Here is a 57,671-nt window from a genome sequence, read left to right on the forward strand (position 1 = left end):
CGTGAATTATGGAGCCTATCAGAGTGAGCAACTCTGCTCCATTGGTTCAGGAGCCGTTGAGTCGGCTGTCAAACAGATTGGGCGACGTCTCCAAATCTCGGGTGCCCGCTGGAATACGGCCTCCGTCAATGCAATGTTGAGTCTGCGCTGTGCCTACCTCAATGGTCAACTCGCAAGTTGACTATTTTGTCGAAAGTGGGATGCTCCCGCAGCGTCGCCCCAAAGGATCTGGGCGAATTGGTGCCCCAGCGATGCCACCCTACGGTCAAAATTGGCGGCTTCCATTGGCCATTACTGCCGTTCTAGGACTCGCATTTCCCCTCGTAGGACTTTCTTTGATCCTTGTGCTGCTGCTAGATCGTTTTGTACTCAACCGTATTCCTGCGCTCAAACGAATTCTTACTTGAGGGCGACTGCACATACCGTTGATTAGATGGAGGAACTGATCAGCGCTATATAGCGTTGGCTAATGCGCTTAGGAATGGGGTTGCTGCCACTGGCAAAACCTGGGACACGCACTGGCTACACCTACTGGCTCACCCAGGTGCCGTGGAAGCTGGGAGGTACAACGCTGGGCAGCTCCAGACGACAAACTGGCCCTTTCTCCAGGTCGTGACCCTCGTAAACCCACACCTCGCTGCGGTGCTGATACCCGTTGTAGACCACGGTGAGCACCCAGGGATGCTCCGGGTTGGCCGCATTTTCAACGGGCACTGGTTCGCAGGGATAGCTGCCAGCTCCGGCATCGGCAATGGTCAGCCCAGTTTTGGGGTCGAAGCGGGCGATCGCGCCAAATAGCTCGCTCAATGGCACCGAGTCGTCGCGGTGCACATTCAGGTAGGTGACAGCCGTTTCGTCCTGACCGATCGCGATCGGAAACTCGCAGTGGCGGTCAATCAAACAGTGCTGGTCGAGAATTCTGGCGGTTTTGGGGTCAATGCGGTAATGCCAGAGCTGAGCATCGGCGGGAGTTTTTATGTTGCCCGAGGCCACCTCTTTGAGGTACTGATTGGTGGCAAAGTCGGGGTAGCGCACCACGTCAAACACGATCGAGCCGTCAAAATCGAGATAGCTGTGGCCAAAGTGCCACTGGTACCAGGGATCGACGGCATTGAGGGCGATCGCCTCCAAACTGTCGGCATCCACCACAATGATCTGAGTCCCCTGCTGGGGCTGCCACTGAAGCGCATCGCTGAAGCTAGAGAGTCCCAAGAGCGCAGGCAGCGGGCTCAGGCGCACGGGCGACACGCAAAACACCAGGTAGCGATCGGCCAACACACAGTCATGAATTAGGGGAATGCCGCTGAGGGGAATGGTGCCGGTTTTCTCTACGGCTCCGGCAGCGCTGAGGCGGTAGAGTTTGAGGGTAGCGTTGCCCCCCGGCACCAGGCCGAAGCTGAAGATTTTGCCCGTGCGGGGGTGGCGCTTGGGGTGAGCCGTGAAGGTGTCGCTGGGTCTTAGCCCCTCCAGAATATCTAGCCCCAGGGTCTCCAGAGTTTCGAGCTCTAAACGATGGGGCAGGCCGCCCTCCCACAGGGCCAGCAGGCGATCGGGCAGGGCCAGCACCGAGGTATTGGCGGCATTTTTCATTTGAGTTTGCCAGCGCTGCCAGATAGAAACGGGCGGCAGGGTGCCGTAACCTCGATACAGGCATTGATCAGACGCTTCTTCCTCCACAAACCCGGCGGAGCGCACGTAGCGATAGTTGGCCACGGCAGTCGCCCCGTCAAACCGCACCCGCAGCACCGCCCCATCGCCATCGAACCAGTGGCCAAACTGGGTACCGCCGCGCTCTAGCCGGGCCGGACCGTTGCGGTAGAGGGTGCCGCGCAGGCCGGTGGGCAATTGCCCTTCTAATACCGACAGCGCGGTAGGGGCAAATTCTGTAGCGGGCTGGGCGATCGCCGCTGCCCACAGTGCCGTGGGTGTCGCTGCGGGTTGCGCTTTAGGGGGTGCCGTAGGGGCCATAGGTAGACGGGGATACAACTATCTCTATTGTGCCAGCACCGACAAGAAGGCTGACCCCATCCCCCCATCCCCCCATCCCCCCATCCCCTCATCCCCTCATCCCCTCATCCACCCATCTACCCCCTCACTCATCCACCCATCCACCCCCTCACCCATCCACCACCACACAAGCTCCCCCACGCCGCCCATCGCCCACCCCAGACAGGCGGCCATCCGCGCCCACCGCTACCGTGTGGACGCCGCCAAAGAACATATTGCGGGCCTGCCACCAGGTGCATTCGTCATCGCAGGTAATCCCCTGAGCCTCGATATGGGCCTGGTCAAAGCCAGGTTCTAAATGCAGCGCCCCTCGCTCCCAGTGCAGGCGGGGCGCGTTGACGGCGGCTTCAATATCCATGCCAAAGTCGAGCACGTTCGATATCACCTGCAAAATTGCCGTGCGAATGCGGTTAGAGCCGCCCGATCCCAGTACCAGTCGAGGCTTACCGGCTTCCAGCACAATTGTCGGAGCCATCATGCTCGACATGCGCTGATTGGTTGGCCACTGGTGAAAGCCCTGGGGGCAGAGATCTTCTTCCCCCAGCATGTTGTTCATCATGATGCCGGTGCCGGGGACGATGTAGGAGGACCCTTCGCCGTTGGAGGTGGTCAGGCTGGCGGCGTTGCCCTCGCCATCCACCACGCTGATGTGGGTGGTGCTGCCCCATTTACTGCCCCCCTGGCTAAGGGAAGCTCTGAGCTGATCGAGGTAGGGGGCCAGGTGGGTAGGGCTGAGAAATTCTGCGGCAATGTCGCTGCGGTAGAGGTAGTCGTCGTAGCCCTGCTGGCGAGCCAGGTTGGTCAAACCCATGACTTCCCGCAAAACGGCCACGTGGCGGGGGCTGCAATGGAGCGTAGAGGCAGGCGATACCTGAGCTAGCAGGTGCAGGGCAAAAGCGATTAAGGTGCCGCCCGAGCTGGGGGGTGGGTTAGTCAGTATCGTGTCGCTGCCGTAGGTCACGGCCAGAGGCTCGCGCTCGATCACCCGGTAGGTTTGCAGATCCTCCAGGCTGAGGTAGCCGCCCTGGGCCTGGCAGTCTTGGGCGATCGCACGGGCCAGATCACCCTGGTAAAACCAGTCGGCCCCGTGGCGCACCAGGTCGCCGAGGAAGGCGGCAAAGTCGTGCAGGTAAAAGCGATCGCCCAGCCCCAGCAGCTTTCCCTCGGGGGCATAGATCGCCCTGGCGGCGGCGGTAGCGGTGAGAATGGGGGCCAAAATTTGAAAGCTGTAGGCCCGAAAGGGTTCTACCTCGGTGCCCTGGGTGGCCCAGTGCTGGGCCGGGGCCACCACCTGCTCCAGGGGTAAGCGCCCCAGCTTGTGGTGAACCTGAAGCAGTCCGGCGATCGCCCCCGGCACCGCCATCGATCCCTGGCCAATGTGAAACTCCTGCACCGTGTCGCCAAAGTTGGCGTGGATGGGGAAGAAGTCGGGCGATTCGCAAAGCGATCCGTCCCGGAATCGCCCCAGGTCTTTTGAGCGGGGCGTCTGGCAAAAAAAGTCGAATAGTCGGTTCTCGCCCGCCGCCGTGTGGGCCAGCAAAAAACCGCCCCCGGCCAGCGAGGTCAGGGACGATTCCACCACGCAGGCGGCAAAGGCGGCAGCGATCGCCGCATCAAAGGCATTGCCGCCCTGGCGCAGCATTTCGGCCCCGGCTTCGGCGGTGAGGGCATGGCCCGCTGCGATCGCCCCTCGGTTAGGCTTAACACTACTCATAGCTGGCTAGTATACCGCTGGCTAGAGGGCGCGCGGTGGAGAGAAACCGGGTTTCTATGCGGCGATTGACCAGCCAACACTAGACTCACCGCAGAAACCCGGTTTCTAGGCTTCAGGCAACTCCCCCGCCGCCAAAATCTGATCCACGGTCAACACCAGCGCTGGAAACGTAGGCGACAACAGGGATTGATCGCCCACGAACACGGCTTCGTCGTAAAGCCCTTCGTTAAAGGTCAGCACCGTCACCTTAGATTCCAGCGGATCGACGATCCAGTATTCGGGAATCTCCAGGGCCGCGTACTCGGTGCGCTTGTAGCGGTAGTCACGGGTAACAGAGTCGGGGCTGACGACTTCTATCACCAGCAGGGGAGATGTTGAAAAAACAACCGATCTGCCTTTAAGTTCTTGAGCCTGGTCGAGGGTGACCACACACACATCAGTAAGCCGCGACTTTCGTAGGCCAGTCCTTACACCCGACTCACGAAAACATAGCCACGGACGCTGGAACCTCTTAATTTCCGTATCTAGCACTTGCTCTAGAAATTTAGCAATTAGAAAATGCTCCATTATGGGTGGCGACATCTCCACTAATTCCCCATCCACTAGTTCATAGCGATTCTCAGTGCCGTCATCGTAGGCAACATAGTCTTCAAAACTGAGCAGAGCTGACTTAGTGGAGGAGGGTGCCATAAATAACTCCGCTTTCTCTAATCTTGTCACGAGTATGATCGAGTCCTCTAGCTCCAGTCTTCGCGGCCTCGGTTTAGCCCTTTGTAGACCTCGCCCTGCTGGTGAATAGCGCGGGTTTTTTCAAATAGCTCGGCCTCGGTGAGCTGCCAGCGGTTGCGCGTTTTCTTCAAATCAGTCTGAATGTCGCGGGCACCGGGGAAACCGTCGTAGCGCGTCATCAGCCGGGCCAGTTCGACCAGATTGTAGTCGGTGGCGTCTCCGGCCAAAAGCTGATTGACCACCTGGCGATCGATCTTGTACTGCGGGTGCTGCTGGTCTTTGGTGCTGTCTGCCATGGCGATCGCTTAATGACTTAAAACATGGGCGTCAGAGGCCGTTGCCGCCATCTCGGGGACAGTCGCAGCTTCAATGAGCCCTCCACCTAGCACCCGGTCGCCGTCGTACCAGACGGCAGCCTGGCCGGGGGTAACGCCAAACTGCGGCTCGTCGAACACAATTTTCACCCGATCGCCCGTTCCAGCTTCAGCGGCCAGGGGCACCAGCGTTGCCCCCACCGCCTCGCTGCGGTAGCGGATCTGCACCGATACCGGCATCGGCTCCTGGGGGGCGGCGATCGAGACCCAGTTGACCCGCTGCGCGGTGCAGTCGGGCCAGTGGGCATCGCTGCGATCGGCCACGATCACGTGGTTGCGGGCCATGTCAAAACCCACCACGTACAGAGGGTTGGGCGCGGCAATGCCCAGGCCCTTGCGCTGGCCAATGGTGTAGTGGTGAATGCCGTTGTGCTGGCCCAGAATGCGCCCTTCGGTATCGACAATGTCGCCGGGCTTGGGGGCCAGGTATTTGTCTAAAAAGGTCTGCATCGAGCCGTGGTGCTCGATCAGGCAGAGATCCTGGCTGTCGGGCTTGTCGGCGGTGTGCAAGCCCAGTTCGGCGGCGATGCGGCGGGTTTCGGTTTTGGTCTGGTGGCCCAATGGAAAATCGCAGGCGGCCAGCAGCTCCTGGGTCAGGTCGTAGAGAAAGTAGGACTGATCTTTGGCCGGGTCCACGGCGCGGCGCAGCTCGTAGCGCCCCGTAGCCACATTTTGGGTAATGCGGGCATAGTGGCCCGTGGCAATGCGATCGCACCCCAGCTCATCCTTGGCGTACTGCAACATCGGCCCAAACTTCACCGCTCGGTTGCACTGAGAGCAAGGCAGGGGCGTAATGCCGCTACCGTAGCCTTCAACTAAGTAATTAATAATTTCGCGCTCAAACACCTCTCGGCTATCGACCACGTGGTAGTCAATGCCCAGGTCTTCACAGAGCTTGGCCGCATCGACCATACCCTCTGAGCAGCACTGGCCCTTGCCCTTCATCAGCCACAGGGTGAGGCCTACCACGTCATACCCCTGCTGGTGCAGGGTGGCCGCCGCTACCGAGCTGTCCACGCCGCCGGAGAGCCCGACTACAATTCTTTCCATGGCTGAGATGTTGTGCTTAAACCGCAAGCGAGAGTTATGCGATCGCATCCCCAAGCGCGGGGTTGATCCAGCTTCCTATTCTAGCCCATGGCCTTGGGGCCTTGGGGAAAGGCATCTGGGCTGGCATGGCAGCAGTGCCTACGCATGACTCACTGAAAAAGATGTGCTCACCATAGGGTCATCCGGTTCAAAAAAGCCGTTCAATGAGCCCGTGAACCCAATTAAGTTTCATGCCGGGGCGATCTGGCCCAGATTGCCCTGGGCACCTTAGGTTAAGCAATCTGCAAGGTTTGGCTATGCTGGCGTCATCGCCCCATCAACTTTTTATGTTCAGCGGCAAAGGCGGCGTGGGTAAAACCACCCTTTCCTGCGGATTTGCGCGGCAGCTGGCCCAGCAGCACCCCGCCGAAACCGTGCTGCTGCTGTCCACCGACCCGGCCCACTCCCTGGGGGATGTGCTGCTGATCGCAGTTGATAACCAGCCAACACCTCTGCCGGATCTGCCCAACATGCAGGTGCGCGCCCTGGATGCGGCGGCGCTGCTAGAGCAGTTTCGGGCCGACTACGGCACCGTGCTAGAGCTGCTGGTGGAGCGGGGCAGCTTTGTGGAGGGCGACGACCTCAGCCCCGTGTGGGACATGGGCTGGCCCGGCCTCAATGAGCTGATGGCGCTGCTGGAGATTCAGCGGATATTGCGCGATCGCGAGGCCGATCGCGTCGTCGTCGACATGGCTCCCAGCGGCCACACCCTCAGCCTGTTTGCCCTGATGGATTTTCTCGATACGCTGCTGGAGGCGCTGGGGCAGTTTCAGCAAAAGCACCGCACCCTGACCGAAACCCTGGCCGGTCGCTACACCCCCGACGAGGCTGACCAGTTTATCCAAGATATGTGCCATGACCTGGAGCAGGGGCGGAGTTTGATTCAAGACAGAAATCGCGCCGCCTGCTGGGTGGTGGGCATTCCAGAGCCGATGAGCTGGGCCGAGAGCGATCGCTTCATTACCGCCTTAGGCCACCTGGGGGTGCCCCTCGGTGGCCTGGTGATTAACCGAGTGATACCAGCGCTAGCGACCCACCGCCAGGTGCTGGCTGAGTTTGTGGCGATCGCCCAGGGGCAGCCGGTGCTGTGGGTACCCGCCCAAGTCAGCGAACCCGTAGGTGCTGCCGCCCTCGATGCGCTGATGCCCCAGGTCAAACCGCTGGATCTGCCCCTGGCGGGGGAGCAACCAGCTGACGACAGCTCCCTTGTACACCAGTGGCCCGCACCCCTTCTGCCCGGCCTGGAAGATTTTGTCGCCGCCGGGCGGCGGCTGATCGTAGTCGGCGGCAAAGGCGGCGTAGGCAAAACCACCGTGTCAGCCGCGCTCAGCTGGGGCCTGGCTGAGCGGCATCCCGAGGCCAACCTGCGGGTGATGTCCATCGACCCGGCTCACTCCTTGGGCGACGCTTTTGGCCAGCCCCTCAGCCACGAACCCACGCTGCTGCGGCCCAACCTGCAAGCCCAGGAGGTCAGCGCCGATGTGGTGCTCGACCAGTTTCGCGCCGACTACCTGTGGGATCTGGCCGACATGATGGCGGGCGATGGCGAGATTGCTGGCGGCATCCAGCTCGCCTACGGCCCCGATGCCTGGCGGCAAATTGTCGCCCAGGCCCTGCCCGGCATCGACGAAATGCTCTCGCTTATTACCGTGATGGATCTGCTGGAGCGCAACGAGCAGCAGCTAATCGTGCTCGACACCGCCCCCACCGGCCACCTGCTGCGGTTTCTCGACATGCCCACCGCCCTGGGCGACTGGCTGGGCTGGATCTTCAAGCTGTGGATTAAGTACAAAGACGTGGTGGGCCGGGTGGAGTTTATGGGTCGCCTGCGCACCCTGCGCCAGCGGGTGCTGGCCGCCCAGGAAAAGCTCAAAGATCCTCAGTACACCGAGTTTATTGGCGTGGTGCAAAACCAGTCGGCGATTTTGGCCGAGGCCAGTCGACTTAATCACACCCTCTACGATCGCGGTATTGCCCAGCGCTATATCGTCCACAACCGCTACCAGAGTGGCCTTGACCTCCCCGCTGAGCTGTTTCCGCACCAGTGCGTGGTGCGCCTGGCGGCCCTGGCCCCCAGCCCTCAGTCGTTCGATCAGGTCAAGCAGGCGGCCCATCTGTTGCTGACGCCTCCGTCTACAGCGCAGGCGGAAGTCATTAGCCCTGTTTAGGAATTGGGGCAGAGGTCCGGCAGGCTTTAGCATTCTGGGATTTGTTGTCAGTTTACGGCCTCACCTAGGGAACTCTTTAACCAGCCTTAGCGCAGGGCGGGCGGGCTCATCCGCCCAGAAAACCCCGGTTGAGATGGATTCTCATCTCCGGCAGGGACTTTCTGAAAACCTGAACTATACTAATTTCACGTCTACCAAGCCCTTCGACACCGCAAGAGGAGTCAACCGTGACAAATCATAGGATTTTGGTCATTGATGATAGCCGGGTGATTCGCATGCGCGTCCGCGACATGCTGCCCCAGGGCAACTTCGAAGTCATTGAGGCCCAAGACGGTGTCGAAGGCATGGATGCCATTCGCAGCCAGCGCCCCAACCTGATCATGCTCGACTTTCTGCTGCCCCGCATGAGCGGCTGGGAAGTGTTCCAAGAAATTCAGGCCAATCCAGACCTCCAGCACATTCCCCTGGTGCTGATGTCGGGCCGCAAAGAAGAGGTCACCGAAAAGATGACCGAGCCGTTTGAGTACTTCGAATTTATTCAAAAGCCCTTTGAGCAAAAAGAGCTGATCGAAGCCATCAAAGCGGCCATGGTCAAAGCCCGCAAGCCCCGTCGCACACCGATGACGACCGCTGCGACCGCCGCCTCTGCCGCCACTGCAACCGGCGCAGGCGACGTTAGCGCCGCCGAATTCCAGGCCCTACAGGCTCAGGTGAAGCAGCTTCAGGGCGAGGTCGCCCAGCTCAAGGGGCAGCTCGGCAAGGTACTGGCCTTCATTAAGCAAAAGCTCAAGTAGGCGGGGAGACAGGGAGGCAGCTGACGTTTTGCCGTCCTAACCAGCCCGGTTTTTAAGCATCGTACAGAGGATTAGCACAGATCATTAGCGGGGTTCAACGGCCCCGCTTTTTGCTGAGGAGGGGGCTGAATCATCTCCGTGACCGTTGGTTTCAAGGCCATGGGCAAGCCCCGTAAAGACCTGTTGGGGCACCCCGATCGCAATGCCTGCCCGGTCAAAGGCAAGGCGCAGGCGGCGGCGAAACTCGCGGGCCACTAAAAACTGCTTGAGAGGCCGAGTCCGCATCCAGAGCAAAATGGTGAGGCCCGCGTGGGTCATCGCCTCTATGCCCAGCATCTCCACCGGGTTGAGAATGGCGTACTGCCACTCGGGGTCACTGGCCATGGTGTGGGCTGTTTCATGCACCACCCAGAGGGCCTCATCGACATTGGTGCCGTAGGCAACGTCGATCAAAATGTTGGCCCGCGACCAGCTGCGGCTGAGGTTTTCGACCTGGGCAATCAGGCTGTTAGGCAGCGTCACCAGGCGACCATCTTCGCCCCGAATCTGGGTAATGCGCAGGTTGAGATTTTCGACAATGCCGGTGGTGGTGCCGGTGGTAACCAGGTCGCCGATGGCGTACTGGTCTTCGAGCAAAATTAGAAAGCCGTTGACCAGATCTTTAACCAGGCTTTGGGCGGCAAAGGAGATCGCCAGGGCGGCGATCGCGCCAAAGGCCAGCAGAGAAGCTGGCGCAATTCTCAGGGTTTGCAGCACCAGTAGGGTGGCCATGGCGTAAATAACAGCGGTCTTGAGGCCTTTGAGCGCACCGGTAATGGTGGAAAGCCGCATCGCTTTGCGCTGAATATCGTCGAGATCGCCCAGCTCGTTTTTGCCCCAGGCCTGGGAGACCCGCTCAATGGCCAGGTTGGCAACGCGGTTGAGCAGCCCGGCAAAAAACCAGGTCAGCAGCAGCAGCACCGGAATCGAGAACAGCCTAAAGGCATAGCCGCGGGTCTGCGGGAAAATATAGAGTGCGCTGGCGATGCTTGCGATCCAGACAAAGGCAATTCCCCAAAACATCAGCCAGCGCAAAAAGGCCACCACCTGAAGCCGCTGGGCCAGGGTGATTTGATAGTTAAACAAGTACTGAAGCTGCTGGGCGGGAAACTCCTCGTCGGGGGGAGCGGGCAGGCCCTCCTGGGCAATCCGCTTTTTTTCGAGGCGGCTTTTGCGCCTGCCCAGCGCCTGCCAAATGCCGGTCAGAACCAGGGTAAGTAAGATGCCCGTCAGCAACACCCAGAGAGTTTTACGAATTTGCCGCTGGCGCGCCTCCGGCAGACGACCGTTGACGGCCCGGCGCAGCGCGTCGCGCAGTGTCGTCTGCCAGCGTTCGGCCAGCTCAGTTTGAGCCATGCCGTTGTACTGGGCATCGGTACTCGTAACGGTCAGCAGCACCCTGGGTTCGGCTAGCCCGGCCCCAACCGCAAACAGCACCGGCTGGCCACCGATGGACTCAGTGGTGACATCCAGGGAGTTGCTATTGATCGTCTCATCGGTATAGATGAGATCTAAGGACCGATTGACAACCTGATTGAGATTGGTCTCAATTTGCCGAGCCCGTACTTCTACCGGCAGTGAGCCGCCGGGTTCGTCACGGTTAAACACCGCTGGAGAGGCAATGTCGAACAGGGAAATGCCGTCGAGGGAAACCGATGTAATCTCCAGCAGGCCCAGGCGCTCCACCCCGGCGGGCGGCAGGTTGTTGGCCCCTGGGCTAAAGGGATTAGAGATTTGAGCCTGTCCCGCAGTCCCCCAGCCCAGGGTGAAGGACAGCCCTAGCAGCAGGGCTAGCAGCGATCGCGCCCAGGCCCGCAGTGGGGCAAAACCGGGCCGAGGTTTCAGTGGAGGCGTGGGGCTAGGCATAGATACCGCGATCGCGACGGCAGCAAGAAAAATACTGACCTAGATTGGCTCACTATGCCAACCCCTTTCCTGCACGGCTCAGCGCCGCAACCAATACTAGGGCGAAAGCCGCACCGGGGCTAGCCCATAGATTGGGTCCAACAAATTTAGCCCTACGATTCTAGAAAAACCAGCCGTAGCTGTGCAGCCCTTTGCCCAAGATATTGACCCCCAGATAGCACACCCACACCACCACAAACCCGGTGGCTGCTAAAATCGCCGGACGACGACCCTGCCAGCCCTTGGTAATGCGGGCGTGGAGGTAGGCGGCAAACACCAGCCAGGTGATCAGCGCCCAGGTTTCTTTTGGATCCCAGCTCCAGTAAGAACCCCAGGCTTCGTTGGCCCACACGGCCCCGGCAATGATGCCAATGGTCAACAGCGGAAAGCCGAGGCCAATCATGCGGTAGCTGATGTTGTCGAGGGTTTCGGCCAGGGTTAGCCGCTGGGGCGAGAGCTTAACCGCAGCAGGTTTTTCGAGCACGGCGGTACCGCCAGTTGCAACTGCCAGCATTGGAGCGGGGGCGGCCTCCTCCTCGGCCCGGCGCAGCTTGACGTTGCGGAAGCTGCCCGTACCCACAGAGCTGCCCTTCAGCTCCACCACCTGGCCCCGGGTGACCAGCAGAAAGGCGATCGCCAGCAGCGCCCCCACCAGCAGCGCCGCGTAGCTGAGCAGCATGACGCTGACGTGCATCATCAGCCAGTTGGACTTGAGCGCGGGCACCAGCGGCTCTGACCCCTGCATGGTGCCTGGTAATGTCAGGGTTGCAAAGGCGGTAATCGCCATGGCAATGGGGGCGGTGACAGCACCCATCAAGGGGCTGCGGCTCATGCGCTCGGCCACCAGATGCATGGCGGTAATGCCCCAGGCCAGGGCAAACAGCGACTCGTAGAGATTGCTCATCGGGAAATAGCCCCCCTCAATCCAGCGGGCTATCAGCAGGGCCGCAATGGTGAGATTGCCCGCCGCGATCGCCCCGGTGCCCAGGGAGGGCAGCAAAACCGCTCGGGGAAAGGCCACGCCGCACCAGTAGAGCAGCATGGCGATAAACAGCACCGCAAAAGAGGCATTGTCGAGCCAGCCCTGGAGCACAATCAAATCCATAGGTTTTAGGGGAGGATGGGTCTCTCCCTATCCTACCGACTTTTGCGGCCTGAATTTTGGCAGCGACCTCCCCGCCCTGGGAGTACGGCTAAGCCACAGCACCCGGCTAGTACTCGAAGGCTGAACTATGCCGACTATTCCAGCTCGCTTGGCTCCCTAGCTCCCCTGCTCCGTAGCGATTGACAATAGTCGTCACACTTGTGCCGCAGTCTACTAGGCCCCTCTACTGGCTGGCATCAGGGGTGGAGCTCTCCGGGGCGGGGGCATCAGGGCCGGGGCCGGTAGGGCTGGAGGGCAGCGGGCCGGGGCGATCGCCCCGCTTGAGGGTGGCGGCTATGTCGTAGCGCACCTGGCGATCGCTGAGCACCGTCGCCGTCACCCCGATCGCCTCAATCGCCTCAGAACCCAGCAGCCCCTCCTGGGGCAGGGGCGGCAGCAGCAAGCTGTTTTCCGCCTTGGTCAGGGCCTCCAGGTTGGCAAAGAAGTGGCCGTTATTGGGGCGCGGCGCCTCACCGGTGGTGGCCTGAAACAAGCTGTTTTCGGCCAGGCTGCGGCTCGGGGAAGGGGCCACCAGCTCGGCAATCCCCTGGCCTACGGTAAAGAAGGCAATATCGCCTTCCAGCCAGCCGTGGGCCATCACCAGCGAGTCGAAGGGGGAGGTCAGACGGGTGACGGGGACGCCGCCCATCTCGGGGCTATCGATCGTAAAACGGTAGCGACTTTCCAGGACGGTATCGAGCTGCTTAAAGGTGGCGGTGGCGGCCTCGCGATCGCTGGCTTTGACCATCAGCACCAGGGCCGGGTTGGGCAGCGGCGGAGCGTCGCCAGAGCCGGGCGGCGGTGTCAGCACCCCCACGGCAAATTCCCCCGCCATCCAGGGCAGCAGGTTTTCATCCAGGCTCAGGCCAGTGGCAGACTGTAGCCCCAGGGCCACATCTTCAGCCCGCAGCGGGAACAGCGCCGAGAGCTGATCTCCCGCCTGAAAATCCTCCCAAAACTGCTTAAAATCTCCCCCAGACAGAGCCAGTAGGGTGCCCGTGGGCAACCGCTGGGGCATCTGCTCAGCCCGGTTGCCCGTAGCAAAGGTTTGGGTGCCGGGCTCTAGCCAGCCCACGCCCTGGAGGGCAACGCCGCGGCTGGTGACGGCGACGACTCCCACCAACCCTCGCGGAGCCTCAAAGGCCCGCAGGCGGCTGGGGTCGATGGGTGGATCGGCCCCCTGGGCCACGGTTTGGGCCAGGGCCGGTACATCCACATAGAACCGAGCCAGGGGACGGGTTTCGGTGATTTGGTCAAAGGCTTTGCCCACCCCAGGACGGTTGACCAGGGAATCGCCGCCCCGATAGGCGTCGATCGCCCGCTCGAGCAGGGGCAGCTTGGGGCTGAGCACCGCTGTTTCAGCGCTCAGCACAGCGGCGTAGAGAGGAGTCTCCCCGTTGCCGTCAATCTGCTGTAGCGCAATGCCCCGGTAGGAGGCATCCTGAAGCTGCTCGGCCTTGGTGAGGCGATTGCCCAGGGCGCTCTGAGCCCGGCCAGGGTCGGCAATGGGCACCACCATCACCACGTTGGACTCAAGGGCTAACTCGGGGGCCGGCAGAGAGGGGGGCAAATCGGTGGTTGAGGAGGTGGTATCCGGCAGCACCGCCAGGGTAATTTCGGGACCCACCCAGGGTTGAATATCGCGCTCAAAGGTCAGGTTTTGATCGGCGAGCAGGCGATCGCGCCACTGCGCCAGCAGCCGATCGAACTGGGCCTGGGTGGTTTCGGTGCCAAACTGGCGCAGCTTTCGCCACTGGGCCTCATCGCTAGAGAGGGCCACCACCATCAGCGCATCGGCAGGAATGGCGCTGGCCCCGGCGGGCAGCGTTTTGGCCAGCTGGTCTCGGCGGGCGGTGACCCAAAAGGTCAAAATACCGCCGCCGACAAATAGCAGGGCCGCCGCCAAGACTAGCGGTAGCGGAGGTCTCTTGAGCTGCGGGCGGTTTTGCAACACCTTTGCGACACCATCACCATAAGTAGCTTAGCTAGGGAGGCCAAGCGAATTTGCCCTGCCACTTTAGCAAAGAACTCCGGCGACGAACCACGCCCCAGCCTATGCCCTGGCAAAACCGACTAGCGAAAGCGAAAGTCGTATCCGACGTAGCGATCGCCGTCGTAGAGCACCACCAGCCAGGTCTGCGGATCAAACTCCAGGGGGTAGGCCTCGCGCTCGGCGGGTAAACCGGCCTCGGTTGTACCTGGCGACAGCACGCAGTAGGGGGCCTTGAGAAACTCCTGAATCGCCGCCTTGGGCGCTTGCAGATTAGTGTCTAAGAGTTGTTTGAGCTGGTCGCGGGACACCAGCGCCTGGGGCTGTTCCTGGCGGATACAGGTAAATGGGTCGGCCACCTTTTGGGCCTGATCCCGGTTGAGGGTAGGGGTGATCAGCAGCGCCGCCAGGGCCAGCATCGACCCCCCGGCCACCAGCACTTGCCGAGGCTGGGGGCGAGGGTCGGCGTAGCCAGCAGCCCTGGGTCGCCTGGCCGCAGGCGTTGCGTAGGGGCGGGGGCCTGGGTAGGCCTGGGGCGGCACCGACTGGGAGGCCCGGAGCTGCCCCTGGGGGGGCACTGGGGGGCGATAGTAAGAGGAAACCGGATAAGAAGAGCGTTGAACCATGGCGTTGACCTTTGCTATTTACCGTCGGGAAAGGGAGAATTTTATGGGGCGCCCAACTCTGCCGGGTGTAGCAACCAGGGGCAAAGACTGAAGCCAAACCAGCCGGGACAGGGGCCGCACTCAACCAGCGCCCGTGGGCATGGGCAACCGATGGCAGCGGTGCTGGCGGCTAAGACACGCAGCCCGCCGGACTCGACTCCTTGGAGTGAGACCAGATCCGGACTGAATCCAGGTGAGGATAGGCAGCGCAGGGGCAGAGAAAATTTCTGAGTACAAGTATAGTACATGAATACTATTTCGCAAGCGGATAGGGACGGAGTTTTTTGTTACGGTTTGAAAAGCGCGATCGCCCCCTCCCGATGACCGGCAAAGTAACCGGCAAAATGACCGGCTTCGGGCCGAGGTGCCCCTGCCTCAATCCCTATGAACAAAACCATCGTTTGGTTTCGCCGCGACCTGCGGGTGTCTGACCACGAGCCGCTGCTGCGGGCGGCCCGGCGGGGCCTAGTTGTGCCCGTATTCTTGTTCGATCGCGCCCTGCTGCACCACCCCGAGACCGGCCCAGCCAGGGTGGCGTTTTTGCTGGCCGCCCTGCGCGCGCTGGATGCCGACCTGAGGGCGCTAGGCGGGCGACTGATTGTGCGATCGGGCGATCCGGTGCAGGTTTTGCCCGAGCTTGTTCAGGCCACCCAGGCCGACGGCATCTACGCCCACACCGACGTCGAGCGCATCTATGGTCGGGTGCGCGATGCTCGGCTCAACCGGACTTTGGCGGAGCGGGCCATGAAAATTCGCTGGTTTGAGCCTGCGGCCAGCGTCGAGGCGCTGGTGCCTTACCCCGACTACCGAGAGCTGTGGTATCGCGAGATGGGCCAGCCGCCCATTCCGACCCCGGCCCAGGTGTCGGTGCCCCCCGACATCCCCAGCGACCCGCTACCGAGCCTGGATGCCCTGGGCCACAGAGCCGACGCCAAGCCCATTCCCCCCGCCAGCACAGGGGCCGCCCGCGCCCTGCTGCAAGACTTTTTGGCCGACAAGGCCGATCGCTACTATTGGCAGCTTTCTTACCCCAGCGCCGAGGCTACCACGGGCCTCAGCCCCCACATTAAATTTGGCGTGATTTCGGTGCGGGAGTGCGTGCAGACCGTTCGCCAGGCCCCCGATCGGGGCGACAATCGCCTGCGCCGCAGCCACCAGCAGCTAATCTCGCGGCTGCGCTGGGGCAACGGCTTTACCCAGCGGTTTCGCTACCTGCCCCAGCTGGAGCTGCGATCGCTCTACCGCACCTTTGACGACGACGGCTGGGCCTTTGACCCCGACCTCTACCAGGCCTGGCAGAGCGGGCAGACCGGCTTCCCCATTGTCGATGCCGCCGCCCGCTGTTTGCAGGCTACCGGGGGCTACCTGGCGCTAAATTTTCGCACCCGCGCTATCTACGCCAGCTTTTTGAGCAACCTGGGCGGCATCGACTGGCGCTACGGGGCGCTGCACTTTATGCGCCACCTGATCGACGGCGACTGCCCCATCGACCACTACCAGTGGGCCATGCAGTCGGGCGTCACCCACTGCGTCGATAAAACCTGGACCCGCATCTACAACCCCGGCCAGGTGGCGGTCGATCGCTGCGACCCGGAGGGTGAATTTATCAAGCGCTGGGTGCCTGAACTGGTCGATGTCCCCAGCAGCCAGCTCGGCAGCCCGCCGACCCTCTCGGGCTACCCGGCCCCCATTCTCAACTACAAAGCGGCCCGCCAGCGCCGGGTCAAACAGCTCGAAGCCCAGCGGAGCCGATTTCTCAATGCCAGCAATCTGCTGCCGTTTTTAGCCCCTCTGCCCAGCGATCTGACCCCGTTTGGCACCGAGGTCTACGGGGGCGAGGTGGCCTGGGCCGGAGCGGCGATCGCCGAGCTGTTTCCGGCGGGGTTGCCCTTGACCGACCTAGACCCCGAGGCCGCCGCTGTCCTGCGCACCTGGTTTGTGGCCCACGTGAATGTCTTGCCGCCCAGGGCTCGGCGGCGAAAGCCCAAGGCTGCCGACCCCGACCCCGCGTTTCAGCAGCTCAGCCTGCTGGGCGATGGCGACTAATACTCTGAGGCGGACGTTTAGAGACTATTTCTGCAAGCTAGGGAGCAGGGGAGCTAGGGAGCCAAGCCCGCCAAAACGTGGAGATATTTCAGCTTTCGCGTACTAGCCACCGGTTGCTGCCAGAGAATAAAGGGCTTAGCCTATTCGAGAAACGCTTTCAACAAATGCTAAAGGTGGTGACGTAATGGATTTAATGGGCATGGTCAACCAGGCGATCGCCAGCACCGATACCGAGGCCAGCGGCAGCCTGATGGGTTCACTGCTGGGCAGCCTCAACAATGCTCCGGTGGAGAATAACCAGATCGGCGCGATCGCCAGCAATCTGCAAAACGTGCTTCAGGCCAAGGGCCAGGGCAATGCCGGAGCGCTGATGGGCGTGCTGCAATCGGTGGCGGCGACCGGCGCGGTGGAGCAACTGCTGGCCTCCGAGCAGGTGAGCGCGATCGCCCAGCGAGTGGGGGTAGACCCAGCCATGGTCAAAAGCGTGACCCCGCTAATTGCCCAGTTCCTGGTCAAGGGGTCCAACTCCCAGGGGGGCGGACTGCTGCAAAAGGTGCTCTCCGGCGAGGTCGATCTGGGCCAAATGGCGGGGCTAATCGGCATGGCCAGCAAGTTTTTGTAGCCCTAGAGCGTCGCTAAGCAGGAGATCACTTCTTTCGTTTCTAGACTTGCCCCCAGATCTGGTCACGGTGGGGGAATGGTCTATGGCGGTTTGGTGGCAATAATTGCTAGCCCTGCTGAAGCCGATCGCGGAGCGCTACCAGTGTCGTTAAATCGGCCTCAACGCTGGAGCGGCCATCGTACTGAAAGGGGTTATCCAGGTCGCGAATTAGCAACAGCAGGTAGGTAAACGACGTAAACAGCAGACAGGACACCACCAGGTTTTCGCTAAAGCTGTCGGCCCCAATCAGCAGCAGGGCAGCCACAGCCCCGATCAAAAAAAGCTCGAGCAGCACGTAGGCTGGCCCCACAAATTCAGTATCTCGGCTAATGCCGATTTGGGTGAGCAGCAGGCGCACGTTGGCCTGCTCGGCCTGGGCGCGGGCAACGATGGGGGCACCCGCGTAGGGCAACATAGCGGCCAGGGAGGTATTGAGTCGGTCGATCGCGATCGCAGTTTCGGCCTGGGGCTGCTGCGACTGTAGCCAGTCGAGGGTTGTCTGCGCGATCGCAAGCAGGTCTTGGGTCAGGGGCGCGGGGTCATATTCAGCATTGGCCCGAGCCACCAGCTGATTGCTGTCTTGAATCGTTTCTAGGGCTTTGGCCAACTGCATCGGCATATCAGCACTGGCGCGAAAGTCTCCCAGAGTGCCATTGAGCACAAAGGCGATCACAAAGGTGGCTGCCCCAAACAGTGACCCAGTCAGCGAATCAAAGGCCCAAGGCTCCCAGCCCAGGCGATGCAGAGCCACCTTGACGGCCCCATACAGAGCCGTTAACGGCAGCACCGTGAGCAGTATTTGCCACTTAGCCGGAACTGAAAGATTAGCCATACGCTGCGCAGATATGCTTGACCACGGGGAGAGCAACGAGGACTCCAGATCCGCTGGCGATCGCGCCAGCCGCCCCTGAGCCACGCCCTTACCTTTGTACAGCGAGGCCTAACAGAAGCTTAAAAGGAATCCGGGGAAAACTCCGGCGCTTCCTGGCATGATCCCTTTGAACCAGTGCTCGAAGTACTCGAAGGCTGAAATATGCGGACTACTTCAGTTCGCCTGGCTCCCTAGCGCCCCTGCTCCCCTGCTCCCCTGCCCCCTCGCAATTGACAACAGTCGTCACACTTGTGCCGCAGTCTACTAGGGCTAGCCCCAGCAGGCTATTCCGCCGATTATGCAGAACCTACATGTCAATCATGCGATAAAAGGATGACTGCCGACTAAAGGGTAACTAAACATACAAAATACCGCTCAGAGTTTGAATAACTTGACTTGAAGCAGCGGAATACAGAAATGCAGCAATGCTATTCTTGGCCCTGTGTTCTGATTAACAAAGCCATTCTAGGGTTGCTAAGGGGTTGAATTTGATCATTTTTTCTTCAGCAGAATTCAAAACAGTTACAGTGGCTTAGTCTGACCAGAAAGCCCTACGGCTCAGCCGACAAGACCAACTCCTAGGCCGTTCGCTAAACCGCTATACGTATTCTTTTTTCTGCTAGCGTTGCCACAGTTTAACAAAACAAAACCTGGTCCGATGGAGCATTAAACTTGGCACTCCCCAGAGCGAAGGTACTGACAATTTCTGGATTTTCGGCGCTGCGAGTTTGGCTGCAATAGGATACCTCAATCTATTTCCCCTTCTTTTTTTCGCCTTGCCCAACACGGAGTAAGCATATTATGACTCGACTCAATCGCCGTAGATTTTTGATGACCGCTGGTACCGCCGCTGCCGGCACTGTGCTGCTCCATGCCTGCAGTCAGGGGTCCGAGCAGGCTGCTTCGGATACCCCGGCTTCAGATACCCCGACTGCGCCTGCTTCTGGCTCAGCGGAAACTCCAGAAACCACCGCTGCCAAGCTGGGCTTTATTGCCCTGACCGACTCTGCACCGCTGATTATTGCCAAGGTCAAGGGCTTCTACGACAAGTACGGCATGACCGATGTATCGGTAGAAAAGCAGGCATCCTGGGGCACTACCCGCGACAACCTGGTGCTGGGTTCTGGGGGCGGTGGCATTGATGGGGCGCACATTCTTACCCCCATGCCTTACCTCATCTCTGCCGGTACGGTTACCGACGGCAAAAAAGTGCCGATGTACATTTTGGCGCGCCTGAATGTGAATGGTCAGGGAATTTGCCTTTCCAATGACTATGCAGACCTAAAAGTAGGCCTTGATAGCAAACCTTTAAAGGAAGCTTTTGCCAAGCGCAAGGCCGAGGGCAAAGAACTAAAAGCGGCGATGACGTTCCCAGGCGGCACCCACGACCTTTGGATTCGCTACTGGATGGCCGCAGGCGGCATTGATCCCGATAAGGATGTTTCCACAATTGTGGTCCCCCCCCCTCAAATGGTCGCCAACGTCAAAGTAGGAAACATGGACTCTTTCTGCGTAGGTGAACCCTGGCCGCTGCAAACCGTTAACCAAAAAGTAGGCTACAACGCCCTCACCACTGGTCAGCTGTGGAAAGATCATCCGGAAAAAGCCCTGGGTATGCGGGCCGATTGGGTAGATGCTAACCCCAAAGCGGCCAAGGCGCTGCTGATGGGCACTATGGAAGGCCAAATGTGGTGCAGCCAGCCCGAAAACAAAGAAGAAATGTGCAAGATTTTGTCGGAGCGGGCCTGGTTTAATGTGCCCTTTGAGGACATTATTGATCGCTCCCAGGGTAAGTATGACTTTGGCTTGGGCCGGGAAGAAGAGTTGCCCGAGCTCCAGCAAAAGTATTGGAAGGATAATGCCTCCTATCCCTTTAAGAGCCATGACACCTGGTTCTTGACGGAGAACATTCGCTGGGGCTATCTCCCCCCCGACACCGACGTCAAAGCCATGGTCGATGCGGTCAACCGCGAAGATCTCTGGCGCGAGGCGGCTACTGCTCTAGGGCAAGAGGACATGATCCCCAAGAGTACCTCTCGCGGAGTTGAGACCTTCTTCGATGGGGTTACTTTCGACCCAGAAGATCCTCAGGCTTACCTCGACAGTCTCAAAATCAAGAAAGTCTAGACGCTATTATCTGTCCTGCCTTCTCTAGGTAGAGGCGGGACAGATAACAATCGCTACAAAAAATTTCTCTTCAAACTCCTTCTCTGTCCCCTGTTATTTCCTCTGGAGATGCAACCCCGATGACGGCACCTCTCGATATTCGCCCAGCGCGATCGCGCTTCGACCTACAACAATTTAGCGGGCAAGTTTTGAACTGGCTAAAAGGGTTGATTCCGCCAGCCGTAGCCTTCCTTATTTTTCTGGCTATCTGGCAGCTGTTTACCATGGGCCCGGAGGCCAACCTGCCCAGTCCCGTTCGCACGGTTCAAAACACCTGGGAGCTGATTATCAACCCGTTTTTTGACAACGGCGGCACGGACAAGGGGCTGTTTTGGCAGGTGCTAACCAGCCTACAGCGGGTAGCAATTGGCTTTAGCCTGGCTGCGATCGTCGGGGTTGCCCTGGGAATTTTAGTCGGCACTAGCTCTCTGATGTACAGCGCCCTCGACCCGCTGTTTCAAATTTTGCGCACGATTCCACCGCTGGCCTGGCTGCCGATTTCCCTGGCGGCATTTCAGCAGGCCAACCCTTCCGCCATTTTCGTGATTTTTATTACGGCTATCTGGCCCATTATCATTAACACCACCGAGGGAGTGCGGCAGATTCCCCAGGATTACAACAACGTGGCGCGAGTGCTACAGCTGTCTAAGCGTCAATACTTTTTCAAGATTCTGTTTCCGGCTACGGTGCCGTATATTTTCACGGGTTTGCGCATTGGTATCGGTCTATCGTGGCTGGCCATTGTGGCCGCAGAAATGCTGATCGGCGGCGTGGGCATTGGCTTCTTTATTTGGGATGCCTGGAACAGCTCTCGCATTAGCGACATCATCATCGCCATTGTCTACGTGGGCATTGTGGGTCTGCTGCTAGACCGCCTAATTGTCTTTGCAGGCACCCTGATATTGCCTGAAGAGCAGAAGCAGTAAACCGCAGGGTGGGCACTGTCCACGATCTCCCATAGGCCAGTGGCAGCATTCTCGCCTGGGGTGACGCTGCCGCTGGCCAAAAGCCAAAATCGCCAAGCCAAAATTTCTAGCTGACCCGCTCCCAGCCTCTCAGGAGAGAAGAGCCCAATAGTCTAAGTTCAACCTGCACCCTCACCCCCCGCACACCATGGCTGTATTTGTAGAAGTTGACCACATCGATCGCGTCTTTAAGATGCCCAAGGGTGGCGAATACATTGCCCTTAAAAATATTGATCTGCAGATTCATAAGGGAGAATTTGTGTCGCTGGTGGGCCACTCTGGCTGCGGCAAATCGACCCTGCTAAACATTTTGGCGGGTCTGGATCAGCCGAGCAACGGCGGCGTTGTGCTGGAGGGACGGCAGGTGACCGAACCCGGCCCCGATCGCATGGTGGTATTCCAGAACTATTCGCTGCTGCCCTGGCTGACGGTGCGCGAGAACATTGCCCTGGCGGTGGACCAGGTGATGCAGAAGCACCCCAGGCCGGTGCGCGATCGCATGATTGACCACCACATCGAGCTGGTGGGGCTGCAAAAGGCGGCCAGCAAGCGCCCCGGCGAAATCTCCGGCGGCATGAAGCAGCGGGTGGCGATCGCCCGCGCCCTGGCCATTCGCCCCAAGCTGCTGCTGCTCGACGAGCCCTTTGGCGCCCTGGACGCCTTGACGCGCGGCGGGCTGCAAGAGCAGCTAATGCAGATCTGCCAGGAAAACGACGTCACCTGCGTGATGGTCACCCACGATGTGGACGAGGCGCTGCTGCTCAGCGATCGCATTGTGCTGATGACCAACGGCCCCGAGGCCCACGTGGGCCAAATTGTCGACGTGCCCTTTCCCCGGCCCCGCGAGCGCATGGAGGTGGTCAAGCACCCCAACTACTACAGCCTGCGCAACGAGATTGTCTACTTCCTCAACCAGCAAAAGCGGGCCAAGCTGCACAAGGCCAAGCCCGCAGTGGCCATGGCCGCCAACGGCCTGGAGAAGGTCAACCTGGAGCTGGGCTTCATTCCCCTGGTGGACTGCGCGCCCCTGGTGGTGGCCAAAGAAAAGGGCCTGTTTGAGGCCCACGGCCTCAGCAATGTGACGCTAAATCGGGAGCCGAGTTGGAACGCGATCGCCGACGGCGTCACCAGCCAGCGCCTCGACGCCGCCATGATGGTGGCGGGCATGCCCCTGGGCATTACCCTGGGCTACGGCAACCAGAAGCCCATGCCCATGGTCAGCGCCCTCACCCTCAGCCGCAGCGGCAACGCCATCACCTTCAGCAAGCGCCTCTTTGATGCGGGCGTGCGATCGCTGGCCGACTTTAAGGCCAACCTCGACCGCCGCCCCGATCGCGTCCACACCCTGGCCGCCGTGCACCCCACCTCCATGCACAACCTGCTGCTGCGCTACTGGCTGGCCTCGGGGGGCATCGATCCCGATCGCGACGTCAGCGTCACGGTGATTCCCCCGGCCCAGATGGTATCGACGCTAAAGGCGGGCAGCATCGATGGCTACTGCGTGGGCGAACCCTGGAACGCCCGCGCCGTAGCCGAAGGGGTGGGCGTAGTAATGGCCACCGACCGAGACATCTGGCCCGGCCACATCGAGAAGGTGCTCGGCGTCACCGAAGCCTGGGCCGAACAGTACCCCAAAACCCACGTGGCCCTGGTCAAAGCCCTGCTCGAAGCCTGTGAGTACTGCGACGATCCCCGCAATCGGGGGGAAATTGCCGCTCTCCTGGCCCGGCCCGAATATGTCGGAGCCGATGAGGCGCACATTCGCCAGGGTTTCCTCGACCCCTACGACCGGGGCGATGGCAGTCAGCCCGAGGCGGCGCTCAACTACATTCAGTTCTTTACCGGCCAGGCCAACTATCCCGATGTCTCAGAGGTGGTGTGGATGATGACCCAAATGGCCCGCTGGGGCATCACTCCCTTCCCCCGCAACTGGCTGGCGGTGGCCGAGCGGGTGAAGCGGGGCGACATCTTTGGGCAGGCGGCCCGCGAGCTGGGACTGCTCGACATTGGCCGCGATCGCCACACCAGCGAACTGTTCGACGGCATCGTCTTTGACCCCAACGAGCCGCTGGCATACCTGGAAAAGTTTGCCATCAAGCGCGACCTGCGAATTGAAGAAGTGCCGATGGATGCCGTGGGCATTCTGTAGCTCTGCTACCCTCCTCCCAGGGATGGCCGAATGCCCTGCTGTCAAACTGCCTGCGACCTTAACGACCTCACTCCCCATGCAAGCCCTGAACCCTCGAACTCAATCCCCTGCTATGCCCGTCACCCAGGAACCCTTCCTGCTGCTCGACAACCTCTCAAAGATCTACCCCACTCCTACCGGCGACTTCGTCGTGCTAGACGGCATCGATCTGGCCGTCAACGAAGGGGAGTTTGTCTGCGTCATCGGCCATTCGGGCTGCGGCAAATCGACCCTGCTCGACATGGTGGCGGGCTTTCGCCAGCCCACCGAAGGCGAGGTGCGCCTGCAAACCGTACCTATTCGCGAGCCTGGGCCAGACCGCATGGTGGTGTTTCAAAACTACTCGCTGCTGCCCTGGCTGACCGCCTACGAAAACATTTACCTGGGCGTCAACTCGGTGTTTCCCAAAAAGCCCGAGGCGGCGAAAAAGCACATTGTGATGGAGCATTTGGAGATGGTGGGCCTGGCCGATGTCGCCCACAAAAAGCCCGGTGCTCTCTCCGGCGGCATGAAGCAGCGCGTCTGCATTGCCCGCGCCCTGGCCCTGCGCCCCAAGGTGCTGATTTTAGACGAACCCTTTGGCGCGCTGGACCCGATTACGCGGGAAGAGCTGCAAGAGGAGCTGCTGAAAATCTGGCAGGACCACCAGATCACCGTGCTGATGATCACCCACGACATCGACGAAGCGCTGTTTTTGAGCGATCGCATCGTGATGATGACCAACGGCCCCGCCGCCAAAGTTGGCGAAGTCATGCCCGTGCCCTTTGCCCGCCCCCGAGACCGCGCCCGCATTATGGAAGACCCCCGCTTCTACGAGCTGCGCAACGAAGCCCTCGACTTCCTGTACCACCGCTACGCCCACGACGACACCTGAGGCCAAAGCCTAGCTGGCTAGCCTCAATTGGATGGGGCCAGGGGTGTTTGCCCCGATTGGGATAGCTGCGATCGCAGCTGGGTTTGATACGGTTCTAAGGCCTTGTCGAGGACCGGATAGAACATTGGCGAGGTGAACAGCGGCTCGAAGAACTGAACAACGGGGATATTCTCAATCCGGGGCAGAAAGTCCGACGGGTTGGGGCCGTCGATATGGCGGCTGAGCACCCCAAACCCCAGCCGCTCGCTGCGGGGTTGCCAGCTGGGCGCGGTGCGGAGCCAGTCGGCAAAATTGGTGGCGCTCTCCATGCTGGCGGTCAGCTGGTCTATCACCTGGGGCGGCGGCAGCGCCTGGCTCAGGTCGTCAATATCCTCGGGCTGGGTGACCCAGGCTTTTTCGAGCAGGGCCGGGCGCTGGTCCGGCGTTTGCCAGGCCAAAATAGCGTACTTGGCTGGGGTCTCGGGCCAGGGGGTGACATCTACGGGCTGCCCTTTAGCCAGGCTGAGAAATCCCTGGTGCAAATCGTCGCCGTAGGGTTGCCAGTCGGCGGCGGCCTCCGCCAGGTCCCCACGCCACCACCGCAGGCTGCCTCTGGCCTGGTGCAAAAAGCGTTCAAAGTCGGGCGCTTTAGCCTGGGCGATCAGCTCTCCGTAGCGCTGCTCAAGCTGAACCAGCACCGCCGGGTACAGGGTTGAGAAGGGGTCTACTCGCCACAGGGGGCTGGCCAGCAGAGCGGGATGGCGCAGGGTTTCGAGGGTGAAGGCCGCCGTGGCGCAGTCAAAATGACCGGCTTGCAGGCAGGCGACCCCCAGGCCAAAGAACACGCCCATTTTGGCGGGCACCAGGGCGATCGCGCGGGCAAACGACGTTTGAGCATCCTTGAACTGGCCGTTCTCGATCTGGAGCCAGCCCAGGTTCGACTGGCCAAATTCCTGGTAGGGCACGGCCCCATTGCCGGTTTTAAACCAGGCGATCGCATCGGTGAGCAAGGTCTGGCGCAGGGTTGGGTTATCGCTGGATTGCAGGGCAAACTCGCCCAGGTGGTAGCCCAGCTGGTAGGGATAGTATGGCTCCCAGGGGGCCAGGGCGTGGGCCTGGGTGAGCTGACTGGCAAAGCGATCGATGTCGGGGGGCTGGGCGGTAAGGGCAGAAAACCCGGCGCTAGACAGGCTCCAGGCGCGGTGAATGGGCACCAGCCAGAGGGCCACGGCCAGGGTCAGGCCCAGGCCCACCCCGGCCAGCCAGCGGTGGCGGCGAGGGGCCGCCGGACTCTCCGGCGGGGGCGCAGCGGGGGGTGCCACTGGATTGAAGGTGCGGGCAATCACCGCCAGGTAGAGGGCGAGGGTCCCGGCGATCGCTGGAATGTCGAGCTGGTAGTCGGTCAGGCCCATCAGCCCAAAGGCGGCCAGCCCCGCCAGCAGGCTCCAGACCAGCACCGGGGGCAGCCCGGCGGGGGTATTTTGAGCGCCGCGCCGCATCCACCGCACCGTGAGCACCGCCAGCACCAGCACCAGCGCCAGGGGCACCACAATGCCCCACAGGCCAAACTCCCCCCAGAGCTGCGCCGGGGTACTGTGGAGCTGAAATTGCAGCTCGGCATCGCGTCCGGCCCAGGCGGGGCGGTACTGCTGATACACCAGCGGCACGCTGCCCGGCCCCACCCCCGTCAGCGGATGACTGAGGCCCATGCGCCAGCCCACGGCGTTGGTAATGATTCGGTAAGACAGCTCTCCACCCGCGACATTGCCCTGGGCCAGATTTCCCAACAGCTGCCGCAGCCTGGGGTTGGCGAATAGACCCAGCACCAGCAGACCCAGGGCGGTGCCGCCCATGGCCAGGGCCACCGGGCGAGGCAGACGGTTGTAGAGCAGAGAGATGCCTACGGCGAGCAGGCCCGTCACCATCAGCGCCAGCCAGCCGCCGCGCGAGCTGGTGGTGTAGAGGTTGAGCAGGCCGAGGGCCAGCCCCCCCAGCCACAGCCAGCGCGGCCGGCCCCGGTCAACCCAGGCCAGGGCGGCAAGCAGAGGCAGAACCAGCACCAGGTAGCCGGCCACATAGTTTTGGTGACCAATGGGCTGCCAGTTGCGCAGGCTGGTGAGCTGAAAGTTAAAGGCCCGATCTACCCCATAGCCCTGGAGCGCAGACAGCCGAGCCAGCTCAGGCCAATAGATCTGGGTGATCCAGAGGCCTAAACTGAGCAGAATAAACGCCAGGGCCAGGTAGCCCTGAAACCGCAGCAGGGTATAGAGGCGCTGGGTCTGGCGCAGCCAGCCGCCCAGGGCGTAGGGAGCCGCGATCGCCCCTATCGCGGCCCAGGCATACCACCGCCCCTGGGCCGCAAACTCAGCCCCTAGGGTAGCGATGACGAGTCCCGCGATCGCCAGCAGCAGGGCCCAATCCAGCCCGTTTCCCAGGCGCGCCACGGGTCGGTGCCACAGTTGCCACAGCAGCCACAGCAGCGGCAGGGTCAGCCCCACCTGCCACAAAAACACCCAGGGCCACGCCACCATCAGGGTGCTGCTGCCCGGCAGCAGGGTGAACAGAATGTAGAACGCCGCCGTCAGCAGGGCCAGCAGGGTGCCATCGCTGGGGTCTTGGACGGTGGGCTTGGGCTTGGGTAGAGCATCCTCGGGCATGGCGGCGGGTCAGGGGGTAGACAAATCTAACTGGGCGAGGCGAAAGTCGTTGTGAGTTGGGTGGGGTAGGCCCAGCGCCTCGGTGCGCAGCGCCTCAAGGCGGCGATCGAGGACCGGAAATTCTCGGGGCCAGTCCGGGAAGAGGTTGAGCTTGGCCACCAGGCTATAGCACTGGAGGTTTTCCGGCGTTAGCATCAGCGTGATCTGCTTGGCCTGGTAGTTGCGGTAGGCAAAGGTCAACGAGCCCCGGTAGCCTTCATCGGGGCTGGTGACGATGGCGGTCAGCCACAGGCGCAGCGGACGAATAGCCAGGCTTTCCGCAATCAGCGATCGGCTGAGGTCAGATTGGTCATCGTCGGGGTAGGCCAAGGCAGGATGGGCCTGGGGGTCCAGCCAGGTGGCCAGGAGCTGGAGTTCGGGGGTTTGCGGCCCGGCGCTGAGGTCTTGCTCTACGGCCTTGAGGGCCGCTGCGGGGTCAGAGTCGGCCAGCAGCAACCCGGCCACGACAGGGCGCAGCAGTGCCGGATTGACCTCGACCAGCGGCTGCCCCGTCCACCAGGCCAGCAGGGCCCGGGTCTCGTAGAGGGTGCTAAAGCCAGGGCTAGCGGGGGAAAGCTCGGCCAGCAGCGTATCGTACTCCGCCAGAGCGGCCCGCGCCACGGCGGTGTAAACCGTCTGGTAGGGGGCTTGCTGCCACTGCGGATAGGTGAGGGCGGCGGGGTTAACCAGGGCCTCTAGGGTAAAGGCTGCCACTGCCTTTCTCACATCTCCCCGCCTTAGGAGCAGATCGCCCAGCAGCCAGTAGCCGTAGTGGCGGTGGCGGGGCAGCAGCTGCACGGCGCGAGCGGCGTAGGGCAGCGCCGTGGCGCCGTCGGCTGTCTGGTTTAGCACCGCCAGATTGTGGTTGAACCAAACGTCGTTGGGGGCGGCCTGCTGAGCCTGACGGGCATAGTCGACCACCAGCGATCGCACGTTGGCCTGGGCCTCTGACTCGCCCAAAACCTGCTTCAGCCCCAGCAGCGCCTCGCTGGCCACCGCCGAGGCGGTGGGGTCCCACGGGCTGAGGCGGTAGGCCTTATACCAGCGGGTATCGGCCAGGTTGATCTGCTGGCTGTAGAAGGCGCGATCGGCCAGGGCCCCGTAGGCCACAGTCAGGGTAAACGGCAGCCAGATGGTAACCAGCAGCCCCAGCCCTAAAGCCACGGCCAGCCCGCCGCGCCGCCGCGCGTCAACGCCCAGGGGAGCAGGTTCAGGCAGATAGCGCTGCCCCAGCGCCAGCAGCAGCACCACCAGCCCCAGCAGCACCCCCGCGATCGGGATATTTTCCAGCTGGTAGTCGGTCAAGCTAGAGACGCCGTAGGCCAGTAGACTGCCGCCAATTCCCCCCAGCAGCGAGCGATCCGCCGGGTCCAGGGGCTGTTGCCACAGCCGCAGCCAGAGCCGCAGCAGCAGCACCAGGGCGGCCAAAAGCAGCCCCAGCCCCAGCAGCCCCAGCTCCCCCGCCACCTGCACCGGGGTATTGTGCAGCTGCTGCACATGGTCGAGCCCGGCCCCGGTTTCGATCGGGCGATAGAGGTTAGACACCCGGCTCATTACCCCTGGGCCAACACCAAACAGAGGGCGATCGCGCAGAATGTTGCCGCCCAGGCGCAGCATAAACCAGCGATCGAGGGTGGGACCGTCGGTAATGCCGCCGCCAGCGCTAAACCAGGTGCGAATGCGGGGATTGCTGGCCAAGAGCAGCCCTAGGCCCACCGCGCCGCCCAACCCAGCCAGCCCCCAGCGCCAGCGGTGAGCGGGCCGAATGCGCCCCAGCCGACTCAGCCAGGTGGCCGCCAGCCACACCACCAGCCCCAGGGCAGCCCCCCGAGAGCCGCTGACATACAGAGCCGCCAGGATCAGCCCGGCGGCTACGACCCAAACCCGGCGCAGCCATCCCCGAGCCGCCACCGCCGCCGCTACGGCCAGGGGCAGCGTCAGGGCGAAATAGCCCCCCACAAAGTTGTGGTGGCCCAGGGGCTGGTAGTTGCGCAGGGCCGTCAGAAAGTTCTCTGAGGCCCACATGGCTTCATCGGGCCGCCACAGACTCAGACTCACCACCGCCGTCCCGGCGGCCACGACCACCATTCCCCACCACAGGCGCAGGCGGCTGAGCCAGCTGCGTTCGACTATATTCCGGTAGAAATACAGCACCGCTCCGTAAGTTACCACCAGGCTGCCATTCCACAGCGCCACTCGGGGAAAGGGCGAGACTGAGGCCGACAGCCCCAGGACCAGCCCTGCCCCCAGCGCCAACCGATCTAGCCCGTAGCCCAGGCCGTAGGACATCTGCCCCAGTCGCAGCTGCCGCCACAGCCCCACCAGCAGCAGCATGGCCCCGATCTGCCAGAGCACAATCCAGGCCCAGCCCACCATCCGGTAGTAGCTCAGCGGCAGCCAGCTAAACCCGAGCAGCACCAGCCCTCCAGCCAGCCACAGGCCGGGGCGAGCGGGGGCAAATCCACCGGGCCAAAATTTCACCCGCCGCCCCGCCGCGCCCTTGGAATCTGCCGCCGCTGGCGTAGGGGAAGGATCGACGGTCAATAGGCCCCCTTACCCCAAAGCACGATGCCCAGGGTGGCGGTGAGAATTTCCAAATCTAAGTTCAGCGACCAGTTGTCGATGTAGTGCAGGTCAAGGCGGGCCACATCGTCGAAGGTATCGATGTCAGAGCGGCCCGAAATTTGCCACAGCCCGGTTACCCCCGGCAGCACCTGGTGGCGAATGTTGTGCCAGCCGTCAAACTTGGCGACATCCCGCACCGGCAGGGGGCGCGGCCCGACCAGGCTCATCTGGCCGCAGAGTACGTTAAAGAGCTGGGGCAGTTCATCCAGGCTGGTGCGGCGCAGGAGGCGGCCCATTCGGGTAATGCGGGGGTCGTGCCTGACCTTGAACAGCACCCCGTCGGCCGATTCATTCTGCCGCTCCAGGGCGGCCTGGAGGCGGGGAGCATCGACCACCATGGTGCGAAACTTCCACACCTGAAATCGCTTGCCGTGCAGCCCCACCCGCTCCTGGCGAAAGAAGATGGGGCCCGGCGAGTCAAGGCGAATAGCCAGGGCAATACCCAGCAAAACAGGAGCCAGCAGCAGCACCCCCAGGCCTGCCCCCAGGTAGTCCATCCAGCGCTTCAGTCGGTAGTCCCAGCCGCCCATCAGGGGGGCATCGAGGCGGAGGGTGGGCAAGCCCGCTACGGTTTCGGGGGTGCCCCGCCGGTAGAGCATATCGCGACTGGTGGGGAGCAGCTGCATGCCAATGCCCGCCCGCCGCAGCTTCCAGTACAGCTCCGAAGCCAGGTCGGCGGAGGGAATGCTTTCCGCCAGCACCAGCGTTGCTCCCGAGGCCAAAATCGCCTGGTAGGTGGTGGCCGAATTGGCGGTGGTGGCCAGGGCCGCCCCAATGACCGGCACCTGCGCCCGCTGGGACAGCACGTCGGCCAGTCGCTTGAGCCGAGGAGCCGGGGCAATTAAAAAGACGGAAGTCGGCACTTTGGCCTGGGTGAGCGGGCGCAGCAGCAGCGTTGCCACCAGCCGCAGCACCACCACCAGCCCCACGCCGCTGAGCCAGGCCGAGAAAAATAGCGATCGCGGCAAATCCAGCTTGGGGTCAAAGAAATACATCGCTACCAACGAGCCCAGATAGACCAGGCTGAGCAGTTTGCCCGCCCGCAGGTGCCGTTGTCCCTGGGAGTTGGTGTCGTAGAGACCGCCGTAGGCAAACAGGCCCACGGTACAGGCCACCATCACCCAAAAGGGACTGGGCAGGCCCAGCCAGTTCCACCACACCAGCTGAGGCGGAATCGGCGAAAAGAATCGGTTGAGCGATCGCGCGATATGCCACGACAGCCCCAGCGCCAGCACATCGGTGGCCAACAGCACCAGGCTCCGCCGCCCCGGTCCGGTGAAGGCGTCTCGCAGCTGGAGCCTGAGTCTGCGGGGGGCGCGAATATCCTGACGGTGGCGGGGCCGCTGGTGCATGACGGCGGGTACGGCGCGGTGACAATCCATAGCAGGGGCCATAGCAGGGGGCAGAGGCAAAGGGTAGGGTTGCCCTCAGTATTCCGCAATTGTGCTGAGGATCTATCATCCCAGAACGCCTATCGCGGGTTGCTGAAGCAGCCAACCGCCCAAGCGCAAAATTGCCAGCCGCCGCAGCTCAGCCCGCTTTTCAGGTCTGCGCCTTGGCCGATTGGCCTGCCAGCGCTCCAAATCTGTTGACCTCTGCCCTACTCTCGCCGGGCGGAAATCAAGCCACCATTCCATTCCTGGCACCCGGCCCCCCCGGCCCCCCCGGCCCCCGGCGAACGGCAATGGTCAACCACCCCAGGCCATCACCTACTAGCCCCTTAAACGCTTTTCCCCGACCCGTCGCGATCCAGCTTGAGCGCGCTCTGCGCCCCGAAAATTCGGTACCTCGCCACCTGCGCCCCAAACAGCAGCACAAACATCGGGTTGTTGATCAAGTAGCGTTTCCACAGGCGGCCCGGCTCTTGGCCAAAGCGGTAGAGCCACTCCAGCCCCAGGCGCATCATCCAGCGGGGGGCCTGGGAAACCTCGCCGCTAAAAAAGCTGAAGGCCGCCCCCACGCCAACCATGACGGCATTGACCTGGCCCTGGTGGCGGTGCATCCACTGCTCCTGCTTGGGGCAGCCCAAACCCACAAACACCACCCGCGCCCCCGACTGGTTGATGCGCTCTACATCGGCGGCCGCTTCGGCGGCGGTGAGCGGACGAAAGGGTGGGGCATAGGTGCCAGCGATCGCTAAACCAGGGCAGCGGTTTTGCAGGTAAGCCGCCATTTTCTCCAGCATGGGGGCGGTGCCGCCGTAGAGATAGATGGGGAGATGGAGTCGGGCGGCGCGATCGCACCAGGCCAGCATCAGATCGGGACCGTAGACCCGCTTTTGATCGGCTATGCCCAACAGCCGCAGCCCTATGACCAAGGGCATTCCGTCCGACGTTACCAGAGCGGCGTTGTCCAGAATGCGCCGATACTGCGAGTCCCAGTAGGCGGTCATAACCACGTGCACATTGGCCGCCACCACGTAGCACGATCGCCCGATGGCGACCCAGGTTTGAATGCGATCGCAGGCGTCGGCGTAGCTCGTGGCATCCACGCGGGTTTTGAGAATGCGCCTGGCCTGAAGATTTAGCTCCGCCATAGTAGTGCCCCCTCCATCGCACCCATTCTAGCGGCGGACTAGGCCTTGCCCCCCTTAGCATCGCGCTTGTCTTTGACGTAGATACCGTTTTGGCGGCGCTGCAGCTCAAAGAGATCGGTGGCGTCAACCAGGGTGCTGAGCTTGGCGTAGCCGTAGTTGCGCGGGTCAAAGGAGGCCTGATTGGAAACATGCACGCCTACCACCGCTAGGTTGGACCAGCCGTCATCATCCTGGGCAGTGGTGACAGCCCGGCGCAGCAAACTCACTAGCTTCGCGTCCTGGCGCAGTTCCTTGGTGGTTTTCTTTGCGCTTTCGACGGTTTTGGTAGAGCTAGCGTCGGACTCCTGACCCAGATTTTCGAGGTACAAAAAGGTGGAGCAGGCATAGACAAACGGCTTAGGGGTTTTCTTCTCGCCAAAGCCGTAGACCCTGAGACCATCGGTCAAAATGCGCATCACCAGCGGGGTAAAATCGCAGTCGCTGGTAACAATGGCGAAGGCATCCAGGTTGCGGGTATAAAGCAAATCCATCGCGTCGATGATCAGGGCCGCGTCGGTGGCGTTTTTGCCCTTAGTCAAATCAAACTGCTGCACCGGGCGAATGGCAAACTCGTGCAGGTTGTCCTCCCAGGACTTGAGTGTCGGGTTTTTCCAGTTGCCGTAGGCGCGGCGAGTGTTGGCCACGCCGTACTTGGCAATCTCCGCCAAAATTGCTTCGATCTTGGCGGCTGGGGCATTGTCGGCATCGATCAGCAGGGCAATCTTGGCTTCCGACGGCAGCATGGCCAGTGAACTCCTTACTTGTTGAATCGGTGACTTTTGAAAAAATCGATGACTCGTTGAATCGATGCTGGACGCCGTGGGTATGGCGCTAATCTGTACTCCATGCCTAGGCTAGGTTCTGCGCTACTAGATATGGATCTGGAGACCAGCAGTGGCATAGTAACTGTTCTGCAGTGCAGCGATCGCCACCGTTTTTCCCTATCTCTCAACGGAAATCCAGCCACCGTTCCAACTCCCCTGCTCCCTAGCCCCACTGCCCCCTTGCGATCGGCCACAGTCCAAAACCTATGCCGCAGTCTACTCGTGCCGCCCCACCCACACCGCACATGTAAATTAGGCAGAGGTAGGAAAGGTCAGAAATATGATTGGCCCCACAACTGGCGACCATTTTCTGGGCGCTGCACCCTCTAATTTTTCATTTATGTAGCACGCTTATCTTTTTTGAGAGACAAATCACACTTACATTGATTTAAATATTCCTGATTACGCCACCTCAGCTTTAAATCGGGGCTATAGCTCCCAGGGTGTTGACCTTTAGCAGTCCCGATTCCATGCTCTCAACCTTGAAACCTAGCTAGTTTGCCCCGGCTGAGCGCGGTTTGAGGTTGAAGTTGGGACAGTGGTTTTCGCCGATTAGGCCTGGTTTTTGGATGAGGTGGGAGCTGGCAGGCATCACGCCCAGGCCGGACAATGGACCTTTTGAATCTTTGGATGCACATTTAGGGGACTTTACACATCGTGGACGCACCGCAGAAGCTGGCTTTTATCGTTCAAACTAACCGCTTGCAGGGGTTGATGTGGCAGGCGCTGCTCAAGTCTCAGAAGCTAGCCGTTATTCTAGAGCCTGCCAAGGCTGACTTAGCCGACTGCATTAGCCAGATCGCCAATGCCGGGTTGACCCTCCCCGACGTCATTGTGCTCGACACCGAAGCGGCCGAGCTAAACCCGTACGAGTTCTGTCGGTGGTGCCGCGATGCATTTCCCAAGATTCAGATTTTTTTAACCCGCTGCCGCCAGCTCCACGTTTCCGATACCGAACGACGCTGGGCCAAGCAGCAGGGAGCCACGGATTTTCTCTGTGGCTTCGATCGCGACACCCTAATGACCAGCGCCACCGAGAATGTCAAGTGCATCCTCACCAGCCTTGACTATCCCTTTCTCAACGAAAAGACTCTGCTTACGGTACTGCTCAACATTCGACGCCAGTTGGGTACGACCCAGGCGACGGTCGCCCCAGCCAGCCGCCTAGCTCCCGCCAAACGGGCCGGGCTGTCGCTTGCCGGTGCCCAGACCCAGCCCGCCGAAGACGCCGCGCCCCCTGCTGCACAGATGACGCCAGACCCCCTCAACGACATTGACTGGGTGACCTCAGGGCTGAGGGCCCTGAGCAATGGCAAAGCCCGCAAAGCCGCCCGAGAGTCCTTCACCCCGCCCCCGCCAGCGGTCAAGTCCAGCGCTCTGCCCAAGTCGACCGCAGCCGATGAAGCTCTGTCCGACGGCGCAACGGTTCGCCGCTACCGGGGCGTTGTGTACTAGCCAAACCCACCGCACAGAGTACATCAACAAAACAGGCGAGGTTTCCGTTCAGGCAACCTCGCCTGTTTTACATTGGCTAAGTCTCGGTCTCAGGGGAGGGGTCGCTGGCTTTTTTAGCCGCAGATTTTTTAGCGGTTGAGCGCCCACCCGTGGCCTTAGTAGATTTAGTCGTGGTAGACCGAGTTGTTTTCTTGGTGCCAGTGGCTTTGGTGCCGGTCGCCTTGGCCGTAGTCTTAGCGGTTTTTTTGGTGCCGCTGGCCTTACTGGCAGCGGCAGTTTTGGTTGTGCGTGAGGTGGTCGATTTGCCCTTGCCGCCTTTGCCCTTCTTAGTCGACGCTTTGGCGTTAATCCAGCTGAGCGCCTGCTCTAGGGTAACGGCATCGACTTCAATGCCCTCGGGCACCGAGGCATTGACCTTGCCATGCTTGACGTACAGACCGTAGGGACCGTTGAACACCGCCACCGGTTCTTGATCGTCGGGGTGGGCACCCAGGTCTTTGAGGGGATCAACTTTTTTGCGACCGCGTCCGGCTTTGGGCTGGGCCAAAAGCTCCAGGGCTCGCTCTAGGGTAACGGTGAGCACATCGTCGTCGCCCTTAAGCGATCGGTAGTCGCGCCCGTCCTTGCCCTGGTCGTGGACGATATAGGGGCCAAAACGACCCTGCCCCGCCTTGATCCATGCACCGCTGTCGGGATGCTGGCCCAGCTTGCGGGGTAGCCTTAGCAGGCCCACAGCCATCTCCAGAGTAACTGCCTCGGGCTGAGTACCCTTGGGCAGAGACGCCATTTTGGGCTTGGGATTGTCGTCGGTGGGTTCGCCTAGCTGCACGTAGGGACCGTAGGGGCCTATGCGCAGAAAAATCGGCTCCCCGGTTTCGGGATGTAGGCCCACTTTGTCGGGGCCTTCAACCTTTTGTTTGATAATGCGCTCAATCTGCTCTCCGTCGAGATCAGCGGGGGGAACATCCGCTGGAATAGAGGCTTTGACTGATTCTTCCCCGGTGCCAATTTCGACGTAGGGGCCGTAGCGACCAATGCGGATTTTGGCCTCCAGATCGTCGAGCAGCACCGTGCGGGCGGCGGTGGGGTCAATCTGGGCTTCGCGATCGTGAACCAGGGTTTCTAGCCCCTGATCCCCAGAGTAAAACGCTTTCAGGTAGGGCAACCAATCGACCTCGCCCGTAGAAATGTCGTCGAGGGTTTGCTCCATGCGCGCGGTGAAATGCACATCCACCAGATCGGGGAAGTTTTGCTCCAGCAGCTCGGTGACGGCAAAGGCCGTAAAGGTGGGAATCAGGCTGTTGTTGACCAGGCGCACGTAGCCGCGATCGATAATGGTGCCGATTACGGTGGCGTAGGTGCTGGGTCGGCCAATGCCTTCGCTCTCTAGCGTCTTGACCAGGGTGGCCTCGGTGTAGCGGGCGGGGGGCTGGGTTTCGTGGCCGATCGCCTCTAGCTCAGCGCAGTTCAGGGCGTCACCCATGGCCAGGGCGGGCAGCAGCACCTCCTGGTCTTCGATCGCCGCATCGGGGTCGTCAGAGCCTTCCACGTAGGCCCGAAAGAAGCCGGGGAAATCAATCCGCTTGCCAGTGGCGCGGAAGATCGCGTTCTCCACTTCGATCGAGGCGGTGATGTTGGTTTGGCGAGCGTCGGCCATCTGGCTGGCGACGGTGCGCTTCCAGATCAGGTCGTAGAGGGCGGCTTCGCGCCCGCCCAGCCCCGTTTCCTTAGGGGTTCTAAAGGTGCTGCCAGCGGGGCGAATGGCCTCGTGGGCCTCCTGGGCTCCCTTTGATTTGGTGGCGTACTGGCGGGGCTTGGGGCTGAGGTATTCGGTGCCGTATTTAGTGGTTACGCAGGATCGAGCGGCAGAAATAGCCTGCTCTGACAGATGTACCGAGTCGGTACGCATGTAGGTGATGTAGCCCTGCTCGTAGAGGTTTTGGGCCACTCGCATGGTGTCGCGGGCCGATAGCCGCAGCTTGCGGTTGGCCTCCTGCTGCAGCGTGGAGGTTGTAAACGGGGGAGAGGGTTTGCGGTTGTTGGGGCGTTCTTCTAAATTGCTGACCGTCCAGGCTCCGGCCTGGAGGCGGGTTTGCAGATCGCGAGCCTGGGCTTCGTCGAGCAGCACCACATCGCGTCCCTCGGCAACGCGCCCCGTGGCTTCATCAAAGTCGCTGCCGTTGGCCAGACGGGTGCCACCGAGGGAGTGCAGCTTGGCCTCAAAGGCGTTTTCCCCTTTCAGTAGATTGGCTTTTAGATCCCAGTAGGAGCCTCTGCGGAAGGCTCGGCGCGCCTGTTCGCGGTTGACCACTACCTTCACCGCCACCGACTGCACCCGGCCCGCCGACAGGCCGCCGGCAATTTTCTTCCACAGCAAAGGGGAGAGGGTGTAGCCCACCAGGCGGTCTAGAATGCGGCGAGTTTCCTGGGCGTGCACCAGCTGGCTATCGATGTCGCGGCAGTTGCTGAGGGCCGCCTGGATGGCCTCCTGGGTAATTTCATGGAAGACCATGCGCTTGGTCGGCACTTTGGGGTTTAGCACCTGGAGCAGGTGCCAGCTGATGCTTTCCCCTTCCCGGTCTTCGTCAGTGGCCAGCACCAGTTCGTCGGCGTCTTTGAGCGCATCTTTAAGGGTTTTGACAACCTTCTTTTTGTCGCTGGGCACAATGTACAGCGGCGCAAAGTCGTCCTCTGGATTGACCCCGAGCTGAGCCCATTTTTCGCCTTTGACGCTGGCCGGAATTTCACTCGCCGATCGCGGCAGATCGCGCACGTGACCCATAGACGCCTCGACCCGATACCCCGATGGTAGGTAGTTGCGAATCGTCTTGGCCTTGGTAGGAGACTCGACAATGACAAGGGTTGACATAGGGCTGCTGGCGCTTCGGTGGTAATCGTTAGCAATCGCGGTGAGGCTTTTTCGCCTAGGGGATTAACCTTAACCTACAGAATTGGCAGGTGAATGGTCCAGATGATCAACACTGTACTGCACACCTACCGAACTGCCGGGATCCTCGGCTATGAAAACTTAACCATTGGGAACCCGTTAGGGAGCTATACGCTAAATAAATAGATCATTCCGCTAACTATCGTCCAGTCATGCCCAAATTAACGCACTGGGTAACGTTCAGGTAGCTCCAGTGGCCAGTCGATGCAGCAGAGCCAGCTGGTCGGGGCGCTGCGATCGCGCTACTATCTGCCCAGGCCAGGGCGATCGCCACCGCAATCGCAACCATTGAGCGATCGCCCCTGGTCACTGCACAACTGAACTGGTACGGTTAGTAGTAATCTCGCAGAAAAGAGAAAAGGTACCCATGGATCTCGTCAACCTCGGGGCACAGCTCAACGCTGGCACTATCTGGCCGGAGGCCGTTCTGTTGGCCACGATTTTGGTGATTTTGGTGGGCGACCTGATCCAGGGCCGCTCGTCTTCGGCCTGGACCCCCTACGCGGCGATCGCGGGCGGCCTGGGGGCCACCGCAGTTCTGGTCATGCAGTGGTCTATGACCAACCCGGTTGGGTTTTTAGGGGCCTTCAACGCCGACGACCTGAGCATTGTGTTTCGCGGCATTATCGTGCTTTCGGCGGTGGTAACGGTGCCGATGTCGATTCGCTACGTCGAGCAATCGGGCACCTCCCTGGCCGAATTTTTGGTGATTTTGCTCACCGCCACCCTGGGGGGAATGTTCCTCTCCGGGGCCAGCGAGCTGGTGATGATCTTTGTCTCCCTGGAGACCCTGAGTATTTCGTCGTACCTGCTGACCGGCTACATGAAGCGCGACCCCCGCTCTAATGAAGCAGCGCTCAAATACCTGCTGATTGGAGCGGCGAGTTCAGCTATTTTCCTCTACGGCTCGTCGCTGCTGTACGGGCTGTCGGGCGGGGAAACCCGGCTGAGCGCGATCGCTACCAGCATTGTGGGCGATGGCACCGAGGCCCCCATCGGCCTGGTGGTCGCCCTGGTATTTGTAATCGCCGGTATCGCCTTCAAAATTGCCGCCGTCCCCTTTCACCAGTGGACTCCAGACGTCTACGAGGGCTCTCCCACTCCGGTGGTAGCCTTCCTGTCGGTCGGCTCTAAAACCGCTGGCTTTGCCCTGGCCATTCGCCTGCTGGTCACGGCCTTTCCGCTGGTGTCGGAGCAGTGGCACTTCGTGTTCACCGCCCTGGCGATTTTGAGTATGGTGCTGGGCAACGTGGTGGCCCTGGCCCAAACCAGCATGAAGCGTCTGCTGGCCTACTCCTCCATTGGTCAGGCCGGATTTTTGATGATTGGCCTGGTCGTGGGCACCGATGCGGGCTATGCCAGCATGCTCTTTTACCTGTTCATTTATCTGTTCATGAACCTGGGCGGCTTCACCTGCGTCATCTTGTTTTCGCTGCGCACCGGCACCGACCAGATCAGCGAGTATGCCGGGCTGTATCAAAAAGATCCGCTGCTCACCCTCGGCCTCAGCATTTGCCTGCTGTCCCTGGGAGGCATTCCGCCCATGGCCGGCTTCTTCGGCAAGATCTATATTTTCTGGGCGGGCTGGCAGGCCGGGGCCTACGGGCTGGTGCTGGTGGGCCTGGTTACCAGCGTGATTTCGATCTACTACTACATCCGCGTCATCAAGATGATGGTGGTGAAAGAGCCCCAGGAAATGTCCGACGCCGTCAAGGGCTACCCCGCCATTCGCTGGGATCTGCCCGGTCTGCGCCCCATGCAGGTGAGCCTGATTTTGGCGGTGGTCGCCACCTCGCTGGCGGGAATTTTGTCTAACCCGCTATTTACGATCGCCAACAACGCCGTTACCCAAACGCCCATGCTGCAAAGCCCTGCGGCCCAGGTAGCGGTTACCCCCACAGGCAACGCGGCGCAGAACTAGCGGTCTGTTAAGCTGAATCTGTAGATTAAATGAGACGCCAGTGGAACCCAGAAAAGCCTATGGCTGTTGGGTTTCACTGCGTTCCAAGCAACCTACAAGATGATTCAATCTTGAGTTTGACAAAGCACTACTTCTTCAGAACGCATGCTTTTGGGACGAGGTATCGAGCCTGAGCATTTTCTAGCACCGCTGGGCGCAAATCAAACCTCTGCTCCAACTCCTCTAGACCCCTGCCTTCTTGCGCCCCACCCCCTTGCGATCGATTGGCAAAGTAAAAAACTATGCCCCAGTCTCCTAGGTAGGGCGCGGATAGCTGACCTCTGTGGACGATACTGCGTCGATTAGCGGCTTGGTTTTAGTCTGCTCTGGGTAGGCGGCCAGGGGCAGCAAAAGGCGGCTGTGGGTGCGGCCATCGTCGAGGGTAGAGAAGCTAATTTCACCCCCTAGCTGATCGATGAGCATTTTGCAGATGGCCAGGTGCAGGCCCGGTGGGCCGTCTAGGGTGGAAGGGGTCAATACGTCCGTGGGCTGGCTCTGGCCAAGTTCTTCTAGCAGCCGGGGTGGGCACTGCCCATCGTCGGTGACCGAGAGCTCCACCCAGTCTAGGTTGAGCACCCGACACCAGAGGTCAATCCGACCTCCCACCGGGGAACGATTGCAGGCAGCGGCCATGACCTCGTAGAGAATTAGCTCCAGCTTAACCATGTCGCCGCCTAGCACAACGTTGCTTTCGTTGTGCACCTTAGACCACAGCTGACGGGCCTCTAAAATTGGGTTAACCCGCTCTACCAGGCGATTGAGCAGGCTGATCAGGGGCAGAGTCTGATGCTGCCGATGGAGCTGCCACCGCTCACCCACCAGCACCACTTCGGCATTTTCCATCACGGCGGCAATCTGGCCGTAGAGCAGCTGTAGCTCGCCTGCGATCGCGGTGTCTTTGGCCTGGAGATGGGCCAAATCCTGGGCCAGCTTGCCCAGCATGCGGTAGAGATCCTCCAGGCGGTGGTGTTTGTACCAGTTGAGATTTTCGAGCTCCTGACGCTGCTGAACCAGCATGGTGGTCATGGCCAGATGCCGCCGCGACCAGGCCAGCTGACTGGTCAGCAGCTTAAAGATGGTGAAATGGTGATTAGCCCACTGGCGATGGGGTGGAGATACCGCCACCGCAATGCCCGCTACCGCATGGGACGGGGCGGTTCTCAGGGCGGTAATCAGCAGGCGACTGCCGGAGGCGGCTCTGAACCAGGCCCTGGTTTCGTCGGGCAGCTCATCGACGCAGAGGGGCAGCAGGCCATCGGTTTGCAGCGCCCAGTTGATCAGGGCATCGGAGCTGACCGGAATCGGATGGTGGGTATCTACGCTGACGCTGGTGTCTTGGCTGACCATCTGGGTCACAGTGGCGGTGGCACTGCCCGGCTGCCAACTCACCAGCAGGGCCGACGAGCCGTGCAGCAGCTGCATGATATGTTGCAGGGTAATTTGCTCTAGCTGGTCGGGTTGTAGCCCCTTATGGAGCGCCTGCAACCCCCACTGAATCGACTCATAGATGTGCTGCTGCTGATCGAGCTGGCGCTGGAGCTGCCACTGGTGCAAAATCACGCCGATCTGGCGGGCGACGGCCTCAAACAGCGACTGCTCGGTGGTGGTCCACTGGCGGCTGATGGTGTCGCAGATCAGCACTATGCCCTCGGGGGCATTGCCGGGGGCGACATTGCCGACCAGCACGGCCTGGGCACCCAGTTCTAGCAGGTGGGGGCGCCAGGCCATCAGCTTGAGTTCATGGGTCAAATTGTCGATGCTAATGGCTGACGGGCTACGCTCTAGCATTTGCCCGTCGACGTCGTCTAGGCAAGGCCACAGCATGGGCACTCCACGGGGACGGCTGGCCTGACTTTGAAAGCAGAGGTCGTAGCCGTTGCGATCGGGATTGAACAACAGCACAAAAAACTGCTGAATACCCAGCCGATCTTGCAGCACCGCAAAGCAGGTTTGCAGGGTGTGGTGCCAGTCCACATCGCCGTGGATGCCCTGAATTACCCCGGTGGTGAGGTGTTGATCGAGCTCGGTTTGGCGCACGCTTTCCTTGGCCGTAGCGCTGGGTAGGGCAACGCTGAGCAGCTGGGCCGTGCCAATTAAAAACTGCTTTTCCGGCTCTTCCCAAATGCGGGGAGCGGTGCCCTCCACCGATAAAAAGCCCATCAGATCTCCCTGGCGGCTGATCGGGGCGATCATCAGCGATTGGGCCTGGAGCTGCTGCATCAGGCGATCGGAGACAATGGTTTTGAGCGCCCCACGGCTTTCGCCCACCACCACCAGCTGCTGGTTGCCCAGCGCCTGGTAGAGGCCGCGCACCTCGTCGACGGCAATGTGCAGCGAGCGATCGTCCTCGGGCGCCGTGGAACGCACCGCTGGCCCAGGCGTACGCTGCCAAAAATAGTTGCCCTTGGGCTCAAACCAGAAAATGCGGGTGCGGTGGGGCGCGATAAACCGCTGAGTTTCGCGCACGACCTCTTTGAGCTGGCTGTCGATGTCGGGCAGAGCGCCCAAGCGGCCAATTAGGGCGAGCAGGGGCTGCTCCAGGCGCTTGGTCTGCATTCGCTGACGGTCGGTTTCAAAGTGGTGCAGCGCTTCGGCCAGTTCACCCAGAACAATGGCCAGGTACGAGCGTTCGCCCAGGGATGCACTTTTTCCCCAGTCGGGGGAGGCCAGCACCAGCAGGCCAAAGCAAACCTCCTGACGCTTGATGGGAAAGACAATGGCGCTTTGCAGCGTCAGCTGCTTGGCAATGGTGCCCCACTCCCCAGCCCGAATTTCGTTTTGCAGATCGGCCACAATTAGGGGACGCTGCTGCACCACCACCTGCTCCATCACATCCCCAGGGGTGAGGTTGATCATGGTGCGAATAGAGCGCATGGGCCGGGGGCTGTGGCAGCCCTTGGTCACCAGGCGGTGGTTAACACGGTCGTACAAGCCGATCCAGGCCACTTCGAAGGCGAATTCCTGGTGCACATGGTCGAGGGCCAGGGTAATCGCTTCTTCTGCCGTCATGGCGCCCCGCAGCGCCTTGAGCATGCGCGACAGAGACATGATTTGGTGGTCGTGCCGGTCGGAGGAAGAATCGTGGGGTTGGGATTGCGCCATTGGCGTCAACACTCGCTTCGGTTGCAGGAAGGGATCGGTACATAGACAGCTGGCCTGGGTCTAAGCTAACCCAATCCCAGCTCCCCAGAATTGTCCAGGGCGCTAATCTCACCGACCAGGATTGCCTCGGCTGAGGTCCTGAAATAGAACCATACTGGCCGAGCTATGGCGGGTTGATTGCTGTAGACTCCACCCAGATCTGCCTAGCGGCCGCAAGCTAACCCCGCAGGACTGCTTTAATGGAGAGGGTTGTAGGCGATCGCCCCTGGGGACGAATTTTTGACCATGCAGCACCCCATCTCCCAAGGCCGCTAACCGTTGTGCTCACCTGGCGTGCTCCATCGTTGCAAAGGCCACTGGCAGCCAGAATGTACCTGTAGCCTGAATATCAGTTTACCCCGCCCACCGTTTGCATTCACCACTACAGTCTGTGAAAGATCCCTACCGCCAGTTTGTGCGCCCGCTGCTGTTTCACGGCGTCACCCTTGACCCAGAATTTCTCCACCACCGCATGATGGATTTGCTGACCTGGCTAGGGCAGCCGGGCAAGTCTGCCCTGATGGAACACATTCGCCCCAGGCTGCAACAGCAGTTTTGCCTCCGCGCCCCCCAGTTGGCCCAGACCTGCTGGGGCCTAAACTTTGCCAACCCCCTGGGCCTGGCAGCGGGCTTTGACAAGGATGGCACAGCGGCTCTGGCCTGGCCCCTGCTGGGCTTTGGCTTTGCTGAACTGGGCACAGTCACCCGTCACCCCCAGCCGGGAAATCCCCAGCCGCGCCTGTTTCGCCTGGTGCAGGATGAAGCGGTGCTAAACCGCATGGGCTTTAACAACGATGGTGCTGAAATCCTGGCCGAACGGCTGGGGGAATACTGGGCCACTGAGCGGCCCAGTATTCCCATCGGCATTAACCTGGGCAAATCGAAGGTGACCAAGCTAGCCGATGCCGCTGAGGACTATCGGTTTAGCTTTCAGCGGCTCTACCCCTACGGCGACTACTTTGTGGTGAACGTGTCGTCGCCCAACACGCCGGGGCTGCGATCGCTTCAGGCCGCAGACCAGCTGGCTCCTATTTTGGCGGCTCTACAGGAGGAAAACAGAGCTGGTAAGCCGATTTTGGTCAAAATTGCCCCCGATCTGGCCTGGCCCGACATCGATGCGGTGATCGATTTGGCCCTTAGCCACGGCCTGGCGGGCATCATTGCCACCAACACCACCACTGCCCGCACCGGACTCAAAACTAAAAGCCTGCTCCAAACGGGCAATTTGGTTGCCGAAGAGGCCGGTGGCATCAGCGGTGCCCCGCTGCGCCAGCGCTCCACCGAGGTGATTCACTACATCTATCAGCGCACCGGAGGCAGTCTGCCCATTGTGGGGGTAGGGGGCATTTTTACCGCCGCCGATGCCTGGGAAAAAATCACCGCCGGGGCAACTTTGCTCCAGACCTACACCGGCTGGATCTATGAAGGCCCCTGGATGGTGCGCCGAGTGCTCGAAGGGTTATTGGCTAAGCTCGATGAACACCAGCTCACCACAATTGCCGATGCGGTGGGGCTGAATCACCGAGCTTAGGGTGTTGCCCGCTTACTAACGGCCAGGGGTAATTTTCTTCACCAAATCCTTAGCTTCTTCAGCCAGGCTCTCCTGATCAGGGTTTTCCCGGCGGTATTGCTTGAGATTTTCCTCATAGTTTTTTTGCACGCCCTTGGGGTCGTCAATCACCTCTAGGGCCTCGTCGTAGGCCTGATCGCGGGGTTCTGCGCTCATCGTCTTATCTACCGTCGCAGCAGGGGTGCTGCCTGCGGTAGCGGCGGCGGCCGGCTGATGGGCCAGCATTAGCCCACTCATTAGACCGACTAAGCAGGCGATCGCAAGGGACTGGAAATGGCGGCTGAGCCAGGCTTGGGCAAGAGTGATGAAACGTTTCATATCGGTTCCTCAGGCAGGATTTGAGCTATCAGGACATGTGCTGCGTCGGGGCGTGCAACCATGCATTGCCGACACCGCAGTGCAGACTAACCTGTATCGTACGTAACCCCATGGCGACCCCTCTCTACCCTCCGGCACATTCGACGGGCTGAGGTTTTGGGGCACTGGGCCGCCGACCTGCAGAAAATTGAGGCCTTGCCTGGTTCTAACTGGGCATTAGCACAGGCTTGAGGATTGTGGAAAACCCCATGGCCCGGTTTTTGCCTGGGCACCCTGGTCGTTTACGGTGGGGGATTTACTACTGTACGATGGTTGCCTGTGTAAAATTTCGGCCAGGTCAGGCATCGGCGCTGGGTTTGTGCGGCGCTTTGGGGCTGGGGCTACCGGAATAGTTGGTGCGTTGTGCGGTAGCCATGATTCCCCCATCCCAGTTGCAGAAGCTTGAGACTTGCCCAGCTGGCCCGCTACAGATCTTGCCGCTGGCCGCAGTGGATCCAATCCTCGGGGAAAGTGGGCCAGCGCCCAAGACCCTGACGCTATCCCTGGCCATTCCGACCTACAACGAAGGCCAAAACATCGGCCCGCTGGTTGAGCGCCTGACTGCCCTACTGGACGGCTTGCTGCCCAAGGATTACGAGCTGATTGTGGTCGATGACAACAGCCCCGACCTCACCTGGAACGCGGCCCTGGAGTTGCAGGCCGCCTATCCCCAGCTGCGGGTGCTGCGGCGGCAGGACGAGCGGGGCCTCTCCTCGGCGGTAATTCGGGGGTGGCAGGTGGCCCGAGGGCAGATTTTGGGCGTGATCGACGCCGATTTGCAGCACCCGCCGGAGGTACTCATTGGGCTAATCCAAGCCATACAGCAGGGCGCAGACTTAGCCGTGGGCAGCCGCCATGTGGAGGGGGGCGGCGTGAGCGAGTGGAGTCTGACCCGGCGAGTGCTGTCGCGGGGGGCGCAAACCGTGGGACTGCTGCTGCTGCCCCAGGTGGTGGGCCGGGTGAGCGACCCGATGAGCGGCTACTTTATGGTGCGCCGAGAGGCGATCGCAGGCCCCCTGCTCAACCCCAAGGGCTACAAAATTTTGCTGGAGGTGCTGGGACGCGGCAGCATCGACACCATCGCTGAGGTGGGCTATGTGTTCCAGGAGCGTCTGGAGGGGGCCAGTAAGGTCACCTGGCGGCAGTACATCGACTACATTCACCACTTGCTGCGGCTGCGGCTGGGGGGGCGGCTATCCCAGCTGCACCAGAGGTTCCCCATGCAGCGGTTTGTGCGCTTTGGCGTGGTGGGGCTGAGCGGCGTGGTGGTCGACATGGCCATTCTCTACCTGCTGCACAGCACCCTGGGGCTGCCCCTCACCCGCAGCAAAATTGTGGCGGCGGAGGTGGCGATTCTCAACAACTTTATCTGGAACGACGCCTGGACTTTTGCCGATGTCAGCATGCTGCAAAAGGGCTGGTCTGCCCGGCTGAAGCGGCTGCTGAAGTTCAACCTGGTCTGCCTGGCGGGGCTGGTGCTCAACGTGCTGATGCTGAACGTGATCTACAACCTGGTGTTTGGCCAGCGCTGGGCCTACGCCGCCAACCTGATCGCGATCGCGATCGTCACCTTCTGGAATTTTTGGCTCAACCTGAAGCTGAGCTGGCGGGTCACCCAAATTAAGTAACTTGTGAGTACCTCGGGGGCAATCGCGGAGCGTTCCCTTGGGGAATTGCCCTAGCCGCAGGCTCTAAAGACAATCGAGGGTGGCAAACACCTGGTCGGCGGTGGCTTCGGGCCGATCGCCGTGGGCCAGCACCCAGACAAAGCGAGCCGTGTTGTTGTACTCCACGAAGGTCAGCAGACTGGCTGCGCTGTAGGTACTGGAGCCCTCTTTGAACTGGCCAGCCTGCATCACCACCGATACGGACTGGCCGCAGAGGGTGCGTTCTTCGACCCGCTGCTCCGAAAACTGGTAGTTTCCCTCCACCTCAACACTGTCCTGAAACTGTTCAATGAAGGTTTTCTGCGCCTCGCTGCCCTGCAAATAGCGGGGCAGCTGACCCATCGTCAGCAGCACCGAGGGCGGCGAATTGGTGCTGGCCACCTGCGCCACCTGCAAACCAAACAGACCCAGGTTAAAAATGCTCTGGCTTTCGCCGGGGATAGCGTAGGTAAATAGCTCCTGGCTGTCGGCTGGGGTTTGGTCGGGGCCAACGGCAAACCGCAGGGTGCGGTTGATGACAACCGCCAGAGCCAGCCCGGCTAGCACCGTTAGCCCCAAACAGCCGCCACAGCCCGCCAACACCCATTTTGCAGTGTTGCCGCCACCGGCAGGCGCTGGGGGAGTGGGGTCAGCCTGGGTCATGGTTCAAGCCCTGGGAGATATGAGGTGCTGCCATCATATTGCCCTGGGTTTGGGGTGCTGCGATCACGGCGCAGATGGCTGCGATCGCGCCCGCCCGCAGGCCATTCCCTCCCCGGGGCAGGGGCTGTCCTGGGGAGCGGCAAAGATAATCGGCTCTTTTTGCGGGAAAAGCGCCCATCTAAGCGAAAATGTACCCTCAGCGACTTAAGTAATCCCCCGCAAGAGTGTTTATAATGCTCAATGCCAAAAACCATTCTTTTCAATAGGTAGTTTTGATATGGCCTTTTCTCGTCTACCCGGTACTAAGTTTTCGGTCTCCACCTGGGGACGCCTAGGGGCATCGGCAGCACTCTGCCTGATGGGCGCTGTCGGCTGCACTACCCCCGTGGAAGTCATGGATCCTGAGGCTGGAACCCCCGGCACTGAGCCACCTATGACCGATGAACCCACAGCCACAATCGACGTATTCTTCGGCGATGTCCCCAGCCCGGCCGGGGGTACCGTCAAGCAGCTCAGGCTGCCCGGCCCCCAAAGCGCAGCCCTAGTGACCTGTGACCAGGAGGGTTTTGTGCCCTTTGCCTACAGCGACACGGGTATGAACTGGGTCGGCTGCCAGGTGCCTAACCCCGGCGACACCGTGGGGCTTGAGTCGAGCCTCACCGAGCCTGTGCTGTCTGACGTACCCAGCCCCGTGGGTGGCACCGTGTCCCAGATCACTATTCCTGGTCCCCAGAGCGCCATTTCGGTGGTCTGCGAGACGGGTTCTCCCTTTGTGTATGAAGATCAGGGTACCTGGGTGGGCTGCGAGGGCAGCTAGTAGACTGCGGCATACGTTATAAACCATGGCCGATCGCAGGGAACGGGGGGCTAGGGAGCCGGGGAGTTGGAACGGCAGCTTGATTTCCGTCCAGCAGGACCAGGCTCGGCTCCGCTCACCTACCAGTAATCGGTGGGTGAGCGGAGCCAAACCCTAGGCCCCTACAGCCTCCTTGGCGGCGTAGAGCACCTCGGCGGTGATGCTGTCGATGCCCTGGTCGCGGGCAAACTTTTCGGTATTGCGCTTGACTTTGCCGCGCACAAAGCCGGGGATTTTCTGCAGCTCAGCTAGCCCGTCGGCGCTCCAGCCCAGGCCCGCCTCTACAGCGGCATCGGCACTCATGGTTTTAGTAAGAATTTCCTTGGTGTCGTGGCCGCCGAAGAACTCCAGCAGGTGGTCTTCCATGCCCAGGGTAAAGGAGTTGTAGACCAGATCGACGATCTGGTTGGCCCCTTCGTAGCCCATGAATGGACGGTAGCCCACGGGAAAGTTCTGAATGTGAATGGGGGCGGCAATCACGCCGCAGGGAATGTCGAGCCGCTTGCCCACGTGGCGCTCCATCTGGGTGCCAAAGATGGCGGCGGGCTCGAGCTGGGCAATGCGATCGCCGATCGCCCCATTGTCTTCGCTGACCAAAATCTCGTCGCAGTACTCGCCCACCTCGGCGGTGAACCAGTCGGCGTCGTACTTGCAGTAGGTGCCCGCCAGCACCACGTGAATGCCCATCTCGCGGGCGAGAATTTTGGTCATGGCGGCGGCGTGGGTGCTGTCGCCAAACACGACCGCCTTTTTGCCGGTCAGGTTTTGGCAGTCAATCGATCGCGAGAACCAGGCCGCCTGAGACACAAACCGGGTCTGCTCGTCGATAAATTCGTCGTAGTTGACCCCGGCCCCCTGCTCATTCAGCACCGCCTGGATGGCGCGAATGCAGCGGGCGGTCTCGACAATGCCCATGGGGGTGACATCCACGTAGGGCATCCCCAGCCCTTCTTTGAGGTATTCGGCGGTCAGTGGCCCCACTTCGCGGTAGGGCACCAGGTTAAACCAGGCCCGGCCCATGTCTTTAATTTGGGTGACTAGCGCGCCTTCGGGCATCACCAGGTTGACCTCAATGCCGAGCTGGGCCATCAGGGTGCGCAGCTCGCGGCAGTCGTGGTTGTTGTGAAAACCCAGGGTGGTCATGCCAATGATATTCACCGAGGGTCGCTCGGTTTTGCCCTCGGCGAGGGTGCCCTGCTTGCGGGCTTTGGCAATGTAAAACTGCACGATCTGCTGGAGGGTGCGATCGGCGGCCTGAAGCTCGTTGACCCGGTAGTGGTTGACATCGGCCAGCAGCACGTCGCTTTGGGCATCCAGGCTGGCCCGCTGCACAAAGTTGGCCAGGTCTTCTTGCAGAATGCTGGAGGTGCAGGTGGGGGTGAGCACAATCAGGTCGGGGTGCTCTTCCTGGTCTTTGCGGACGATGTTATCGACCACCTTTTCTTGGGAGCCGCGCGCTAAAACATTGCGATCGACAATGCTGGCGGTGACGGGGGTGAAGTCGCGCTCCCGCTCCAGCATCGATCGCATCACATTAAAATAGTCATCTCCCAAGGGCGCGTGCATAATCGCATGTACGTTTTTAAACGAACTCGCGATGCGCAGGGTGCCAATGTGCGCCGGGCCGGCATACATCCAGTAGGCCAGTTTCATCGGGTGAGTCTCCTTGGTGGCGGTGGTCAGCGTGAATTTGCCGAAACACCCTGAGCCGCGCAGCCAGTAGACAGCTTTGATTGTCGCCAAGATGGGGCGAGGTTGGGGGCCGCTGAGAGAATTCTTTACCTCAGCTCAGGCCACCGCCGAATATGACAGCCATAGTCACGTTGGTTAGGACATCCAGAAACCCTATGAACGTTGAAACGTTTGAACGTTCACTGAAGACATGCTTTAACCAGACCGGCTACGGCTATACCTCTGGCTATTCAAAAATATTAAAGACCTGTGACCTGAAGAATGGTGCGAATTAGCACCTCGGCATCGATGGGCTTAGGCAGATGGCTTTGAAACCCCGAGGCCAGCGCCTCGGCCCGGTCGGAAAGGCGGGCGTGGGCGGTCAGCGCGATCGCCGGAATGTGCGCCTGGGGCTCGGGCATCTGCGTCCGAACCGTTTGAATCAGCCTGTAGCCGTCCATATCGGGCATGCTGATGTCGCACAGCACGATGGCAGGCTGCATGGAACCAATCAGGTGCAGCCCTTCTTCCCCCGAGGCCGCCGTCGTCACGGCGGCCCCCTGGGACTCCAGCAGGAATGTCAAAAAATCGCGGGTGTCGGTATCGTCTTCGACAATCAGAATCGGCATTCCCTCTAGAGCCTTTTGGGGAGCCGGGTGGGGGGCCTGGCGGAGATGGGGCTGCTCGGCGGGGGGTGGCGCTGGCGGTTGCAGCCCGGCAGCCCCGGATGGCGACAGCGGCAGAGCAACGGTAAAGGTGGCCCCCTGATTGAGGCCAGCGCTTTCGGCCCAGACACAGCCCTGGTGCTGTTCTACCAGGTGGTGAACGATCGCCAGCCCCAGCCCCAACCCCCCCTGGGAGCGCGTAATGCTGCTGTCGGCCTGCCGAAAGCGATCGAAAATATGGGGTAAAAAGCCAGCGTCAATGCCGAGTCCGGTATCGGCTACGCTCAGCAGAGCATAGGCAGGCGCGGGGGAATCGCCCTGGCAGGCTGATTTAGGGGGCCGTTGGCCCTTGGGCCACTCGGCTGTGACGGATAAAGCAACATCAATCCGCCCCTGCTCGGGGGTGAATTTGATCGCATTGGTGAGCAGGTTCCAGACCACCTGCTGCAGCCGCAGGGTATCTCCCACCACCTCCAGACGCGTATAGTCGTGAAAATTGGTGGTCACTGCGATTCTTTTCGCTACCGCCGCCGGTTTTACCGTTTCTAGAGCCGTTTGCGCGATCGCGACCAGATCTAGCGGCTGGCGGTGCAGCTGTAGCTTACCCCGCACAATTTGGGAGACATCCAAAATATCTTCAATCAGCTGCTTTTGGGCCTGGGCATTGCGCTCAATGGTGCTGATGGCGTAGTCAATCTTCCGCGGATCTAGGTGGCGCGACTGGAGCAGGCTGGCCCAACCCAAAATGGAGTTGAGCGGTGTGCGCAGCTCGTGGGACAGAATCGCAATGAAGTCATCTTTCATGCGGTTGGCGGTTTCGGCCTCTTGGCGGGCCGCCTGCTCACGGATGACCTGGGCTTTGGCGGCCTCGGCCCGCTTGCGCTCGGTAATGTCTTCCACGGTGCCCACGTGGCCCAAAAAAGTCTTCTGCTCAGACACCATGCGGGCCGAGCGAATCGAGGCCCAGCGGGTGGTGTCGTCCTGGGCATGGCAGCGAAATTCCTGGGCGTACTCCTGCCCCGACTCCAGGTAGGCGGCCCAGGTTGAGCGGGCTGTCTCGGCGTCCTCGGGGTGCACCGAGTTGAGCCAGATCTGGTCTGAGGCGGCCCCCTCTACCTCGGGGCAAATAGCCTGGAAGCGCGGATTGGTGTAGATGCAGCAGCCCCTGGTGTCGGTGACGAACACGCCCACCGGGGAACAGGCGCTGAGCAGCCGAAAACGCTCTTCGCTGGTCTGAAGTTCGGTATTTATGGCCTCTAGCTGGGTGGTCTGCCGCTGCAAAATCTCTGTCTTTTGCCGCAGCGCCTGGGTCTTTTTAAACAGATCAATAAAAATGGCAATTTTCGATAGCAAAACGTTGGGCGCAATGGGCTTGATTAAGTAGTCAACCGCCCCCAGGGCGTAGCCCTTAAACATAAATTGCTCACTGCTGCTGAAGGCGGTTAAAAAGATAATCGGTGTGTCCTGCGATCGCGGTCGGCGGCGGATTAAAGTCGCCACCTCAAAGCCATCCATTTGAGGCATTTGCACATCCAGCAAAATCACCGCAAAGTCAGTCTGAAGCAGGCAGCGCAGCGCCTCTTCTCCGGAGGTAGACTTGACCAGGTTTGCCTCCAGATCCCCAAGAATGGCCTCCAGCGCCACCAAATTTTCAGGCTTGTCGTCAACCAGCAGAATATTGACCGGAGATTCGGTTGGCATGCCTAGGCTCCCGCTGGCGCACAGAGGTGAATGAGGCGGGGAGCGATTTGCCCGAGGGGTAATACCCAGTCGACGTTGACTGCGGCGATCGCGGCGGTGGGCAGGACCGCGCTTTCAGCGGTGTCTGGATCTTGCACAATCGCCGTACCGCCCCGAGCCTTGAGCGTAGATAACCCCTGCACCCCGTCGTGGTTAGCCCCCGTTAAAATAACGCCGATGACTTGCTCATGATAGGCGTCAGCCGCCGACTCTAGCAACACATCAATAGACGGACGGGCGTAGGACACTGGTTCATCAACCGAGAGAGAAAAGTATCCATATTCTACCAACAAATGATAGTCGGCAGGGGCAAAGTAAACATGGCCTGGTTGGATACATTCTTTATCTTCGACTTCGTGCACAGGCAGAACCGTAAACTGCTGCAAGAAAGCACTCATCGCTTGGTCAGACTCTCGGTGACGATGTTGAACAATCGCAAGCGCTGCGGGAAACTCTCTGGGGAGAGATCTTAGCAAAGTTTTTAAGGCCGACAATCCTCCTAAAGAGGTACCTATGGTCACCAGTTCATAGGCCACTAGCTGCGTCTCCTATACAGCTTTTCGGCTTTGGCCAGCTCGTCGTAGGCCGTTTCGTACTTTGTAAAACGGATTGTTTCTTGCTTGCCGAGGCCGAGAATACCAAACTTACACAGGCTGTTGTAGAACAGCTCGTGCACCTGATTTTGCAGGGTTTGGTTGAAGTAAATCAGCACGTTGCGGCAGATGATGACGTTGAACTCGTTAAAGGAGCCATCGGTGACTAGATTGTGCTCGCCAAAAACAATTCGCTCTCGCAGAAAGGGCCGCAGAATAACGTTGCTGTAGTGGGCCGTATAGTACTCTGAAAACGTGCGCCGTCCCCCCGCCTGTAAATAGAGCTGAGTGTATTCCTGCATTTGCTTAGCCGGGTAAATTCCCTGCTTTGCGGTGTGCAAAACCTTTTCGTTGGCGTCGGTGGCGTAGATGCGGCAGCGGGGATAAAGCCCTTCTTCCTGCAAAAGAATGGCCATGGAGTAGACTTCCTGGCCGGTGGAGCAGCCCGCATGCCAGATCCGAAAGAAGGGGTAGGTGCGCAGCAGGGGCACCACCTGTTGGCGAAAGGCCTGATAAAAGCTGGGATCGCGAAACATGGCGGTGGTATTGACCGTTAGCCCCAGCAGCAGGCGCTCGGCGCAGGCGCGATCGCGCAGCATTTGAGCCTGAAGTTCGGCTACGCTGGCAAGGTTTTCACCCTTCAAAAACGTGTGGATGCGGCGCTTTAGGGAAGCCTTGGCATAGTTGCGAAAATCGTAGCCATAGCGATGATATAGCCCTTCAACTAGCAGGTGAATATCTACATCGTTTGGCTTCAAGATACTCACTGGACTCGTACGACTTAATTCAGACTGCTCTTTAAAACCACTGGTGCCAGCCACAGATTTTTGGCTCAAGAACTCGGCATGCTTTTGTTTCCATTGTCGCTTATTTCTCTGGTTAATCTGTATACCATAGAGGAGATTTTAAGCGAGCCAGGCCTTCGAGGCTGGCGCAACCACACGAATCAGGAATACAGCCACAGGCGCAGCAGCGTGAGCAGCTGATCGGTATCAATGGGCTTGGTGATGTAGTCGGAGGCGCCGGCTTCGATGCACTTTTCGCGATCGCCCTGCATGGCCTTCGCCGTCAGCGCGATAATCGGCAGCGATCGAAACTGCTCCTGCTGACGAATCAGGCGGGTGGTTTCGTAGCCGTCCAGCTCGGGCATCATCACATCCATCAGCACCAGGCCGACATCGGGGTTGGCCTGGAGCATGGCGATGCCGGCGCGGCCGTTTTCTGCAAACACCACCTCCATGGCGTACTGCTCCAGCAGGCTGGTGAGGGCAAACACGTTGCGCACGTCGTCGTCGACAATTAGCACCTTTTTGCCCGCCAGGGCCGGATCGCTGTGCAGCAGTCGCTCCAGCATTTGCTGCTGCCCCGGCGGCAGGTTGGCCTGGACGCGGTGCAAAAACAGGGCCGTTTCGTCGAGCAGGCGCTCGGGCGATCGCACATCTTTGATGATGATCGTTTCGGCCAGACGGCGCAGCTGGGTTTCTTCGGCCTCGGTCAGGTCTTTGCCGGTGTAGACCACGATGGGCAACCGCACCAGGGCCGGGTCCTGCTTGATCTGCTCGATCAGGTCGAACCCGTTCATGTCTGGCAGGCCCAGGTCGAGCACAATGCAGTCGCAGGGCTGCGATCGCAGGGCCGCCAGGGCCGCCGCCCCGGTGTGCACAGCGGTACTGGTCACCTCCGGGCCGCCGATTAGCTCAATAATGCTCTGGGCCTGCACCGGGTCGTCTTCGATCACCAGCAGGTAGCGCACCCGTCGCTCCACAAACCGTTTGATATCGGCCAGGGTTTGGGTCAAGATTTCGGGGGCAACGGGTTTTTGAATATGGGCGATCGCCCCCATCTGAAACTCCTGCTGCTGCTGGTCATCCACGGTCAGAATATGGACCGGAATATGGCGCGTGGCCGGGTCGTGCTTGAGCTGCTCGAGCACGGCCAACCCATCCATGTCGGGCAGATGCAGGTCAAGGGTAATGGCATTGGGCACAAACCGCTGGGCCATCGCCAGCCCGGTCTGCCCCCCCAGGGCGATCAGCACCTTAAACCCCTGCCCCCGCGCCATTTCCAGCAAGATGCGGGCAAAGTTGGGGTCATCTTCTATCACCAGCAGCACCTGGTCGGCCTGGCCCTCGGGCCGCAACCGGGCGCGATCGTCCTCAATGCCGTCGGGCAGGTCACTGATCAGGCGATCGGCATCATTTGGCGAATCGCCCACCGCCCGCTGAGACAGCAGCCCAGGGGCGGTACTGGGCGCGGTGATCTGCGGCGCGGACCCCAGGCTGGCCCCCTCGGTGACGGGAGCCGCGTAGTGCCGAGGAAGGTGAAGGGTAAAGGTGCTGCCGCGATCGGGCTGGCTCTGGAGTTCGAGGGTGCCGCCCAGCAGCTGAGCCAGCTGGAGGCTAATCGACAAGCCCAGGCCGGTGCCGCCGTACTTGCGGCTGGTGGTACCATCAGCCTGCTGAAAGGCACCAAAAATGGTGCGCTGCTTGTCGGGCGCAATGCCAATGCCGGTATCGCTCACCGCAAAGGCCACCTGGCTTTCTCCTACGGGCGAGATCCGCACCGTGACGCTGCCCCGCTCGGTAAACTTAATCGCGTTGGAGAGCAGATTTTTGAGAATTTGCTGGAGCCGCCTGGGATCGGTGGAGAGGCTGGAGGGCAGAGCGTCATCGAGTTCGATTTCAAAGCGCAGTCCTTTGCTGGCGGCCAGGGGTTCAAAGGTGCGGACCAGCTCCAGCTGAATGGTCGTAAAGGGCAGCGCCTCGACCGTCACCTGCATCGTGCCCGACTCGATCTTGGCCATGTCGAGAATGTCGTTGATCAAGTTGAGCAGATCGGCTCCGGCGGAGTGAATGGTGCGGCTGTACTCAACCTGCTTTTGGGTCAGGTTGCCGTCGCTGTTGGTGCTGAGCATCTGGGCCAAAATCAGCAGGCTGTTGAGCGGTGTACGCAGCTCGTGGGACATGTTAGCCAAAAATTCTGACTTATAGCGCGACGACTGGGCCAGCTGAGCGGCCTGCTCTTCCAGGGCCTGGCGGGCCAGCTCAATTTCCTGGTTTTTGCGCTCCACCTGCTGCTTTTGGGTTTCGAGCAGCTCGGCTTTTTCTTCGAGTTCTTCGTTGAGCTGCTGTAGTTCTTCGTTCGACTGCTGCAATTCTTCCTGCTGCTGTTGCAGGGTGTACTCCGATTCTTGCAGCGACTGGGTGCGCTCTTCTAGCAGCTGATTGCTCTGCAGCAGTTCTTCCTGCTGATGGCGCAGCTCTTCGGTGAGCACCTGGGACTGTTCTAGCAGACTCTGGGTTTGCAGGTAGGCCGCGATCGCGTTGAGCATCACCCCCGCCACCTTGCTGGCCTCGTCTAAAAAGGTCAGCTGCAGGTCGCTAAACCGCTGAAATGAGGCCAGCTCTAGCACTCCCTGGACCTGGTGCTCAAACAGAATTGGCAGCACCACAATGTTGAGCGGCGGCGCTGTCCCCAGCCCGGAGCGAATGCGAATGTAGTCGGCGGGCACTTCGGTCAGCAAAATGCGCTGCTGCTCCAGGGCACACTGCCCCACCAAGCCTTCCCCCAGGGCAAACTCGTTCGAGAGGTGTTTGCGCTCCTGGTAGGCGTAGCTGCTGAGCAGCTTCAGCCGGGGCGGTTCGCGATTGGGCTCAAGCAGGTAAAACAGGCCCTGCTGAGCCTCTACCAGGGGAGCAACGTAGGTCAAAATCAGCTGGCCCAGGGCCTCCAGGCTGCGCTGGCCCTGCATCTGCTGGGATAAATCGGCCAGGTTAGACTTCAGCCAGCGCTGTTCTTCGTTCGCCTGAATGGTGGCCCGCAGGTTGGTGACCATCTGGTTAAAGGTGCGGGTCAAGATGCCGGCCTCATCCTGGGCATTGCTGTCGGGCAGGGCGATCGCCAGGTTGCCGTCGGCCAGCTTTTCGGCGGTCTCCGAGAGGTCGCGCAGGGGCCTGGAAATGTTTCGCGACAGCCACCAGCCCACCAGCGACAGCAGAATGAATGAGGCCGGAATCCCGTAGGCGATCGTGTTGAGGGTTTGCTGGGCAGACAGCTGCGCCTGGTCAGATCGCTCCTGAAGCAGAGCCTCTTCCTCCATCTTCATGGTCGCGATCCGATCGCGGAGCTGATCCATCAGCTGCTTGCCTTCGTTGGTCATCACAAAGGCCTGGGCCGCCGCAAACCCACCGGCATCGCGCCTTTGAATGCCCTCCGCAAGCTTGGCCAGGCGGGCCTGAATCAGCGGATTGAGGGTGTCTAAGCGGCCATAGATCGCCGAGTCTTCGAGGGTTAGCTGCTCTAGCGACCTGTGCAGCGTCTCAACCTCTGCCACAGCCTGGGTGTAGGGCTCCAGGTACTCGGATCTGCCGGTGATGATGTAGCCCCGCTGCCCGGTTTCGGCGTCGGACAGGGCAGACTCCAGCTGGTTGAGATAGCCCAACACCTGGTAGGACGTACTTTCCCGCTGGGAGTTACGAATCAGACTGGTGGTAGTGCGGTAGGCAACGACACCGAGCAGGGTAAGAATACCAAGCCCCAGGGCGAACCCGGCCCCGATTCGCGCCCCAATTTTGAAGCGATTTGCCATGAAGTTTGATTACCGCTCTGAGCTATCACCCTATGGTAATGCCCGGGGGGCCTATGGCATTTGAGAAACTGTCTCACGACTGGATGCGGCCATACAGCGCTGGTCTAAGGTTGGCGTAGTCACTCGTATTTGGAGTCAAACCATGGGTTCTATCCAGCCTCCCTCTAGCCACAGCCAGGCCTGGATCGTACAAACCTGGGCCGCCTTTGTGCTGTCGGTCGGCAGCTTATCGCTGGGCATTTTTTGCCTGCCCGTCGATGCCTGGGTGAAGGGCTACATGGGCATGGGCACGATGTTTGCCCTGGGGTCTACCGCCAGCCTCTCTAAAACGGTGCGCGATATGCACGAGGCCAAGCAGGTCACCGCCCGCATTGATGAGGCCAAAGTCGAGAAGCTTTTAGCCGAACATCACCCGCTGCGGTAGCGCGATCGCAGCCATTGTCGCCCTGGTTTCCGCCACCCCTTGCGTCAACATGCTCCTCAGAGCAGTTGCGCTCCATCGTCAGTCCCGCTGTTAATTGTCGCAGGCGGCAAAGTAAAACCCCAGCAAAACTTCCCTGGCGTACCATCGTTTAAAGGATACCGATCGCAAAAAGGCAACGTAGGACAGCACTAAAGACATCACAAACAGCGCTATTTGCTCAAAAGAAATCATTCCAACCCGGAGCATATTAATCGGCAAAACCCCAGCTAGTATAAGCAGTCCAAACGATATGCTTCTATACATGATA

Annotated in this window: 40 protein-coding genes and 1 pseudogene (1 of these 41 only partly in view); 15 read left to right on the forward strand and 26 right to left on the reverse strand. The window is 60.6% G+C overall.

The window, feature by feature from the left end:
- Positions 1 to 181, forward strand: a pseudogene (locus LEPTO7104_RS40000) (ISKra4 family transposase); the annotation flags it as partial.
- Positions 182 to 528: 347 nt separating this feature from the next.
- Here LEPTO7104_RS40000 and LEPTO7104_RS0110295 read toward each other — a convergent pair.
- The 5 genes from LEPTO7104_RS0110295 to mnmA all read right to left on the reverse strand — a co-directional run bounded on the left by LEPTO7104_RS0110295 (position 529) and on the right by mnmA (position 5,874).
- Entirely contained in the window at positions 529 to 1,968 is a 1,440-nt protein-coding gene (locus tag LEPTO7104_RS0110295; protein ID WP_017298493.1) for a carotenoid oxygenase family protein, read from the reverse strand.
- Positions 1,969 to 2,116: 148 nt separating this feature from the next.
- Positions 2,117 to 3,721 (reverse strand): gamma-glutamyltransferase, encoded by a 1,605-nt coding sequence (gene ggt, locus LEPTO7104_RS0110300; protein WP_017298494.1) that lies wholly within the window; start codon positions 3,719 to 3,721, stop codon positions 2,117 to 2,119.
- Between the two features lie 105 nt (positions 3,722 to 3,826).
- The gene (locus LEPTO7104_RS0110305; RefSeq protein WP_026072561.1) at positions 3,827 to 4,411 is read right to left on the reverse strand and encodes a Uma2 family endonuclease; all 585 of its coding nucleotides are present in this window, start codon (positions 4,409 to 4,411) and stop codon (positions 3,827 to 3,829) included.
- A gap of 47 nt (positions 4,412 to 4,458) precedes the next feature.
- Positions 4,459 to 4,746, reverse strand: coding sequence for a DUF3288 family protein (locus LEPTO7104_RS0110310; RefSeq protein ID WP_017298496.1), 288 nt, complete (start codon positions 4,744 to 4,746; stop codon positions 4,459 to 4,461).
- Between the two features lie 9 nt (positions 4,747 to 4,755).
- The gene (gene mnmA, locus LEPTO7104_RS0110315) at positions 4,756 to 5,874 is read right to left on the reverse strand and encodes a tRNA 2-thiouridine(34) synthase MnmA (protein WP_017298497.1); all 1,119 of its coding nucleotides are present in this window, start codon (positions 5,872 to 5,874) and stop codon (positions 4,756 to 4,758) included.
- Between the two features lie 296 nt (positions 5,875 to 6,170).
- On the opposite strand from mnmA, the gene LEPTO7104_RS33410 reads away from it, so the two are divergent.
- Positions 6,171 to 8,081, forward strand: a complete 1,911-nt coding sequence (locus tag LEPTO7104_RS33410; protein ID WP_225886961.1) for an ArsA family ATPase — start codon at positions 6,171 to 6,173, stop codon at positions 8,079 to 8,081.
- A gap of 227 nt (positions 8,082 to 8,308) precedes the next feature.
- Positions 8,309 to 8,875, forward strand: a complete 567-nt coding sequence (locus tag LEPTO7104_RS0110325; protein WP_026072562.1) for a response regulator — start codon at positions 8,309 to 8,311, stop codon at positions 8,873 to 8,875.
- Between the two features lie 84 nt (positions 8,876 to 8,959).
- Here the strand turns inward: LEPTO7104_RS0110325 and LEPTO7104_RS0110330 are convergent, their stop codons facing one another.
- From LEPTO7104_RS0110330 to LEPTO7104_RS0110345, 4 genes are all read right to left on the reverse strand, one after another.
- A complete protein-coding gene (locus LEPTO7104_RS0110330) occupies positions 8,960 to 10,780 on the reverse strand; it encodes a mechanosensitive ion channel family protein (protein WP_017298500.1) in 1,821 nt (606 codons plus the stop codon).
- 160 nt (positions 10,781 to 10,940) lie between these two features.
- On the reverse strand, positions 10,941 to 11,924 hold the full coding sequence (ccsB, locus tag LEPTO7104_RS0110335) for a c-type cytochrome biogenesis protein CcsB (protein ID WP_017298501.1): 984 nt from the start codon (positions 11,922 to 11,924) through the stop codon (positions 10,941 to 10,943).
- Between the two features lie 223 nt (positions 11,925 to 12,147).
- Positions 12,148 to 13,917 (reverse strand): DUF3352 domain-containing protein, encoded by a 1,770-nt coding sequence (locus tag LEPTO7104_RS0110340; protein ID WP_083887049.1) that lies wholly within the window; start codon positions 13,915 to 13,917, stop codon positions 12,148 to 12,150.
- 119 nt (positions 13,918 to 14,036) lie between these two features.
- Positions 14,037 to 14,579, reverse strand: coding sequence for a hypothetical protein (locus LEPTO7104_RS0110345; RefSeq protein WP_155523583.1), 543 nt, complete (start codon positions 14,577 to 14,579; stop codon positions 14,037 to 14,039).
- Positions 14,580 to 15,002: 423 nt separating this feature from the next.
- Here LEPTO7104_RS0110345 and LEPTO7104_RS0110350 point away from each other — a divergent pair, with 423 nt between their 5' ends.
- Together LEPTO7104_RS0110350 and LEPTO7104_RS0110355 are read left to right on the forward strand one after the other, a co-directional pair.
- Entirely contained in the window at positions 15,003 to 16,664 is a 1,662-nt protein-coding gene (locus tag LEPTO7104_RS0110350) for an FAD-binding domain-containing protein (protein ID WP_017298504.1), read from the forward strand.
- Positions 16,665 to 16,848: 184 nt separating this feature from the next.
- Complete coding sequence (locus LEPTO7104_RS0110355) at positions 16,849 to 17,286, forward strand: hypothetical protein (protein ID WP_017298505.1); 438 nt, start codon at positions 16,849 to 16,851, stop codon at positions 17,284 to 17,286.
- Positions 17,287 to 17,392: 106 nt separating this feature from the next.
- Here the strand turns inward: LEPTO7104_RS0110355 and LEPTO7104_RS0110360 are convergent, their stop codons facing one another.
- Positions 17,393 to 18,157 carry a hypothetical protein gene (locus LEPTO7104_RS0110360; protein WP_017298506.1) on the reverse strand — a complete coding sequence of 255 codons (765 nt, stop codon included), beginning with the start codon at positions 18,155 to 18,157 and terminating at the stop codon, positions 17,393 to 17,395.
- 840 nt (positions 18,158 to 18,997) lie between these two features.
- On the opposite strand from LEPTO7104_RS0110360, the gene LEPTO7104_RS0110365 reads away from it, so the two are divergent.
- From LEPTO7104_RS0110365 to LEPTO7104_RS0110380, 4 genes are all read left to right on the forward strand, one after another.
- Positions 18,998 to 20,323 (forward strand): CmpA/NrtA family ABC transporter substrate-binding protein, encoded by a 1,326-nt coding sequence (locus tag LEPTO7104_RS0110365; RefSeq protein ID WP_017298507.1) that lies wholly within the window; start codon positions 18,998 to 19,000, stop codon positions 20,321 to 20,323.
- 119 nt (positions 20,324 to 20,442) lie between these two features.
- Positions 20,443 to 21,288, forward strand: coding sequence for a nitrate ABC transporter permease (gene ntrB, locus LEPTO7104_RS0110370; RefSeq protein WP_051158490.1), 846 nt, complete (start codon positions 20,443 to 20,445; stop codon positions 21,286 to 21,288).
- A gap of 187 nt (positions 21,289 to 21,475) precedes the next feature.
- Positions 21,476 to 23,476, forward strand: coding sequence for an ABC transporter ATP-binding/substrate-binding protein (locus LEPTO7104_RS0110375; protein WP_017298509.1), 2,001 nt, complete (start codon positions 21,476 to 21,478; stop codon positions 23,474 to 23,476).
- 112 nt (positions 23,477 to 23,588) lie between these two features.
- Positions 23,589 to 24,389 carry an ABC transporter ATP-binding protein gene (locus LEPTO7104_RS0110380; RefSeq protein ID WP_017298510.1) on the forward strand — a complete coding sequence of 267 codons (801 nt, stop codon included), beginning with the start codon at positions 23,589 to 23,591 and terminating at the stop codon, positions 24,387 to 24,389.
- A gap of 23 nt (positions 24,390 to 24,412) precedes the next feature.
- On the opposite strand, the gene LEPTO7104_RS0110385 is transcribed toward LEPTO7104_RS0110380, so the two are convergent.
- The 5 genes from LEPTO7104_RS0110385 to LEPTO7104_RS0110405 form a co-directional block, all read right to left on the reverse strand.
- Positions 24,413 to 27,025: an O-antigen ligase family protein gene (locus LEPTO7104_RS0110385; protein WP_017298511.1), complete on the reverse strand. Its 2,613-nt coding sequence runs from the start codon at positions 27,023 to 27,025 to the stop codon at positions 24,413 to 24,415.
- 9 nt (positions 27,026 to 27,034) lie between these two features.
- The gene (locus tag LEPTO7104_RS0110390; RefSeq protein WP_017298512.1) at positions 27,035 to 29,608 is read right to left on the reverse strand and encodes an O-antigen ligase family protein; all 2,574 of its coding nucleotides are present in this window, start codon (positions 29,606 to 29,608) and stop codon (positions 27,035 to 27,037) included.
- The gene (locus LEPTO7104_RS0110395) at positions 29,605 to 31,071 is read right to left on the reverse strand and encodes a sugar transferase (RefSeq protein ID WP_017298513.1); all 1,467 of its coding nucleotides are present in this window, start codon (positions 31,069 to 31,071) and stop codon (positions 29,605 to 29,607) included. The genes LEPTO7104_RS0110390 and LEPTO7104_RS0110395 overlap by 4 nt, the downstream gene beginning before the upstream one ends.
- A 338-nt stretch (positions 31,072 to 31,409) precedes the next feature.
- Positions 31,410 to 32,225: a WecB/TagA/CpsF family glycosyltransferase gene (locus LEPTO7104_RS0110400; RefSeq protein WP_017298514.1), complete on the reverse strand. Its 816-nt coding sequence runs from the start codon at positions 32,223 to 32,225 to the stop codon at positions 31,410 to 31,412.
- Positions 32,226 to 32,263: 38 nt separating this feature from the next.
- Positions 32,264 to 33,007 (reverse strand): NYN domain-containing protein, encoded by a 744-nt coding sequence (locus LEPTO7104_RS0110405; RefSeq protein ID WP_017298515.1) that lies wholly within the window; start codon positions 33,005 to 33,007, stop codon positions 32,264 to 32,266.
- A gap of 738 nt (positions 33,008 to 33,745) precedes the next feature.
- On the opposite strand from LEPTO7104_RS0110405, the gene LEPTO7104_RS0110410 reads away from it, so the two are divergent.
- Entirely contained in the window at positions 33,746 to 34,543 is a 798-nt protein-coding gene (locus LEPTO7104_RS0110410; RefSeq protein WP_017298516.1) for a response regulator, read from the forward strand.
- A 76-nt stretch (positions 34,544 to 34,619) separates the two neighbouring features.
- Here LEPTO7104_RS0110410 and topA read toward each other — a convergent pair whose 3' ends face one another.
- Positions 34,620 to 37,412 carry a type I DNA topoisomerase gene (gene topA, locus LEPTO7104_RS0110415; RefSeq protein ID WP_017298517.1) on the reverse strand — a complete coding sequence of 931 codons (2,793 nt, stop codon included), beginning with the start codon at positions 37,410 to 37,412 and terminating at the stop codon, positions 34,620 to 34,622.
- Between the two features lie 217 nt (positions 37,413 to 37,629).
- Positions 37,630 to 37,779 carry a hypothetical protein gene (locus LEPTO7104_RS40005; RefSeq protein ID WP_155523584.1) on the reverse strand — a complete coding sequence of 50 codons (150 nt, stop codon included), beginning with the start codon at positions 37,777 to 37,779 and terminating at the stop codon, positions 37,630 to 37,632.
- A 78-nt stretch (positions 37,780 to 37,857) separates the two neighbouring features.
- On the opposite strand from LEPTO7104_RS40005, the gene LEPTO7104_RS33415 reads away from it, so the two are divergent.
- On the forward strand, positions 37,858 to 39,411 hold the full coding sequence (locus LEPTO7104_RS33415; RefSeq protein WP_017298518.1) for an NAD(P)H-quinone oxidoreductase subunit N: 1,554 nt from the start codon (positions 37,858 to 37,860) through the stop codon (positions 39,409 to 39,411).
- Between the two features lie 294 nt (positions 39,412 to 39,705).
- Here the strand turns inward: LEPTO7104_RS33415 and LEPTO7104_RS0110425 are convergent, their stop codons facing one another.
- Positions 39,706 to 42,552: a GAF domain-containing sensor histidine kinase gene (locus LEPTO7104_RS0110425; RefSeq protein ID WP_017298519.1), complete on the reverse strand. Its 2,847-nt coding sequence runs from the start codon at positions 42,550 to 42,552 to the stop codon at positions 39,706 to 39,708.
- A 430-nt stretch (positions 42,553 to 42,982) separates the two neighbouring features.
- On the opposite strand from LEPTO7104_RS0110425, the gene LEPTO7104_RS0110430 reads away from it, so the two are divergent.
- Positions 42,983 to 44,122: a quinone-dependent dihydroorotate dehydrogenase gene (locus tag LEPTO7104_RS0110430; protein WP_017298520.1), complete on the forward strand. Its 1,140-nt coding sequence runs from the start codon at positions 42,983 to 42,985 to the stop codon at positions 44,120 to 44,122.
- A 15-nt stretch (positions 44,123 to 44,137) separates the two neighbouring features.
- Here the strand turns inward: LEPTO7104_RS0110430 and LEPTO7104_RS33420 are convergent, their stop codons facing one another.
- Positions 44,138 to 44,479, reverse strand: coding sequence for a hypothetical protein (locus tag LEPTO7104_RS33420; protein ID WP_155523585.1), 342 nt, complete (start codon positions 44,477 to 44,479; stop codon positions 44,138 to 44,140).
- 413 nt (positions 44,480 to 44,892) lie between these two features.
- Between LEPTO7104_RS33420 and LEPTO7104_RS0110440 the strand changes: the two genes are divergently transcribed.
- Positions 44,893 to 46,146: a glycosyltransferase gene (locus LEPTO7104_RS0110440; RefSeq protein WP_017298522.1), complete on the forward strand. Its 1,254-nt coding sequence runs from the start codon at positions 44,893 to 44,895 to the stop codon at positions 46,144 to 46,146.
- A 63-nt stretch (positions 46,147 to 46,209) separates the two neighbouring features.
- Here the strand turns inward: LEPTO7104_RS0110440 and LEPTO7104_RS0110445 are convergent, their stop codons facing one another.
- Positions 46,210 to 46,827: a hypothetical protein gene (locus LEPTO7104_RS0110445; protein ID WP_017298523.1), complete on the reverse strand. Its 618-nt coding sequence runs from the start codon at positions 46,825 to 46,827 to the stop codon at positions 46,210 to 46,212.
- 277 nt (positions 46,828 to 47,104) lie between these two features.
- On the opposite strand from LEPTO7104_RS0110445, the gene LEPTO7104_RS0110450 reads away from it, so the two are divergent.
- A complete protein-coding gene (locus LEPTO7104_RS0110450; RefSeq protein ID WP_155523586.1) occupies positions 47,105 to 47,644 on the forward strand; it encodes a hypothetical protein in 540 nt (179 codons plus the stop codon).
- 153 nt (positions 47,645 to 47,797) lie between these two features.
- Here the strand turns inward: LEPTO7104_RS0110450 and bchB are convergent, their stop codons facing one another.
- The 5 genes from bchB to LEPTO7104_RS33425 all read right to left on the reverse strand — a co-directional run bounded on the left by bchB (position 47,798) and on the right by LEPTO7104_RS33425 (position 56,940).
- Entirely contained in the window at positions 47,798 to 49,336 is a 1,539-nt protein-coding gene (gene bchB / locus LEPTO7104_RS0110455) for a ferredoxin:protochlorophyllide reductase (ATP-dependent) subunit B (RefSeq protein ID WP_026072569.1), read from the reverse strand.
- 278 nt (positions 49,337 to 49,614) lie between these two features.
- Complete coding sequence (locus tag LEPTO7104_RS0110460; protein WP_017298526.1) at positions 49,615 to 51,720, reverse strand: hybrid sensor histidine kinase/response regulator; 2,106 nt, start codon at positions 51,718 to 51,720, stop codon at positions 49,615 to 49,617.
- A 2-nt stretch (positions 51,721 to 51,722) separates the two neighbouring features.
- On the reverse strand, positions 51,723 to 52,295 hold the full coding sequence (locus LEPTO7104_RS0110465) for a chemotaxis protein CheB (protein WP_026072570.1): 573 nt from the start codon (positions 52,293 to 52,295) through the stop codon (positions 51,723 to 51,725).
- Positions 52,295 to 53,110: a CheR family methyltransferase gene (locus tag LEPTO7104_RS0110470; RefSeq protein ID WP_017298528.1), complete on the reverse strand. Its 816-nt coding sequence runs from the start codon at positions 53,108 to 53,110 to the stop codon at positions 52,295 to 52,297. Before LEPTO7104_RS0110470 ends, LEPTO7104_RS0110465 begins: the two co-directional genes overlap by 1 nt.
- A 188-nt stretch (positions 53,111 to 53,298) precedes the next feature.
- Positions 53,299 to 56,940 (reverse strand): response regulator, encoded by a 3,642-nt coding sequence (locus LEPTO7104_RS33425; RefSeq protein ID WP_017298529.1) that lies wholly within the window; start codon positions 56,938 to 56,940, stop codon positions 53,299 to 53,301.
- 142 nt (positions 56,941 to 57,082) lie between these two features.
- On the opposite strand from LEPTO7104_RS33425, the gene LEPTO7104_RS0110480 reads away from it, so the two are divergent.
- Entirely contained in the window at positions 57,083 to 57,364 is a 282-nt protein-coding gene (locus LEPTO7104_RS0110480; RefSeq protein WP_017298530.1) for a YiaA/YiaB family inner membrane protein, read from the forward strand.
- Positions 57,365 to 57,454: 90 nt separating this feature from the next.
- Here LEPTO7104_RS0110480 and LEPTO7104_RS0110485 read toward each other — a convergent pair whose 3' ends face one another.
- Positions 57,455 to 57,671, reverse strand: the 3' end of a protein-coding gene (locus tag LEPTO7104_RS0110485; protein ID WP_017298531.1) for a hypothetical protein. Its footprint extends 485 nt past the window's final position; 217 of the gene's 702 nt are visible here — the last part of the coding sequence; its start codon lies beyond the right edge, outside the window; the stop codon is at positions 57,455 to 57,457.

Source organism: Nodosilinea nodulosa PCC 7104 (assembly GCF_000309385.1).
GTDB classification, from domain to species: Bacteria; Cyanobacteriota; Cyanobacteriia; order Phormidesmidales; family Phormidesmidaceae; genus Nodosilinea; species Nodosilinea nodulosa.

Excerpts from the sequence above, each read along its gene's own strand:
- LEPTO7104_RS0110295 (WP_017298493.1), bottom strand. The coding sequence starts at position 1,968 with ATGGCCCCTACGGCACCCCCTAAAGCGCAACCCGCAGCGACACCCACG.
- ggt (WP_017298494.1), bottom strand. The coding sequence starts at position 3,721 with ATGAGTAGTGTTAAGCCTAACCGAGGGGCGATCGCAGCGGGCCATGCC.
- LEPTO7104_RS0110305 (WP_026072561.1), bottom strand. The coding sequence starts at position 4,411 with ATGGCACCCTCCTCCACTAAGTCAGCTCTGCTCAGTTTTGAAGACTAT.
- LEPTO7104_RS0110310 (WP_017298496.1), bottom strand. The coding sequence starts at position 4,746 with ATGGCAGACAGCACCAAAGACCAGCAGCACCCGCAGTACAAGATCGAT.
- mnmA (WP_017298497.1), bottom strand. The coding sequence starts at position 5,874 with ATGGAAAGAATTGTAGTCGGGCTCTCCGGCGGCGTGGACAGCTCGGTA.
- LEPTO7104_RS33410 (WP_225886961.1), top strand. The coding sequence starts at position 6,171 with ATGCTGGCGTCATCGCCCCATCAACTTTTTATGTTCAGCGGCAAAGGC.
- LEPTO7104_RS0110330 (WP_017298500.1), bottom strand. The coding sequence starts at position 10,780 with ATGCCTAGCCCCACGCCTCCACTGAAACCTCGGCCCGGTTTTGCCCCA.
- ccsB (WP_017298501.1), bottom strand. The coding sequence starts at position 11,924 with ATGGATTTGATTGTGCTCCAGGGCTGGCTCGACAATGCCTCTTTTGCG.
- LEPTO7104_RS0110345 (WP_155523583.1), bottom strand. The coding sequence starts at position 14,579 with ATGGTTCAACGCTCTTCTTATCCGGTTTCCTCTTACTATCGCCCCCCA.
- LEPTO7104_RS0110350 (WP_017298504.1), top strand. The coding sequence starts at position 15,003 with ATGAACAAAACCATCGTTTGGTTTCGCCGCGACCTGCGGGTGTCTGAC.
- LEPTO7104_RS0110355 (WP_017298505.1), top strand. The coding sequence starts at position 16,849 with ATGGATTTAATGGGCATGGTCAACCAGGCGATCGCCAGCACCGATACC.
- LEPTO7104_RS0110360 (WP_017298506.1), bottom strand. The coding sequence starts at position 18,157 with ATGGCTAATCTTTCAGTTCCGGCTAAGTGGCAAATACTGCTCACGGTG.
- LEPTO7104_RS0110365 (WP_017298507.1), top strand. The coding sequence starts at position 18,998 with ATGACTCGACTCAATCGCCGTAGATTTTTGATGACCGCTGGTACCGCC.
- ntrB (WP_051158490.1), top strand. The coding sequence starts at position 20,443 with ATGACGGCACCTCTCGATATTCGCCCAGCGCGATCGCGCTTCGACCTA.
- LEPTO7104_RS0110375 (WP_017298509.1), top strand. The coding sequence starts at position 21,476 with ATGGCTGTATTTGTAGAAGTTGACCACATCGATCGCGTCTTTAAGATG.
- LEPTO7104_RS0110380 (WP_017298510.1), top strand. The coding sequence starts at position 23,589 with ATGCCCGTCACCCAGGAACCCTTCCTGCTGCTCGACAACCTCTCAAAG.
- LEPTO7104_RS0110385 (WP_017298511.1), bottom strand. The coding sequence starts at position 27,025 with ATGCCCGAGGATGCTCTACCCAAGCCCAAGCCCACCGTCCAAGACCCC.
- LEPTO7104_RS0110395 (WP_017298513.1), bottom strand. The coding sequence starts at position 31,071 with ATGGATTGTCACCGCGCCGTACCCGCCGTCATGCACCAGCGGCCCCGC.
- LEPTO7104_RS0110400 (WP_017298514.1), bottom strand. The coding sequence starts at position 32,225 with ATGGCGGAGCTAAATCTTCAGGCCAGGCGCATTCTCAAAACCCGCGTG.
- LEPTO7104_RS0110405 (WP_017298515.1), bottom strand. The coding sequence starts at position 33,007 with ATGCTGCCGTCGGAAGCCAAGATTGCCCTGCTGATCGATGCCGACAAT.
- topA (WP_017298517.1), bottom strand. The coding sequence starts at position 37,412 with ATGTCAACCCTTGTCATTGTCGAGTCTCCTACCAAGGCCAAGACGATT.
- LEPTO7104_RS40005 (WP_155523584.1), bottom strand. The coding sequence starts at position 37,779 with ATGGTTGCGATTGCGGTGGCGATCGCCCTGGCCTGGGCAGATAGTAGC.
- LEPTO7104_RS33415 (WP_017298518.1), top strand. The coding sequence starts at position 37,858 with ATGGATCTCGTCAACCTCGGGGCACAGCTCAACGCTGGCACTATCTGG.
- LEPTO7104_RS0110425 (WP_017298519.1), bottom strand. The coding sequence starts at position 42,552 with ATGGCGCAATCCCAACCCCACGATTCTTCCTCCGACCGGCACGACCAC.
- LEPTO7104_RS33420 (WP_155523585.1), bottom strand. The coding sequence starts at position 44,479 with ATGAAACGTTTCATCACTCTTGCCCAAGCCTGGCTCAGCCGCCATTTC.
- LEPTO7104_RS0110440 (WP_017298522.1), top strand. The coding sequence starts at position 44,893 with ATGATTCCCCCATCCCAGTTGCAGAAGCTTGAGACTTGCCCAGCTGGC.
- LEPTO7104_RS0110445 (WP_017298523.1), bottom strand. The coding sequence starts at position 46,827 with ATGACCCAGGCTGACCCCACTCCCCCAGCGCCTGCCGGTGGCGGCAAC.
- LEPTO7104_RS0110450 (WP_155523586.1), top strand. The coding sequence starts at position 47,105 with ATGGCCTTTTCTCGTCTACCCGGTACTAAGTTTTCGGTCTCCACCTGG.
- bchB (WP_026072569.1), bottom strand. The coding sequence starts at position 49,336 with ATGAAACTGGCCTACTGGATGTATGCCGGCCCGGCGCACATTGGCACC.
- LEPTO7104_RS0110460 (WP_017298526.1), bottom strand. The coding sequence starts at position 51,720 with ATGCCAACCGAATCTCCGGTCAATATTCTGCTGGTTGACGACAAGCCT.
- LEPTO7104_RS33425 (WP_017298529.1), bottom strand. The coding sequence starts at position 56,940 with ATGGCAAATCGCTTCAAAATTGGGGCGCGAATCGGGGCCGGGTTCGCC.
- LEPTO7104_RS0110480 (WP_017298530.1), top strand. The coding sequence starts at position 57,083 with ATGGGTTCTATCCAGCCTCCCTCTAGCCACAGCCAGGCCTGGATCGTA.